This window comes from Brevibacillus sp. B_LB10_24 (assembly GCF_046036945.1).
Taxonomy (GTDB): Bacteria; Bacillota; Bacilli; order Brevibacillales; family Brevibacillaceae; genus Brevibacillus_C.
In genome coordinates this window covers 1-56000 of the sequence record NZ_JBJQOQ010000034.1, presented here as the reverse complement: position 1 = coordinate 56000, position 56000 = coordinate 1, and the positions used below count along the sequence as shown (strand labels likewise).

Annotated in this window: 50 protein-coding genes and 5 pseudogenes; 42 read left to right on the top strand and 13 right to left on the bottom strand. The window is 54.3% G+C overall.

All coding sequences use genetic code 11. The annotated features are described in order from the left end of the window. Positions 1–135 precede the first annotated feature (135 nt). Positions 136–531: a hotdog domain-containing protein gene (locus ACI7RC_RS22800; protein ID WP_408110485.1), complete on the top strand. Its 396-nt coding sequence runs from the start codon at positions 136–138 to the stop codon at positions 529–531. Here ACI7RC_RS22800 and ACI7RC_RS22795 read toward each other — a convergent pair. Both ACI7RC_RS22795 and ACI7RC_RS22790 read right to left on the bottom strand, forming a co-directional pair. Continuing rightward, on the bottom strand, positions 521–874 hold the full coding sequence (locus tag ACI7RC_RS22795) for a hypothetical protein (protein WP_408110484.1): 354 nt from the start codon (positions 872–874) through the stop codon (positions 521–523). The two genes, ACI7RC_RS22800 and ACI7RC_RS22795, sit on opposite strands and share 11 nt — an antisense overlap. Before the next feature lie 57 nt (positions 875–931). After that, the gene (locus ACI7RC_RS22790; RefSeq protein ID WP_408110483.1) at positions 932–1939 is read right to left on the bottom strand and encodes an NAD(P)/FAD-dependent oxidoreductase; all 1008 of its coding nucleotides are present in this window, start codon (positions 1937–1939) and stop codon (positions 932–934) included. A 348-nt stretch (positions 1940–2287) separates the two neighbouring features. Here ACI7RC_RS22790 and ACI7RC_RS22785 point away from each other — a divergent pair, with 348 nt between their 5' ends. The 4 genes from ACI7RC_RS22785 (at position 2288) to ACI7RC_RS22770 (ending at position 5153) form a co-directional block, all read left to right on the top strand. Then, complete coding sequence (locus ACI7RC_RS22785) at positions 2288–3478, top strand: NAD(P)/FAD-dependent oxidoreductase (protein WP_408110482.1); 1191 nt, start codon at positions 2288–2290, stop codon at positions 3476–3478. 76 nt (positions 3479–3554) lie between these two features. Next, on the top strand, positions 3555–4031 hold the full coding sequence (locus tag ACI7RC_RS22780; RefSeq protein WP_408110481.1) for an NUDIX domain-containing protein: 477 nt from the start codon (positions 3555–3557) through the stop codon (positions 4029–4031). 123 nt (positions 4032–4154) lie between these two features. Further along, positions 4155–4415, top strand: a complete 261-nt coding sequence (locus ACI7RC_RS22775; protein WP_408110480.1) for a YuiB family protein — start codon at positions 4155–4157, stop codon at positions 4413–4415. A gap of 120 nt (positions 4416–4535) precedes the next feature. Next, entirely contained in the window at positions 4536–5153 is a 618-nt protein-coding gene (locus tag ACI7RC_RS22770; RefSeq protein WP_408110479.1) for a 3D domain-containing protein, read from the top strand. A 53-nt stretch (positions 5154–5206) separates the two neighbouring features. On the opposite strand, the gene ACI7RC_RS22765 is transcribed toward ACI7RC_RS22770, so the two are convergent. Together ACI7RC_RS22765 and ACI7RC_RS22760 are read right to left on the bottom strand one after the other, a co-directional pair. Continuing rightward, positions 5207–5995, bottom strand: a complete 789-nt coding sequence (locus ACI7RC_RS22765; protein WP_408110478.1) for a cobalamin-binding protein — start codon at positions 5993–5995, stop codon at positions 5207–5209. 22 nt (positions 5996–6017) lie between these two features. Continuing rightward, a complete protein-coding gene (locus ACI7RC_RS22760; RefSeq protein ID WP_408110477.1) occupies positions 6018–6497 on the bottom strand; it encodes a divergent PAP2 family protein in 480 nt (159 codons plus the stop codon). Between the two features lie 175 nt (positions 6498–6672). On the opposite strand from ACI7RC_RS22760, the gene ACI7RC_RS22755 reads away from it, so the two are divergent. The 11 genes from ACI7RC_RS22755 to ACI7RC_RS22705 all read left to right on the top strand — a co-directional run bounded on the left by ACI7RC_RS22755 (position 6673) and on the right by ACI7RC_RS22705 (position 19989). Beyond that, positions 6673–7059 carry a DUF309 domain-containing protein gene (locus tag ACI7RC_RS22755; RefSeq protein ID WP_408110476.1) on the top strand — a complete coding sequence of 129 codons (387 nt, stop codon included), beginning with the start codon at positions 6673–6675 and terminating at the stop codon, positions 7057–7059. Between the two features lie 25 nt (positions 7060–7084). Further along, entirely contained in the window at positions 7085–8581 is a 1497-nt protein-coding gene (locus ACI7RC_RS22750; protein ID WP_408110475.1) for a leucyl aminopeptidase, read from the top strand. A 12-nt stretch (positions 8582–8593) separates the two neighbouring features. Next, positions 8594–9034, top strand: a complete 441-nt coding sequence (locus tag ACI7RC_RS22745) for a CoA-binding protein (RefSeq protein WP_408110474.1) — start codon at positions 8594–8596, stop codon at positions 9032–9034. A gap of 201 nt (positions 9035–9235) precedes the next feature. Then, positions 9236–9931, top strand: a complete 696-nt coding sequence (locus tag ACI7RC_RS22740; RefSeq protein ID WP_408110473.1) for a response regulator transcription factor — start codon at positions 9236–9238, stop codon at positions 9929–9931. Continuing rightward, the gene (locus ACI7RC_RS22735) at positions 9931–11376 is read left to right on the top strand and encodes a sensor histidine kinase (protein ID WP_408110472.1); all 1446 of its coding nucleotides are present in this window, start codon (positions 9931–9933) and stop codon (positions 11374–11376) included. Before ACI7RC_RS22740 ends, ACI7RC_RS22735 begins: the two co-directional genes overlap by 1 nt. A gap of 136 nt (positions 11377–11512) precedes the next feature. Beyond that, complete coding sequence (locus ACI7RC_RS22730) at positions 11513–11869, top strand: hypothetical protein (protein ID WP_408110471.1); 357 nt, start codon at positions 11513–11515, stop codon at positions 11867–11869. Between the two features lie 251 nt (positions 11870–12120). Next, positions 12121–13914 carry a methyl-accepting chemotaxis protein gene (locus ACI7RC_RS22725; RefSeq protein ID WP_408110470.1) on the top strand — a complete coding sequence of 598 codons (1794 nt, stop codon included), beginning with the start codon at positions 12121–12123 and terminating at the stop codon, positions 13912–13914. Positions 13915–14078: 164 nt separating this feature from the next. Beyond that, entirely contained in the window at positions 14079–14672 is a 594-nt protein-coding gene (locus tag ACI7RC_RS22720) for a sulfite oxidase-like oxidoreductase (RefSeq protein ID WP_408110469.1), read from the top strand. Between the two features lie 314 nt (positions 14673–14986). Then, the gene (locus ACI7RC_RS22715) at positions 14987–17128 is read left to right on the top strand and encodes a hydantoinase/oxoprolinase family protein (protein ID WP_408110468.1); all 2142 of its coding nucleotides are present in this window, start codon (positions 14987–14989) and stop codon (positions 17126–17128) included. 46 nt (positions 17129–17174) lie between these two features. Beyond that, complete coding sequence (locus ACI7RC_RS22710; protein ID WP_408110467.1) at positions 17175–19454, top strand: hydantoinase B/oxoprolinase family protein; 2280 nt, start codon at positions 17175–17177, stop codon at positions 19452–19454. Positions 19455–19482: 28 nt separating this feature from the next. Beyond that, on the top strand, positions 19483–19989 hold the full coding sequence (locus ACI7RC_RS22705) for an acetone carboxylase subunit gamma (protein WP_408110466.1): 507 nt from the start codon (positions 19483–19485) through the stop codon (positions 19987–19989). A 52-nt stretch (positions 19990–20041) separates the two neighbouring features. Here ACI7RC_RS22705 and ACI7RC_RS22700 read toward each other — a convergent pair whose 3' ends face one another. Then, positions 20042–21979 carry a sigma-54-dependent Fis family transcriptional regulator gene (locus ACI7RC_RS22700; protein ID WP_408110465.1) on the bottom strand — a complete coding sequence of 646 codons (1938 nt, stop codon included), beginning with the start codon at positions 21977–21979 and terminating at the stop codon, positions 20042–20044. A gap of 241 nt (positions 21980–22220) precedes the next feature. Here ACI7RC_RS22700 and aspA point away from each other — a divergent pair. Next, a pseudogene (gene aspA, locus ACI7RC_RS22695) lies at positions 22221–22494 on the top strand (aspartate ammonia-lyase); the annotation flags it as partial. A gap of 129 nt (positions 22495–22623) precedes the next feature. Here the strand turns inward: aspA and ACI7RC_RS22690 are convergent. Further along, positions 22624–23214 carry a DJ-1/PfpI family protein gene (locus ACI7RC_RS22690; protein ID WP_019123082.1) on the bottom strand — a complete coding sequence of 197 codons (591 nt, stop codon included), beginning with the start codon at positions 23212–23214 and terminating at the stop codon, positions 22624–22626. A 146-nt stretch (positions 23215–23360) separates the two neighbouring features. Between ACI7RC_RS22690 and ACI7RC_RS22685 the strand changes: the two genes are divergently transcribed. After that, positions 23361–24227, top strand: coding sequence for a LysR family transcriptional regulator (locus tag ACI7RC_RS22685; protein ID WP_408110487.1), 867 nt, complete (start codon positions 23361–23363; stop codon positions 24225–24227). Here the strand turns inward: ACI7RC_RS22685 and ACI7RC_RS22680 are convergent. Continuing rightward, positions 24199–24390 (bottom strand): annotated as a pseudogene (locus tag ACI7RC_RS22680) (hypothetical protein); the annotation flags it as partial. The gene ACI7RC_RS22685 and the pseudogene ACI7RC_RS22680 overlap by 29 nt on opposite strands. 238 nt (positions 24391–24628) lie before the next feature. On the opposite strand from ACI7RC_RS22680, the gene ACI7RC_RS22675 reads away from it, so the two are divergent. The 9 genes and pseudogenes from ACI7RC_RS22675 (at position 24629) to ACI7RC_RS22635 (ending at position 32764) form a co-directional block, all read left to right on the top strand. Beyond that, positions 24629–25789, top strand: coding sequence for an iron-containing alcohol dehydrogenase (locus tag ACI7RC_RS22675; protein WP_408110464.1), 1161 nt, complete (start codon positions 24629–24631; stop codon positions 25787–25789). Between the two features lie 166 nt (positions 25790–25955). Then, positions 25956–26759 carry a phospholipase D-like domain-containing protein gene (locus ACI7RC_RS22670; RefSeq protein WP_019123079.1) on the top strand — a complete coding sequence of 268 codons (804 nt, stop codon included), beginning with the start codon at positions 25956–25958 and terminating at the stop codon, positions 26757–26759. Positions 26760–26908: 149 nt separating this feature from the next. Next, positions 26909–27754: a helix-turn-helix domain-containing protein gene (locus ACI7RC_RS22665; RefSeq protein WP_408110463.1), complete on the top strand. Its 846-nt coding sequence runs from the start codon at positions 26909–26911 to the stop codon at positions 27752–27754. Further along, on the top strand, positions 27751–28569 hold the full coding sequence (locus ACI7RC_RS22660; protein WP_408110462.1) for an ABC transporter substrate-binding protein: 819 nt from the start codon (positions 27751–27753) through the stop codon (positions 28567–28569). Before ACI7RC_RS22665 ends, ACI7RC_RS22660 begins: the two co-directional genes overlap by 4 nt. A 105-nt stretch (positions 28570–28674) precedes the next feature. Next, a pseudogene (locus ACI7RC_RS22655) lies at positions 28675–29646 on the top strand (ABC transporter substrate-binding protein); the annotation flags it as partial. Position 29647: 1 nt separating this feature from the next. Next, a pseudogene (locus ACI7RC_RS22650) lies at positions 29648–30109 on the top strand (FecCD family ABC transporter permease); the annotation flags it as partial. Further along, complete coding sequence (locus ACI7RC_RS22645) at positions 30102–31124, top strand: FecCD family ABC transporter permease (protein WP_408110461.1); 1023 nt, start codon at positions 30102–30104, stop codon at positions 31122–31124. The pseudogene ACI7RC_RS22650 and the gene ACI7RC_RS22645, both read left to right, overlap by 8 nt. 42 nt (positions 31125–31166) lie before the next feature. Then, complete coding sequence (locus tag ACI7RC_RS22640) at positions 31167–32195, top strand: alpha/beta hydrolase-fold protein (RefSeq protein ID WP_408110460.1); 1029 nt, start codon at positions 31167–31169, stop codon at positions 32193–32195. Beyond that, positions 32192–32764 (top strand): alpha/beta hydrolase, encoded by a 573-nt coding sequence (locus ACI7RC_RS22635; RefSeq protein ID WP_408110459.1) that lies wholly within the window; start codon positions 32192–32194, stop codon positions 32762–32764. The genes ACI7RC_RS22640 and ACI7RC_RS22635 overlap by 4 nt, the downstream gene beginning before the upstream one ends. Positions 32765–32899: 135 nt before the next feature. On the opposite strand, the gene ACI7RC_RS22630 is transcribed toward ACI7RC_RS22635, so the two are convergent. Beyond that, a complete protein-coding gene (locus ACI7RC_RS22630; protein ID WP_408110458.1) occupies positions 32900–33583 on the bottom strand; it encodes a TerC family protein in 684 nt (227 codons plus the stop codon). Positions 33584–34020: 437 nt separating this feature from the next. Between ACI7RC_RS22630 and ACI7RC_RS22625 the strand changes: the two genes are divergently transcribed. The 13 genes and pseudogenes from ACI7RC_RS22625 (at position 34021) to ACI7RC_RS22565 (ending at position 46775) form a co-directional block, all read left to right on the top strand. Further along, positions 34021–34317, top strand: coding sequence for a TFIIB-type zinc ribbon-containing protein (locus ACI7RC_RS22625; protein WP_019123076.1), 297 nt, complete (start codon positions 34021–34023; stop codon positions 34315–34317). Positions 34318–34912: 595 nt separating this feature from the next. After that, positions 34913–35596: pseudogene (locus ACI7RC_RS22620) on the top strand (methionine ABC transporter ATP-binding protein); the annotation flags it as partial. Positions 35597–35678: 82 nt separating this feature from the next. Further along, positions 35679–36341, top strand: a complete 663-nt coding sequence (locus tag ACI7RC_RS22615; protein ID WP_408110457.1) for a methionine ABC transporter permease — start codon at positions 35679–35681, stop codon at positions 36339–36341. Between the two features lie 10 nt (positions 36342–36351). Beyond that, the gene (locus tag ACI7RC_RS22610) at positions 36352–37170 is read left to right on the top strand and encodes a MetQ/NlpA family ABC transporter substrate-binding protein (protein WP_408110456.1); all 819 of its coding nucleotides are present in this window, start codon (positions 36352–36354) and stop codon (positions 37168–37170) included. 51 nt (positions 37171–37221) lie between these two features. After that, entirely contained in the window at positions 37222–38706 is a 1485-nt protein-coding gene (locus ACI7RC_RS22605; protein WP_019123071.1) for a 4-hydroxyphenylacetate 3-hydroxylase family protein, read from the top strand. Next, positions 38678–40117 (top strand): 4-hydroxyphenylacetate 3-hydroxylase family protein, encoded by a 1440-nt coding sequence (locus ACI7RC_RS22600; protein ID WP_408110455.1) that lies wholly within the window; start codon positions 38678–38680, stop codon positions 40115–40117. The genes ACI7RC_RS22605 and ACI7RC_RS22600 overlap by 29 nt, the downstream gene beginning before the upstream one ends. Before the next feature lie 6 nt (positions 40118–40123). Continuing rightward, entirely contained in the window at positions 40124–41194 is a 1071-nt protein-coding gene (locus ACI7RC_RS22595; RefSeq protein ID WP_408110454.1) for an LLM class flavin-dependent oxidoreductase, read from the top strand. A 16-nt stretch (positions 41195–41210) separates the two neighbouring features. Beyond that, positions 41211–42287: an LLM class flavin-dependent oxidoreductase gene (locus tag ACI7RC_RS22590; RefSeq protein ID WP_408110453.1), complete on the top strand. Its 1077-nt coding sequence runs from the start codon at positions 41211–41213 to the stop codon at positions 42285–42287. A 200-nt stretch (positions 42288–42487) separates the two neighbouring features. Further along, a complete protein-coding gene (locus ACI7RC_RS22585) occupies positions 42488–43507 on the top strand; it encodes a sulfonate ABC transporter substrate-binding protein (RefSeq protein ID WP_408110452.1) in 1020 nt (339 codons plus the stop codon). 17 nt (positions 43508–43524) lie between these two features. Next, a complete protein-coding gene (ssuD, locus tag ACI7RC_RS22580; protein ID WP_408110451.1) occupies positions 43525–44685 on the top strand; it encodes an FMNH2-dependent alkanesulfonate monooxygenase in 1161 nt (386 codons plus the stop codon). Beyond that, a complete protein-coding gene (gene ssuE / locus ACI7RC_RS22575; protein WP_408110450.1) occupies positions 44678–45214 on the top strand; it encodes an NADPH-dependent FMN reductase in 537 nt (178 codons plus the stop codon). Before ssuD ends, ssuE begins: the two co-directional genes overlap by 8 nt. Before the next feature lie 5 nt (positions 45215–45219). Next, a complete protein-coding gene (locus tag ACI7RC_RS22570; protein ID WP_408110486.1) occupies positions 45220–45975 on the top strand; it encodes an ABC transporter permease subunit in 756 nt (251 codons plus the stop codon). A 23-nt stretch (positions 45976–45998) separates the two neighbouring features. After that, positions 45999–46775, top strand: a complete 777-nt coding sequence (locus ACI7RC_RS22565; protein WP_019123063.1) for an ATP-binding cassette domain-containing protein — start codon at positions 45999–46001, stop codon at positions 46773–46775. An 81-nt stretch (positions 46776–46856) separates the two neighbouring features. On the opposite strand, the gene ACI7RC_RS22560 is transcribed toward ACI7RC_RS22565, so the two are convergent. Together ACI7RC_RS22560 and adh are read right to left on the bottom strand one after the other, a co-directional pair. Further along, a complete protein-coding gene (locus ACI7RC_RS22560) occupies positions 46857–47234 on the bottom strand; it encodes a DUF779 domain-containing protein (protein WP_019123062.1) in 378 nt (125 codons plus the stop codon). A gap of 8 nt (positions 47235–47242) precedes the next feature. Further along, positions 47243–48763 (bottom strand): aldehyde dehydrogenase, encoded by a 1521-nt coding sequence (gene adh / locus ACI7RC_RS22555; RefSeq protein ID WP_408110449.1) that lies wholly within the window; start codon positions 48761–48763, stop codon positions 47243–47245. Positions 48764–48968: 205 nt separating this feature from the next. On the opposite strand from adh, the gene ACI7RC_RS22550 reads away from it, so the two are divergent. Beyond that, a complete protein-coding gene (locus ACI7RC_RS22550) occupies positions 48969–50750 on the top strand; it encodes a sigma-54-dependent Fis family transcriptional regulator (protein ID WP_408110448.1) in 1782 nt (593 codons plus the stop codon). A gap of 4 nt (positions 50751–50754) precedes the next feature. Here ACI7RC_RS22550 and ACI7RC_RS22545 read toward each other — a convergent pair whose 3' ends face one another. From ACI7RC_RS22545 to ACI7RC_RS22535, 3 genes are read right to left on the bottom strand one after another with little or no spacing between them, the layout of a single operon-like run. Next, entirely contained in the window at positions 50755–52206 is a 1452-nt protein-coding gene (locus ACI7RC_RS22545) for a sigma-54-dependent transcriptional regulator (RefSeq protein ID WP_408110447.1), read from the bottom strand. After that, positions 52175–53485 (bottom strand): sensor histidine kinase, encoded by a 1311-nt coding sequence (locus tag ACI7RC_RS22540; protein WP_408110446.1) that lies wholly within the window; start codon positions 53483–53485, stop codon positions 52175–52177. The genes ACI7RC_RS22545 and ACI7RC_RS22540 overlap by 32 nt, the downstream gene beginning before the upstream one ends. Positions 53486–53495: 10 nt before the next feature. Continuing rightward, a complete protein-coding gene (locus ACI7RC_RS22535) occupies positions 53496–54644 on the bottom strand; it encodes an iron-containing alcohol dehydrogenase (protein ID WP_408110445.1) in 1149 nt (382 codons plus the stop codon). Between the two features lie 221 nt (positions 54645–54865). Between ACI7RC_RS22535 and adhP the strand changes: the two genes are divergently transcribed. After that, a complete protein-coding gene (adhP, locus tag ACI7RC_RS22530) occupies positions 54866–55879 on the top strand; it encodes an alcohol dehydrogenase AdhP (RefSeq protein ID WP_019123053.1) in 1014 nt (337 codons plus the stop codon). The last annotated feature ends 121 nt before the right edge of the window (positions 55880–56000 follow it).

The window sequence follows — 56000 nt, the reverse complement described above, 5'->3', positions numbered from 1 at the left end:
CTTTCCGCACCAGGGAAGAAGCCGGGCAGCCGAGCGAATGCTAAGAATACAGGCAGAGTAAACCTCCTCGGTTTGTGCACCAAGACGCACAGCCGGGGAATTTTTTTTGGTGAATGTCCTGAAAGGGGGAGAGGGATGAAAGCAGGAGATGTCATTTCCTGGGAAAGGAGCTTTACACCCAGCGATGTAAAAAACTTTTCCGAACTCTCGGGAGATTGGGGGGTACATCATGCGATCCCGGACGATCGCGGCCGTTTGGTTGTCCAGGGACTGCTCACGGCTACACTGCCGACGAAGCTGGGCGGCGATCTCAACGTTCTCGCCCGGAACATGGAGTTTACCTTCCTGCGTCCGGTCTATACGGGCGATGTGATACGGTGTGAAGCGACCATTACCCAGTATGAGCGGCAAACGGCGAAGATCAGGATCGCCGCCGTGTTTGCATGTTGCAACCAGGATGGCGAGAAAGTCATGGAGGGGTCTTTTTCGGGGGTGATCAAGCAACCCGGGGAGGAACAGTCTACTCGATAGCGTGCCAGGAGGGGTCAACGCCGGTCCATTCTCCGACGTGGTATATAAACTCTTCGCGGCAAGCGGGACACCATCCGACGTGAACACAGGTGCGGTCGGCGAGATCATGGGCGATGCCGTTTGTCTGTTTGAGCGCATCGATCGGGCGATACGGGCTGTATTTCCCGTACAAATCGGAGAGCTTGCCGGCATCCTGAATCATTTGATTGCAGGCCGGACAGGTAGCCTGCATGTCCGTAAAACCGTTGCACACGGGGCACAGGGAGTCCATCGCCACATCCACCTCTTTCGTCAGTTTGTCTGTTAGGCTGTGCCAGTCCCTGGCTTTGTATGCAATTACCAAACAAATAACGCCCGAAGCAGATGACTGCCGGGCGTTTCCTGCCGGTAGGGCATATTCTCACTTGCCGAAATCCATGCTGGAGGAATGGCCCGGCTGAAGCTTCGCATCCGGATTGATGTAGCCCATTGCGTTATTAACCGCCGTAGGAGCTTCACCAAAGCCGACTGCGATCAATTTGACTTTCCCCGGATAGGTGGCGATGTCGCCTGCTGCGTAGATGCCGGGAATGCTTGTCTCCATTTTCGTGTTGACGACGATGGCGCCCTTTTCCAGCTGCAGCCCCCAGTTTTTGATCGGGCCCAGGGAGGAGACGAAGCCGAAGTTGACGATCACCGCATCCACATCAAGAGTTTTTTCTTCTTTGGTCGTGTTGTTTTGGATCGTCACGCGGCGAATTTGCTCGTCGCCTTCCAGTGTCGTGATCTCGTAGGGGGTTAAGACGTTGACCCGGGACGCCATCAAGTTTTCTACGCTGTGTTCGTGGGCGCGGAACTTTTCGCGGCGGTGGATCAAAGTGACTTCCGCTGCGATCGGCTCCAGCATCAAAGCCCAGTCGACAGCGGAGTCGCCTCCACCCATGATCAGGACCTTTTGGTCTTTGAACGAGTTCAGATCGGTCACAAAGTAGTGCAAATTGCTCTTTTCATACTTGGCGGCATCGGGATGCTCCAGCTTGCGTGCTTCGAAGGCGCCAACACCGGCGGTAATGATGACCGCTTTGGCGAAGTGGATGCCTTTGTCGGTCGTAATCTCAAAAACATTATCTTCACGTTTCGCAACATTCTCAACTTTCTCTTCAAGACAAATGGTCGGATTAAAATGAGCAATCTGCTGTTTCAAGCCCTCTACCAGTTCCTGTGCTCTTACTTTGGGAAAGCCGGCGACATCGTAAATGAATTTTTCCGGGTAGAGTGCGGCAAGCTGTCCGCCCAGCTGCGGCATGCTTTCGATCATTTTAACGCTGGCTTGGCGCATTCCGCCGTAAAACGCAGTGAACAAGCCGGCAGGTCCGCCCCCGATAATCGTAATGTCGTATACTTGCTCGTCTTTTTTGAGAATACTCAATGCCCAGCACCTCCGAACACAAAGTCAATAATGTTGTTTGCACCCTTCCTATTATAAACATCCTGATTCAAGAAAGAAAGCGCGTTTCAAAATAATGCGAATCGAGCGAAAACGTTTTAACTTGTGCAAAATATCACTTGCAAAAAACATCAATTGCTTCTATGATAGATGTGAAATGAAAAGTTTGTGAATTATTTCTGTCGATGTTTGTGCATTTTTTCACATTTTTATCGGCAATAGTTGTTATCTTTATCCTTTTGTCCAAATGGGCAACGTAATCATACCAAGCTTAGTGAAAAGGGCCAAACAGACGGAATGAAAAAGTAAAAGGAATGGAAGGGATACAACATGAGCACGCCGAAAATTTTAATTCTCGGTGCAGGGTACGGCGGAATTCTGACAGCGTTGCAGCTGGAAAAGAAATTGAACTACAATGAAGCGGAAGTAACACTGGTCAACAAGCACGACTATCACTACATCACAACCTGGCTGCACGAGCCGGCTGCCGGCACGGCGCCTGCTGATCACGCGCGGGTGGATCTTGGCCGGATTATCGACAAAAACAAGACCAAATTCGTCAAAGGTGTCGTAAAGAGCATCCAAACGGAGAACCAGACGGTAACCCTGGAAGACGGACAGGAGCTTTCTTACGACTACTTGGTCATCGGCCTCGGCAGCGCGCCGGAAACGTTCGGCATCGAAGGTCTGAGAGAATACGCATTCAGCATTCGCAGCATCAACTCTGTCCGCCAGATTCGCGAACATATCGAGTACAAATTTGCTTCGTACAACAGTGAACCGCATCGCACAGACTACCTGACGATCGTCGTCGGCGGGGCGGGCTTCTCCGGAACCGAGTTCTGCGGTGAACTGGCTGACCGTGTTCCTGAGCTGTGCAAAGAGTTCGATGTAGACCCGAATCTTGTAAAGATTTACAACGTGGAAGCGGCACCGACTGCACTTCCTGGCTTTGACAAGGATCTGGTTGATTACGCGATGGAAGTCCTGACTCGCAAAGGGATCGAGTTCAGACTGGGCACGCCGATCAAGCAGTGCACGCCGGAAGGGATCGTCTTGGGTGACGGCGAAGAGATCAAAGCCGGCACTGTCGTCTGGACCGGCGGCGTTCGCGGCAACGAAGTAGTAGAGAAGTCCGGCTTCGAGGTCATGCGCGGACGGATCAAGGTAGATGAATTCCTACGCGCTCCCGGCTACGACAACGTATTTGTCGTCGGCGACTGCGCCCTGATCTTCAACGATCAAGGCCGCCCTTATCCGCCTACAGCGCAAATCGCTGTTCAAGAGGGAGAAAACTGCGGAGAGAACCTGGCTAGCCTGCTGCGCAAAGCCGAGTTAAAGCCGTTCGTACCGGCGCTGCAAGGTACGCTGGCTTCCCTGGGCAAAGGAGAAGGCATCGGCGTAGTCGGCTCCAAGAAGCTGTTCGGCTCCAGTGCTGCCCTGATGAAAAAAGCGAGCGACCTGCGCTACCTGTACAAAATCGGCGGCGTCGGCCTTGCGATCTCGAAAGTAAAACTGTAAACGAGACCGAAACTTGTAGACAGCCACCCCGGGAAGCTTCCCGAGGTGGTTTTGTATCTGGCGAAGGAGGGATTGTATGCGTGAATCAAAAGTCTGGCTGGCGGCTGCCGGCATCGTCGTGAAAGGGGACGAGGCGCTGGTTGTCAAGAAAGCGTACGGCGGCATGAAAGGGAAATGGTCATTTCCCGCGGGATTTGTCGCTCCGGGCGAAACGGTCGATCAGGCTGCTGTCCGCGAAGTGCGGGAAGAGACGGGCATCGAGGCTAAAATTCGGCAGGTGGTGGCCATTCGAACGGGCGTCATACGGGAGGAAATCAGTGACAACATGGTGATATTCCTGATGGATTACGTCAGCGGCACGCCGCGGCCGCAGCCAGGGGAGATTGAAACGGCCCAATTTATGCCGATCGCCGAGCTGAGTACCAATCCGCTGGCGACGCAATACTTGCGAATTATACTGCCCCAAATCCCGCATATGCCCCTCTTTCTGCAAGGGAAAAGGTATCCGATTGATCCGGTGTTTGGCTATACCGACTACAAAATATTTTCATAGGTTTTTGACACACAGTTGACACATATAGAGCGGCAGTTCGTCCCCGCCTTCGTTGACCGCTTAAGTACTTTTCGTTACACTAATCGTGGAGAGAACTTAACATTCGGAGGTTGGTCAGGCAAAATGAACATTTTGCAGTTTCTCGTATCGATTGTGTTGTTTACCGTTTTGGCATTCGGAATCGGTTTTATCATAAATATGATTTTGCGGACGACCTGGCTGCCGGTGGTCATCGCTCTTGGCGTCATCATCGGGGCATTGGTCTACAATAAGATTGTTCCCGGCCTTGTGGACATCGTCATTCTGGCGTTTGGCATCGCGGGTTCCGTGGTAAGCGGATGGACGATCCAAACGCTGCGAAAAAAAGGATACCGCATGTTTTAACAGGGAATTCTAGTAAAATCGGAGAGGCGCTCTAGCGACTCTCTTTTTTTCATTCTATCAAATGATGTATATATCCCTCGTTTCTGGACATTACTAGAGACGAGAGGAGGTTCATGAAGCATGAACTGGAAGCTGGGTATTAGCGTAATGACCGCTTTTATCGTTGCTTTGACTGGATTTGCTTCTTTCGGATTCACAGAATTAGGCGTACATGATCAATATGGAATAAAGCAGACACGCATGGGTTCTCAAGTCGTGAAAAAGCGCACGGTGTCGGCCAGTTCTTATCAGCCGGCAAACCGGACAGAGGAAGCAGAGGGGCTGATCCTGAGCCAGTATCCAAAGATTCAGGTAGTAGCGACAGGCTATACGGCGGGATATGAATCGACAGGAAAAAAACCGTCACATCCCGCATACGGCATCACGTACTCAGGGGTAAAGGTTCGCCGCGACAAGTACTCGACGATAGCGGCTGACCTTCGGGTGTTTCCGATTGGCACGATTTTGTACATACCCGGTTACGGGTTTGGTGTCGTTGCCGATAAGGGAGGAGCGATCCGCGGCAACAAGATCGACCTGTATTTTGAAACGACCAAAGATGTTTTCAGCCAGTGGGGCAAAAAGACGGTAGATGTGTACCTGGTGCAAAAAGGCGAGGGAAAGCTTACCGAGCCGATGCTGCAAGCCTTGCATGAAAAAGGGATTGCAGCCATGGCCCGCCCTGTGGAGCAAGAATAGCGAAAACCAGCTGTTACCTGCACGGTGACAGCTGGTTATTTTTGTGCGCAATTTCAGGCGAGCTTGGCGGACAATTCGGGATGGATCAGTCTGACCAAATTCCTCAGCCCTTCCAGCAGCCGCGGAGACGGCCGGCAGTACAGCCCTTCTTCCAGCAGGTGAACCTGGCCGTGCACGATAGCCGCTACTTCTTTCCACTCCGGTCGGTCGGTGATCATCGACGGCTTGATTCGCTTCAATTCGATCCCGCACCAGACGACGCAGATGTGGTCGGGGTTGCGCTCGCGCACCATTTCGAGCGTAGCTTTTACATTATCCGTGGCAAAATCGGCAAAAATATTATCTGCTCCGGCGATTTCACTGACGTCGGTCAGCCAATTGTCCCTCCCCGGCGTGTACAGGGGATTGGGCCACCACTCCCAAAAGAGCTTGGGACGTCTCGCGGCACCCGCCGTGACCTGACGAATGGCTGCGATTTGTTCGGAAAATTGGCTGGCCAGCTGTTCGGCCTTCGCTTCGACACCGGCAACCTGCCCAACGAGCCGGATGTTGTCGGGGATGTCGCCTATGCCAGCAGGGTTCAGTACAATGTGCGGAATCTTCCGCCGGACCAGCTGCTCCACGTTTTTTTCCATTCCCGGCACGCTGAGCGAGGCGATGACCATATCTGGGCGAAGTTCTTCCACCTTGTCCATGTCTATCGTCAGGTCGGGACCGACGCGCGGCAGATGCTGCCACTCGGCAGGCCAGTCGGAGTGGTCATCCAAGCCGACAACCTGCTCCCCCAGGCCCAGGTAGTACAGAATTTCCGTATTGCTTGGGCATATGGAAACGATTCGCACAAATGAATCCCCCTTTCGTGCTTTACTGATATAATGGATACATCAGAAGCGCCACCAGGATGCCCAGCCAGGCGCCCATAAACACCTCAATCGGTTGGTGTCCGAGCAATTCCTTGAGCTTCTTGGCTTTTTCGCGATTCTGTTTTACTCTAAACGTCCGCATACCTTCCAATAAATGGTTGAATTCGTCAACCAGTCTGTTCAACACGACTGCCTGCATGCCAGCGTGGCGGCGAACACCTGCGGCATCAAACATCACGATAATTCCAAGGATAGCGGATATAGCGAAGATGTTGCTGGAAAAACCCTCTCTCAATCCTACGGCGGTAGAGAGCGCAGTCACTGCCGAGGAGTGGGAGCTGGGCATGCCGCCCGTACTGAAGAGAAGCGGCCACTGCCAGGTTTTTGTCGCGATAAATTGCAGAGGAATTTTTACAAATTGAGCAATGGCAATGGCAACAAGCGAAGCCCATAAGGGGAAATTATCAAAAATGCTGGCCATGTGAAGCAATCGTTCCTTTCTCAAGCAAAGCATGAATGTCTTTAGTGTAACAGACGAGCCAAAGAATCATCCGTTACATCAGATGAGCTGCGATCCGGCTAGGCTGCCGAGAATCGTCTGTCGCTCCTGTATTTTATGATAATATGTAATGGGACGAAAGGGAAGGAACAGGCGTATGAAAAAATCTTATCCGGATCAATATTATCAATTCTTTTCCAAGTTTAATCAAGGTGAATATTACGAATGCCACGACCTCTTGGAAGAAATCTGGATGGAGGATAAGAGCAATAAATTTTTACAAGGCCTGCTCCAGCTTGCCGTCGGGATTTATCATTTTGAATGTGGCAACATAAAGGGAGCGCGTTTCATGTTTGGCAATGCGGCGAAGTACCTCTCGCGGTACAGCCCGCGTTTTTGGGATCTCGATGTTGAGCGGGTGCTTGGCTACCTGGAGGAATGCCTTGCCGTTTTGCCCCCGGTTGACAGAATACCATATCAGGAAGCAAAAAGCATTCCATTTCCGTATCGCAAGCTCTGCCTGGAGGAGCAAACACACGAATAAATCAATGCGAAAGGAGCGTCAAAATATGATTGAGGTTATGGCAAAACAGCCGGACCTGGCGGCGCTGGAGTGCGACGATTTCGTCATCGGAATCTACGCCGATCAGACGTTGGCGGGCGACTTGGCGGCACTTGATCAAAGCTTGGACGGCGGCCTGGGCAAACTGTTCGAACAAGGGGAGCTTTCCGGGGAGCGCAAACGAGTGACTGTCGTCCACACGTTTGGGAAAATCGCTGCGAAGAGGCTGGTTTTTGTCGGGCTGGGCGAGCCGGAATCGCTCTCTTTTGCCGGTATCAGGGAGGCTGCAGCCCGTGCGGTCAAAGCGGTTTGTGACCGGGGCGAAGGGAAGACGGTGGCCGTATACGTGGAGGACAGGGGAGCGGTGTCGGCAGAGCGGCTCGCCCACGCCGTCACGGAAGCATTCTGTCTGGCAAGCTACCGCTACCACGGTTATCGGCAGCAGCCGGAATCAAATTCTCCGATACATAAAGTTTGCCTGCTTGTCGAGCCGGAATCTCTGCCGCTAGCCGCCCAGGGAGTTCGCACGGGGGAGGCGCTGTCGGCTGGGACGAACCTGGCCCGCGACCTGACCAACATGCCGGGGAACTACCTTACGCCGGGGACGCTGAAGGATGCGATCGTGGAAGTGGCCGAGCGGTACGGCATGCCCTATGAAGTGATGGATCTGGCCAAATTAAAAGTGCTGGGGATGGGCGGGGTGCTCGCCGTCGCCCAGGGCAGCGCGGAACCGGCTTACGTCGTCACCGTCAAGTACCAGGGAAGGGAGACCTGGGATGACGTGATCGGTTTGGTCGGCAAAGGGGTAACTTTTGACACGGGGGGTATCTCTATCAAACCGGTCGCCGGCATGGAAGAGATGAAGTCGGACATGGGCGGTGCCGCGGCGATGATCGGTGCCCTGGAGGCGATCGGCCGGCTGCAGCCGAAGGTCAACGTCATGCTGGTGGTGGGATGCGTCGAAAACATGCCGTCCGGAACCGCGTACAAGCCGGGCGATGTGATTACCACGATGAGCGGCAAAACCGTGGAGATCATCACCACGGATGCCGAGGGGCGTCTCGTGCTGGCGGATTGCATCACGTATGCCCGTCAGGAGGGAGTCAGCTGCCTGATCGATTGCGCCACGCTCACCGGCGGCGTTGTCGTGGCGCTGGGAACCGTCTGCTCCGGTGCGATGGGCAACGACCAGCAGTTGGTCGGGGAAGTGCTGGCCAGCGCCGAACGAGCGGGTGAGCGCCTGTGGCAGCTGCCGACCTTCGAGGAGTACCACGAATTGAACAAAAGCAGGGTGGCGGATCTGAAAAATTCCGGCGGACGCTATGGACACGCGATCATCGGTGCGGTCTTCCTGCAAAAGTTTGCGGAGGACACCCCTTGGGTCCACCTGGACAATGCCGGCACAGCATATCTGACTACGGAAACCGACTTGGCTCCGGCCGGCGCCACCGGATCCATGGCCAGAACGGTAGCCCAATTTGTACTCAATAGAAGCAAATCATGAGGAGGAATCTCTATGCCGTTTCAAAATCCCGATAACCAAAGACGCCGTGAAATGCTGGAGGAGGCAAAAGTAATTGCGGTGGTGGGCTGTTCCGACAATCCGGAGCGCACCAGCTACATGATCGCCCAGGCCCTGCAGCACGCCGGATACCGGATCATTCCGGTCAATCCCGTCATTGCCGGACAAACTGTCTTGGGAGAGAAAGTACATGCGTCTCTATTGGAGATCACAGAGCCGGTGGATATCGTCGATGTTTTCCGGCGCAGCGAAGTGGTCATGCCTGTAGCTGAGGATGCCGTACGAATGGATCCCAAGCCAAAGGTGCTGTGGCTGCAGGAGGGGGTCGTCAACGAAGCGGCGGCCGCTCTGGCCGGCGAACAGGGAATAGAAGTCGTGATGGATCGCTGCATCAAGGTGGATCACGCCTTGTTAGTCCCTAAAAAAGCAAAGTAAACAGCAGAACTGCTGCCTGCGGGCGGCAGTTTTTTTTAGGAACCCCATCTGCCTCAATAGTATGTTAAAATTGACAGTAAAAAATCAATCAAGACTCGTACCTGGGACTTTGCCTGTAACGCGTTAGACGAATAGATAAAATACATGAGAACTTGCTAGCTGAAAGAGGGAGATTGCTCGAGAGGAAGGGGGTTGTTGGCTGTGAACCCAACCAAGGTGTTAGTAGCTGATGACGATCCAAATGTGTGTGAAATCATCCGACTGTACTTTTCCAAACATCAGATCGATTTGGTAGTTGCGCAAGACGGCAAGGCAGCACTGGAGCTGATCGAGGCGGAAGCTCCGGATGTGATCATCCTCGATGTGATGATGCCGCAGATGGACGGCTTTGAGGCATGCCGAGAGATTCGCAAAAAATGGGAAACGCCCATCATTATGTTGACGGCCAAGGAGGAAGAGTTCGACCGGGTGCTCGGTCTTGAGCTGGGGGCAGACGACTACGTGACGAAACCGTTTAGCCCGCGCGAGCTGGTGGCGCGTGTGAGAGCGATCCTGCGCCGGATGCAGCCGAGAGAAAAGCCGGAAGAGAATGCGGTCAGTATGCTTTCCTTTGACCAGCTCTTGATCGACATCGACAAGCGGGAAGTAGTGGTTTCGGGGGAAAAGGTGAACTTTCGCCCGAAAGAATTTGACTTGCTCGTCCATATGGCAAAATCGCCGGGAACTGTGTTTTCCCGCGAGCAATTGTTGGAACAGATATGGGGTTACGACTATTTTGGCGATGTCCGGACGATCGACGTGCACGTCAAGAAGGTCAGACAGCGGCTGGGCAGCCTGCCGTACGATTGCATCCACACTGTTTGGGGAATCGGCTACAAATTTGGGGTGGATGAGTGATGCTGGGATTGTCCAAGAGTATCTTTCGCCGCTTGCTGTTCAGCTTCCTGATAACGGTGCTCGTCGGTTTGGGGCTTTCCGGCATTCTCATGTCCTTTTTCGCCAAGGAGTACATCTACGGCGAAAAGCAAGAAGAATTGCTGCGGATGGCGAAAAAAGTGAACGCGGCGATCAAGGGAAGCGACGAAGTAACCGAGAGTTTGCTAAATACGTTGGTTTTTCTCGATGAATCTTTCGATACGCGGATCTGGCTGTTCAACCAGGACGGAAAAATAGTGGCGACCTCGATGAAGGATGAGGTATTGACGGGGAAGTCGGTGGCGGTATCGATCGCGAGTCAGGTTCTGAAGGGGAAAGAAGCGGTGTCGGAGCTGCAGATCGAGGGATTGAAAGACCCGATGCTCTCTGTTTCCGTGCCCTGGGGTGAAGGGGATCACATCTACGGGGGAATTATCCTGCACGCTCCCATCGAAGGAATTGAGCGTACATTTGCCCATATGCGGGAGACGATCTTGTGGGCCACCCTCTTTGGGATCATTCTTTCGACAGCGATGGTATCCTATCTGTCGTGGTCCATCTCCCGGCCGCTGCAAAAAATTGAACGGACAGCGGCCGAGATTGGCCGGGGCAACTATGCGGAGCGGGTCGTCGTGGATACGGCAGACGAAATCAGCGATTTGGCCGCGACGATCAACACCCTTGCGGAAAAGCTGGAGAAGGTTGAACAGGAGCGGCGGCATCTGGAACAGGTGCGAAATGATTTCTTGGCCAATGTCTCGCATGAGCTGCGGACGCCGTTGACCGCGATGCAAGGTTTTTTGGAAGCCTTGCAGGACGGGTTGGTCGAAAATGAGGAAGCGCGGCAGAAATACTACGCGGTGCTGTATTCGGAAACCATGCAGGTAAACCGGCTCGTTGACGACCTGATGGACCTGATGAAGCTGGAGAACAATGAAATCACCCTGGCCAAATACCCCGTTGATCTGGCGGATCTGATCGAGAAAGTGACGTTTACCTTTTGCCCCGAAGCGGCTGAAAAGGGGACCGCGATCGAGGTGGAGGTCGCAGAGCACCTGCCGAAAGTGCTTGCAGATAAGGACAGGGTAGAGCAAATTTTGAAGAATTTGGTAAAAAATGCGATTAAATTTACGGACAATGGATCAGTGACGCTTGCTGCCGAGGCGGAGGGCCAGTGGGTCAAGCTGTCCGTCGCCGATACCGGAATCGGGATTGCCGAAAACGACTTGCAGCGTATCTGGGAGCGATTCTTTAAGGTGGACCGCGGCCGATCCAAGAAAAACAAGGGCACAGGGCTTGGCCTGGCGATTGTCAAGGAGTTGGTCGAGCTGCACAACGGCACCATCACAGTGGAGAGCGAAGCGGGCAGAGGGAGCGTCTTTACAGTCCGCCTGCCAACGGTGGAGGGAGTACAAGCGCGAGGCTGAGAGGGACACACTTTGATCATATTTCATTCATGGTTTTTTTCGATTTTACTCACAGAATGGTTATGTTCCCCCGTTATCCTAAGAGTGTGACAGAGAACAGGTCACGAAGCTGAGTAAAACGAAAGGGGAGTTTTTCATGAAGAAAAAATGGTTTTTCCTCAGCGCAGCAGCATTGTTGCTTTCGGGAAGCTTGGTAGCTTGTTCCTCCACGACGGACGCGCCGGAACCCGCTACCCAAACCGAACAAGGCGACACTGGAACCCCGGCGGATCAATCTGTTACGGGGCAGGACAGCGGTCAATCCTCTGACACTTCAATTGCACCTGATCAGTCTACATCTGAGACCTCTGGATCGGCTGACCAATCAGGTGACAGTGCAAGCACACCTGATCAGTCTACTTCCGACAGCACCGGATCGGCCGACCAATCTACGGATAGTTCAAGCACACCTGCACCTGAAACCCCAGGTACATCCAACCCGTCAGGTCAATAATGAATGAATGAATGAATGAATGAAATCTCCGACGAAGCCGGAGAGATGGCACGGCTGGCTTCTATTCGAAAGTTCATACTCCCTCCTGTTCAACGGGCAGCGTAAAGCTGGCCCGTTTTTTTCTTTTTGTACAGGACGAAGGCCTTCTTTGCCAAGCTGTGAAAAAAAGTAGTTTACGTGCAGGAACGTAAGGGAAAAGAATATCTCATAAGACGCAATCATTTCAATTAACAAGAGGGCAGGAATGTATGATGGGTAAGAGGTTTCGGCTGTTCGGATTACGCGTAAAACTGATGTTGATGTTTACGGTATTAATTGTCGTACCGGTCATGACGCTTGGAACAATTAGTTATATGCAGACGGAAATTATGGAGACGTCGGTTTTAGTGGGGACAAAGGATGAGTTAACCGAGAGCTCTCCGGGGATCGCCAAGCAGTTCGCCGCCTTGGAGAGATTGCTGAACGGCATAGCGGCCTCGAAAGACGTTCAGCTCAGCAAAATCAATGCGGGAGCCGTCTCGGTGCAATTTCCCAACCTTCCCGGGGCTAACAAACCGGAGATCACGCAGTACCTGAATACCGCTTTTACAAAGGTTGTGACCGAGAATCCTTATCTGCTGCGTGTCTTCCTGGCGACGGATGAGGGGGCGTTCTATCCCGGTCCGATCAATGGAAACGATAATTTCGTCTTTTTAAACCCGAAAAAAGAACCGTGGTATCATCAGGCCAAACAGGGTGAAGGAGCGATCTCCTGGTCGGAGACCGAATACGATACCAATACCCGTTCCAACCGGATTTCGCTGTATCGGAGCGTGGCTGACGAAAGCGGAAAGTTCATCGGCGTACTCGGGATTGATGTCGATCTGCGGGCTATGTCTCACCTGGCAAGACAGGGGATTGCCAAAAACACGATCATTATCGAAGCTGTTTCCATCATCGCGGGATTGGCACTCGCCTTCTTCTTCTCAAGAAGCCTGACCAGGCGGATTCTTCATTTGCGAAATGGACTGGAACGCGTTGCCTCCGGGGACTACCTGGTCGAATTGCAGGCGACAGGCCGCGATGAGATGACCGACGTGTCCAACAGCTTTAATCACATGGTGACATCTGTCAGACAACTGCTGAGGCAGTTCCGGGACAATGTGGAACTGGTGCGGAAAAACTCCGATCAGGTCGCAGCCTATACGCAGACCAGCAGCCAGCAGCTTGACGAAAGTGCGCGAGCCATCACGGAGATCGCCTCCGGCTCTACCACGCAGGCACAGGAAATCGACGGAAGCTTGCGGCTGGTCGAGGATGTCTCCCGTCTGCTTGCCGAGATGAAGCGGGATGCCGGGCAGATGGAAGGGGTCAGCATTCGCACGTACGAGGCGAGCCAAAACGGTTTGACACAAATTCAGGAACTGGAACAGTCCGTCGCCCAAAGCGATCAATCGGTGGGCAATGTGGTTGCGGAGATTAAAGACTTGCAGGAAAAGTCGATGCGAGTCCATGAAATCATCCAACTGATCAACGATATCGCCAATCAGACCAACCTGCTGGCTCTCAATGCCGCCATCGAGGCTGCCCGGGCCGGCGAGCATGGACGGGGATTTGCCGTCGTAGCGGACGAAGTGCGCAAGCTGGCCGAACAATCGCGGAAATCCACAGAGGAAATCTCCGCATTGCTCGGGGATATCAGCGAAAACATCAACCACTCCGTCGGTGCGATGAACGGGATGCAGGGCGTGATCAGCGAACAGACGGCTTCCTTTGATCGGGTGAGCAAGCAGTTTAGGGAAATCGCCCGATACATCAATGATATCCAAGAATCTGCCAAGCGGCTTACCCTGTCCGTCCAAGATATCGATCAGAAGCAGGAAGAGATGCGCAGCAATATGTTTACGGTCGCCAGTGTGAGCGAGCAGACAGCTGCCGGGGCCGAAGAGGTGGCTGCCTCCACGCACGAACAGCGCAACTCGTTTGCTATGCTCGAGAAGGCAGCGGAACAACTGCGGCAAGAAGCGGAAAAAGTGGAGAAGGAACTGCAGCAATTTACCGTGTAGAAGCAAACTGCAATCGTATGGCGACACAGCCCTTGCCTTGGCAAGGGTTTGTTTTTTTGGTGGTTTGCTGCTTGCGCCCTGCCTCTGGATATGATAAGAAAGGGGTAGACTGATGAATCAGATCAGAGCGGCGTGCCAAACATCATGCGAAAGGAGACCTGTACATGTTTGTAAATAAGTCTACCGCTGAGCTGGAAAAGCGGGTACCGCCCAATCAAAAAGTGACAACCGGCTTTCCGGTCCTCCACTATGGAGACGTTCCAGAATACAAAGATCTGACCGACTGGACATTTCGGATTTTTGGCTTGGTAGAGAATGAAGTGACCCTGTCTTATGAAGAATTGATGAAACTGCCCACGACTTCCGTCCAAAATGACATCCACTGCGTGACCGGCTGGAGCAAGCTGGATAACGAGTGGGAGGGGATCGCCGCTGAGGAGATCGCCAAGCTGGCTAAGGTGAAGCCGGAAGCCAAGTACGTCCTGCTCCACGCCGAGCATGGCTGGACGGCCAACATGCCGCTTGCAGACTTCCTCACCCCCGGCAACCTGTTCGCCTTCAAGCATAACGGCGAACCGCTGACACCCGACCACGGCTATCCGCTGCGCTTCGTCATCCCGCATCTCTACTTCTGGAAGAGCGCAAAATGGGTGCGGGGGATTGAGTTTTTGGAGCAGGATAAGCCCGGCTTTTGGGAGAAGAATGGGTATCATATGTATGGAAGTCCGTGGAAAGAACAAAGATTTGCTTGGGATTAATACCATCAGAAAGGGGCGTTTTCGTCCCTTTCAAACTGTCGACAAAGTACCTGTCGGCAGTTTTTATTTTGCTACATGAATGTTGCCTGGGCCAAGTCAACGTTTTCACCGGTGTAGTGCTACAATTGTAGCGAATCGATACAATCATTCTCCCAAAAAAGAGGAAGAGGCCTTGCTGAAATCCTCGTTGAGCAATGCATTCAGGCAATCGAGGTCGGCGGTAAGTTGCTGGCATCGTTTGTGCTTATATGTAGATGCAGCAAGAGCCGTTTCTCTTGTGAAAAAATATCGATTGAAGGGAGATGATTCACTACATGGCAAGCGTAAATGCGCAAATTCTGGCTATCGACGCCGGAGGCACCATGACTGACACCTTCATCATCAACGACAAAGGGGATTTTGTGGTTGGCAAAGCACAATCCACACCTGATGATGAATCAATCGGCCTCCTGAACTCGGCGCACGATGCCCTTTCCTACTGGGAGACCACGGTGGAAGAGGCTTTTCCCCATCTGGTGGCGGGTGTTTATTCTGGAACGGCGATGCTGAATCGCTTGGTTTCCAGGAAAGGTCGCCGAGTCGGGCTGATTGTCAACAAGGGTATGGAAGATTTTCACCGCATGGGAAGAGCGATCCAGGCGTATCTCGGGTACTCGTATTCGGACCGTCTGCATCTGAATACACACCGGTACGATCCTCCGCTGGTGCCGAGAAACTTGACACGAGGGGTTACAGAACGGGTCGATTTGTTTGGAAATGTGGTGATTCCGCTTTATGAACATGAAGTGGAACAAACTGTAGTCGATCTCTTGGATCAGCAGGTGGAGGCGATCGTCATCAGTTTCCTCCATTCCTACAGGTATCCTGCCCATGAGCGCAAAGTTCGCGACATGGCAAAGGAGATTATGAAAAAAAGAGGTATGGAGGTACCGGTTTTCGCTTCGGTTGACTACTATCCACTGCGTAAAGAGTCGCACCGGACCAATACCACCATTATCGAGGCATATGCGGCCGACCCATCCCGAGAAACACTATCGAAGATTGACAAGCGGATCAAGGAAAAAGGGGCCAAATTCGACTTGCGGGTTATGGCCAGCCATGGCGGCACCATCAGCTTCCAGGCGAATGAATTGGCACGGACGCTGGTGTCGGGTCCGATAGGCGGAGTTGTCGGGGCCAAATATTTGGGCGAGCACCTGGGAATACGGAATATCGCTTGTTCGGACATTGGGGGTACCAGTTTTGACATGGCTTTGATCACGCAGGGGGATTTGAGTATTAATACCAGTCCGGACATGGCCCGCCTGGTATTGTCTCTGCCGTTGGTCGCGATGGATACGGTAGGGGCCGGAGCCGGCAGCTTTGTCCGGATTGACCCCAACTTCAAGTCGATCACACTGGGACCTGACAGCGCCGGATACCGAGTAGGGGTATGCAATCCGGCGGGCGGCATTGAAACCGTAACCGTATCTGACTGCCACGTTGTGCTGGGACTGATCAATCCTGACAATTTCCTGGGAGGGGAGGTAAAACTGTATCCGGAGAGAGCCTATCGGGCGATCAAGGAACAAGTTGCCGATCCGCTGGGGCTGACGGTGGAGGACGCTGCCTACGGGGTGATCGATCTTTTGGAGTCACAGCTTCGAAATTACCTGGAGTCGATGATCCTCGGCAAGGGCTATTCGCCGTCCCAGTACGTTTGTTTCTCATACGGCGGGGGCGGGCCGCTTCATACCGCCGGCTACACCAAAGGACTCGGATTCGAAAATATTCTCGTACCGGCCTGGGCTGCAGGATTTTCCGCCTTCGGATGCGGGGCTGCCGATTTCGAATACCGCTATGACAAAACGCTTGACATCAATGTAAGCGCATTCCAACAAGAGCAGGAAACATCGTCCGCGATCAGCGAGCTGCAGCAATCATGGCAAGAACTGATGGAGAAAGTGGCCGACGAGTTCGAGAAGAACAATTTTCCACGCGCCCAAGTCAAATTCCGATTCTACTTCCGAATGCAGTATCAGGGACAATTAAACGATCTGGAAATCGAATCCCCGATCCACTCGTTGCGCACGGTACAGGATTGGAAGGAACTAGTTGAAGCCTTTGAAGAAACGTATGGCCGCGTGTATGCGAAAGCTGCTCGCTCTCCCGAGCTTGGCTATTCGGTGACCGGGGCGATTGTTCGAGGAATCGTTGAAGTGCCCAAGCCGAAAATTCCGGAAGAGCCGCTGAGCGGTGAAAAACCTCCGGCGGAGGCGCATTTGGGCGTCCGTCCAGTGTATTGGAAAGGGAAGTGGACAACGGCAGACATCTGGGAAATGGAAAAATTGAAAGCGGGGAACCGTATTAAAGGGTTTGCCATTGTCGAATCGTCCGCTACCACGTTTGTGATTCCGCCGGGTTATGAGACATACCTGGATCGCCATCGTATTTTCCATCTAAAGGAACCCAGGTAGTGGAAACAGTTCGCCGGGTTTTGAGAAAAGGGAGGAGGGATTGAAAATGGCAAACGCACAGACGGAAAAAGAAATTCAAAACAGAAACCGCCGTTCTATCGGCTTTCAAGGAAAAACGCTGAAACAAATGAGAGAGGAAATCGATCGGCTCAGCCGGGAGACTGGTCATTACGCCGGATTAGAGGAATTGCCATTCAAGAAATCGGAGCCGATTCGCTACGAGAAAATTTTTGCAAAGCTGCGCGGCGGTGTGGTCCATGCCCGTGAGACGGCCAAGCGGGTGGCCGCATCCCCAATCGTCGAACAAGAAGGGGAATTGTGTTTTACCTTGTACACGCCGGAAGCGGATTCCATCGTAACCTCCACGGGCATAATCATTCACGTGGGAACGATGGGTGCTGCGATCAAGTTCATGATCCAAAACGACTACGAAGAAAACCCGGGAATCGAACCGGGAGACATCTTTTGCAACAACGACTGCCAGATTGGGAATGTCCATCCTTGCGACGTACACACGATCGTACCGATCTTCTACGAAGATGAACTGGTAGGCTGGGTGGGCGGTGTTACCCATGTGATCGATGTGGGCGCGACGGCTCCCGGCAGCATGACGGTCGGGCCAGTGACTCGATACGATGACGGATATCAAGTGGCCTGCCGAAAAATCGGCAAAAACGACCAATTGCTAAAGGATTGGCTGATTGAGAGCCAGCGTTCCGTCCGTACCACCAAATACTGGCTGTTGGATGAACGGACTCGTGTCGCCGGTTGCCATATGATTCGTGACCTGGTGTTACAGATCATCAAAGAGGAAGGCATTGAGACATATCGACAGTTTATCCGGGAAGTGATTGAGGATGGCCGCCGGGGGTTTATCAACCAGCTGAAGTCGATGACCATTCCCGGTACCTATCGCGGCGTTTCGTTCGTTGACGTTCCCTATAAAAATCTGGATGTGCCGCCGTATGCACGCGTGAACACCATCATGCACGCCCCGTCCGAAATGACGATTTACGGGGACGGAAAATTGGAAATCGACTTTGAAGGGGCTAACCGCTGGGGCTGGCACAGCTATAACGCGACGACTGTCTCGATTACCAGCGGAATCTGGGTGATGCTCTCTCAGACCTTGATCCCGAACGACCGGGTCAACGACGGAGCCTACTATGCGAGTAGGTTTGGATTGCCTTACGGTTCCTGGCTGAACCCCGACGATATCCGCACCGCCCACAGTTACGCCTGGCACTTCCTCGTATCCGCTTGGAGCCCGCTATGGCGGTCATTGAGTCGAACTTATTTTGCCCGTGGCTATCTGGAAGAAGTGAACGCAGGGAACGCGAACACCAGCAACTGGCTGCAGGGTGGCGGGTACAACCAGTTCAATGAAAACCATGCGGTGAACAGCTTTGAATCGGCAGCCGAAGGCGTCGGTGCAAGCGCTGTCAAGGATGGTATCGATCATGCTGCTGCGGTGTGGAACCCCGAAGGGGATATGGGAGATATGGAAATTTGGGAGCTGGCCGAACCGCTCTTATACCTCGGACGTTCGATCAAGCCGAATACGGGCGGATACGGCAAATACCGGGGAGGCAACGGGTACGAAACATTACGGATGGTGTGGGGAGCCAAGGACTGGACGATGTTCTTCATGGGCAATGGCTACATGAGCAGCGATTGCGGCTTGATGGGGGGCTATCCGGCCGCATCGGGGTATCGCTTTGAAGCACATGGCACCAATCTCAAAGAATTGATCGAAGAGAAACTGCCTTTGCCGTTGGGCGGAGATCAAGATCCCGCTAATCCGCGATATGAAAAACTGATCAAAGCGAGAGAAATCAAGCGTGACAAGCAAGCGATCACAACCGAGGAGATTTTCGAGAATTACGACTTGTATCTGAATTACCTGCGGGGTGGCCCTGGTTTTGGCGATCCGCTCGAGCGTAAGGCGAAAGCGGTCGAAGCCGACCTCAACGAAGGCCATTTATTGCCAGCTTATGCGGAAAAAGTGTACGGTGCTGTTATTGCGCAGGATCAAAACGGCCGTTGGGTGATCGATGAAGCGAAGACCGAACAACGCCGAGCCGAAATTAGAAAAGAGCGGATCCACCGAGGCAAGCCCACGCGTGACTGGATGAAGCAGGAACGGGAGAAGATTTTGCACAAAGAGGCGGCCATTCAAGTTCGTCACATGTATGCAAGCAGCTTTGCCTTGAGTGAAAAATTCGCCAAACATTTTTGTAATTTCTGGGATCTGCCGAAAGATTGGATCATCAAGGAAAGTGAATTGGGAATACCGGTATTTGGAGCCCACAAGCAAATCCAATAAAGAGACGAGAGGCAAGGAGGTTGAACCAATGGCCAAATACGACAAGCGGACGGTTGAAGAACTGATTGACGGCACGATCGATTTTCACAAACTGAAAGAGATGCTCTCCAGTTTTAAAGATCCCGATCGGTTTGACACCTATCTCGGTATATTACAGGAGCGGGTGCAGTGGAAGGAGCGGATTCTCCTCCCGGCCGGCTTGCACTTGTACATCGTGCTGAAAGAAAACGGCGACCGCATCGTAAAGTGCGATTGCGGACATGAATTCTGCGACTACCGGGACAACTGGAAACTGCATGCCCTGATTTACGTCAGGGATACGGCAGAGAAACTGGAGGAACTCTATCCCAAACTGTTGGCTCCTGATCCGGAATGGCAGGTGATTCGGGAATATTACTGCCCGTCCTGCGGGGGGCAGTTGGAGGTGGAAAACGTCACTCCCTGGTACCCGGTCATCAAAGACTTCGAGCCCGACATTGACGCGTTTTACGAAGAATGGCTCGGACGTCCGGTGCCGCAACCGAACATGGGGTAGCGCCAACAGACAAAAAGCGATGGTCTGTTTCAGATCATCGCTTTTTGTGTGCCTACATTACACCAATGTTGTACTTTTTTAGTTTTCTGTACAGTGTTGAGCGTGCGATGTTGCAGCGCCGCGCCATTTCCGACAGGTTTCCCTTTGTTTCCTGGAATAATTGCGTGAGCAGCCGTTTCTCTTCCTGTTCCAAGGGTGTCATCGATCGGTTGGTCACGTTTGACCGGAGCAAATAACTGGGTAAATCCGACAATTGAATGCGTTCCCGGTCGGCAAACAGGACAGCGTGCTCGACCGCGTTTTCCAGTTCCCGGATGTTTCCCGGCCAATGGTAGTCGCGCAGGAAAGCCAACACGTCATCCTCTGTGGTTGTCACTCGCTTGCCGTGTTTTTCCGCAAAGTTTTGTACAAAGTGGTTGTACAACCGGAGGACATCATCGCCTCGTTCCCGCAGCGGCGGAAGCGCAAGTTGTACCACATTCAGCCGGAAATAAAGATCGGAGCGGAATTTTCCTGCCTGGACGAGTTGCTCCAGATTTTGATTCGTAGCAGCAATGATGCGTACATCGACAGGAATCGGTTTGGACGAACCAAGGCGGACGATCTCATTTTCCTGCAATACACGCAGCAGGTAAACTTGCAGATCTAACGGCATTTCCGCGATTTCATCGAGAAATAACGTTCCGCCATCCGCTTCTTCGAATTTTCCTCTTTTTCCGTTAGGATTTCCTCCCGTAAAGGTACCGGCCTCGTATCCGAATATTTCGCTTGCGATCAATTCTTTTGGAATGGCCCCGCAGTTAATCGCGAGGAATTCCCTCCGATGGCGTGGGCTTGCCCAGTGGATTGCCCGTGCGAAACGTTCTTTTCCGGTACCGCTTTCTCCCGTGAGTAAAATCGGGACATTGCTTGCGGCTACCACTTGACTCTTGGACAAGATGTTTTTCAATGCTTTTGATTCGCCAATGATGTGAGTCCAATGATCGGCTGGTATCGGTGAGGTTGACGATACAGGAGACGGTTTATGGAAATGCAGTAAGAAACCGACCCTTTTCCGTTCTTTGAATACACTCCCAATCGAAACTTTCAATTGCCGCGAAGGAAGATACATTTCGGATTGCGTATCGCCGAGGCTTGACAAGGCAATTTTCAGAGGCTCCATTTCAGGAAGGGACCAAAGCATTCGCCTCTTTTCCAACTGCAAAAGGGACAAGGCTTTGGGGGTTGCCTCAACCACTTGTAACGCCTCGTCCAGCAGCACAATCGGCTCATGGTACCGGTTATGCGTTACCTGATTGAAACGTGCTTGCAGATGATGAAGCGTTTCCCGGGCGGTTTCCTGAAATCGCTGCTCGATTGATTTGGCGGTCATGACTGCAGTTCCCAGGGAATGGGGTTGGGCAAGATCGGAGGGGCCGGTTAAATCAATCACTCCCAACAACTGTCCGGACAACGGATCATGTATCGGGGCGGCTGAACAGATCCAGGGATGGGCTCCTTGACAAAAATGCTCGTAAGAAAAAATCTGGATCGGTTGCTTTTCCGCGATGGCGGTCCCAATCGCGTTAGTCCCGGCAGATATCTCGCTCCAGTCAGCACCGATCACGAAGTTCATGAGTTCTGCTTTTTGTAATATCCGGCGTTCTCCATGCAGGTGAAGAATCCTTCCTTTACTGTCGCAGAGGGTGATGAGATAAAGGGTGCCTTCGATTTGCCTGGCCAAATCTTGCAGGATGGAGCGCGAAAGGTGGTAAAGGTGAGACTGCTTGTGCCAGTCTACCAATTGATCGTCAGTTATTACGATGGGTGCTTGCTTTTGGTGAGGATTGACGCCTATCTCTTGACAGCGCTTCCACGATCGGTATACATGCAACCTCATTTGTTGCGGATCGTGCTTTTCAAAAACAAAGCGATTCCACATGTCCTCAAGCATCTCCATCTTTTTTTGAATATGGTTGATTGAGTGAATAGCTATATGTGGATTGGCCATAACTCCCCCCCCAAAAAAGGCGATATTTCATGCAATAGCCGACTTTATATATTATACCAAAATTTATTAGAGCTGCATTAATTATTTCTAATTATTCGTAAATATCACAATTTTCAGTATAAAACGGTCCGCTGCACAAAAAAATCCTTTACACGGGTAAGGCCAGGTAGTTTCCTGTCCAAAACCAATGATCACAAATCTCATTGGCAATGGGATTGCAACAACTGCTGTTGCTAATGTCTTCACCGAATACTGTTTGAGCGGTATTGAAGCAAATGAAGACAAGCTTGCCAATGATGTGGAAAGAAGTGTAGGCATTATTACGGCAGTGAATCCGCATCTAGGTTATAAAGCTGATGCGCGAATAGCGAGGGAAGCAATTCTTAGTGGTCAATCCGTACGGGAATTATGCTTAAAACGGTGTCTTGACCGAGGAAGAGCTGGACTTCATTTTAGATCCCTATGAAATGACTCTTCCCGGGATTGCAGGTGAAGCATTGTTATACAAAAAATAGGCTTCTTTAAAAGGAGCAGGGGCATCTCTTAGCTGTCTACGGCTGCCGGGATGCCCCGAACATAAAATACATTTTCCGATTGCTGTGCTGACGCAGCAGAGATCACCCGGCTTGGAAGGCTCAAGGGTGTTAGCGGATGAACCCCATGAGCCGTTTTACATGCTCTGTATTTTCACGGGAAGTAAGCGACTCCAGAAGCGCAAAAGCCACATCGAAGGCAGTAGAGGGGTTGTAAGAAGTAATGATATTTTTGTCTACAACGATCGGTTGATCGGCAATGACATTTGCGCCCATTTCAGCCAGCTGTCTCTGTCTGAGTTGGCCGTTCAGGTTGTATGTGGTAGCGTTTCTCCCGTTCAGAATGCCGCTTTTTCCAAGCGCCAGCGCACCGACGCAGATGGAGGCGATGACTTTTCCCTGGCGATTGAAGGCGCGGATAAATTCGAGGACATCTTCTCTGAACGCATCGTCGTAAAAGCCTGCGGTTTCGAACCCACCCGGCAAGGCCAAGGCGTCAAATTCATCTGCGTCCACTTCGTCAAGCACTTTTTCAGGAATCACGGTAAAATAAAACGTACAGGTCAGCTCTCTCCGGGTCCCTACCGTGACCAGTTCGGTTGAGCCGTCGCCCTCAGCTTTGTTCCAACCGATCACATCTGTAAATACACTCGCCTCGACGGCCTCAAAGCCATTTGGCAGCAGCAAGCAAACTTTTTTCATTTCGTCAACTCCCAGTCTTTTGCATTTTTTGCAGTACCGGTACTACAGAGATCATATGATAGAATGTACGTATTAGTAAAATTGAAAGTTCTGATCATGTACTTTGGAAAATCTAATCATAACCAAGTGAAGGGGAGGGAGTCCCAATCGACATTCGCCAATTTCAAACCTTTAAAACCGTTGTCGATGTAAACAGCTTTACGAAGGCTGCCCAAGCCCTTCAGTACTCCCAGGCCACCATTACTTCCCATATCCATCAGCTTGAAGCGGAACTGGGTGTTCCCTTGTTTGACCGGCTGGGAAAGAAAATTCAACTGACTGCAATTGGCCAGGAATTGTACCCCTATGTAGAAGATCTGTTGACCACGTATTCAAAAATCAAAAATTTGTCGGCAGTCGGCGAGATGGTGACCGGCGATATTCGCATCGGTGCTTCTGAAACCATGATGATCTGCAGGTTGGGCTCTGTTCTGTCGTCGTATAAACAAAATTATCCTGAGGTAAATATTTCCTGTATCGAAGACGATTGCGTCCATCTGCGAAGGCGGCTCCATTCGGGGGAATTGGATATTGCGATCGTGCTGGAACCGAAAGTGAATGACCCCAATTTGATTGCGGAGGTCTTTTCGGAGGAACCGCTCGTCTTTATCGGCGGAGTAAACCTGGACATTGCAAACATAGAAGAAGCAGACGGGGAGTGTATCATTTTCAGCGGCAAGGACTGCTCGCTGCGCCGTTATTTTGAGCGGTTTTTGCTGGATAAAGGGATTGATGCCTCGAACCATTTGGAGTTTTCCAGCATGGAAGCGATCAAACAGTGCGTGGCCAACGGATTGGGGATCAGTTTGGTGCCCGCAGTTCGCGCGGAGGCATTGCTCAGGGAGCAAAAGGTAAAAAAATTAGGCTGCCGGGACAAAGAACCGCTGTTTTTGGCCCAGATGGTCTACCATAAAAATAAATGGCTGTCCCCGGCGCATCGGAAATTTATCGAATACGTCTTGGCGGAACGGTAAACGGGCAATCCCCACCTCTTTGGCGGCAGCTGGGAAAGTGTTCCGGCGTTGGCATATGAAGCGGGGGAGGCACCAACCAGCCCTTTTCTTTGTTGATGCGCAGCAGTCTCGTTCCGTAAGCCGTTTTCGACATGTGGAAGCGGCCAAGCATCCTCCCGATATCCAAATTGTTGCGCAAACCACAGGGGCCGCCTGGCTGTTGAAGCGGCTCTCGGCTATCGTTTGCAAGGGGTTCGCGGGTTCTTACGGGAATTTTATCCATGTTTCGAAAAGCCGGGATGCATGAAACCGTGATCTTCATGAGTGAAATTGCAAAAAATTTGCGCTGTTTTTGTGGTATACCCCGATCCCAGCTTGTATGATGAAACTACACAAGCCAGTAAAAGTCGGGAGGAAATCAGATGAATTCATTTAGCTACGATTGTTCCACACGCATTGAGATGGGAATGGGCAAAGCTCTCCAACTGCCGCAGCTGCTGCGCTCCTTGCAGACGGGCTCATCTGTCCTGCTGGTCAGCGACCCCGGTGTTATCCGAGCGGGATTGGTCGCTCCGATCCAGACTGCCTTGGAGGAGGCGGGGTTCAGCGTATCACTGTTTGCGTCGCTCAGCCAAAATCCGCGGGATACGGAATGCTTGGCGGGGGCGGCAGTGTTTCGTGACGCAGCGGCTGACATGGTGGTGTCCATCGGCGGGGGCAGCGCGATGGACACAGGGAAAACGATCGCGCTGTGCGGGCCAAATGGCGGGACCCCGGCCGATTACGCGGACGGCAGGCTTCCCTATGACAACATCGCTCCGATCATTTGCATTCCCACTACGGCCGGGACTGGCTCGGAAGTGACTCGCTCTGCCGTCATCACCGAGTCGTCCAGCCACCGGAAAATGACGCTCAAGCACGCTGCCCTGCGCCCAACGCTGGCTGTGCTCGATCCCGCCCTGACGTTCAGCGTTCCGCCTTCCGTCACCGCTGCCACCGGTGTCGACGCCTTGGTTCACGCGATCGAGGGGTATACCTGCAGGGTGACCAATCCGATCTCGCAAGCTCTCGGCGCCCGTGCAATGCAAAAGATCGTTTCCGCGCTTCCGGCTGCATATGCCGATGGCCGGAACGAAGCGGCCCGCTATGACATGCTGGAGGGCAGTCTGCTCGCCGGTCTCTGTTTTGGGTCTGCCGACGTAGCGGCTGTTCACTGTCTGGCGGAAGCGCTTGGCGGACTGTACGATACTCCGCACGGGGTCGCCAATTCGGTGTTCTTGCCGCATGTCCTTCGGTACAACGCCGCCGAAAACAAGCCGATGCACGCAAGGCTGGCGCGGTACATGGGTTTTGCCGGGGATTCCGACGGGGACGAGCTCGCGGTCGAAAAGCTGATTGACGGCATCGAAGCCTTCACGGACAGCCTGGGCATCCCCAAGCTGAAGGATCTGCCGGGCATCCGCGTAGAGGATTTTCCGAAAATCGTGGAACTCTCCCTGCGCAACGGTTCAACGCCAAGCAACGTGCGGACGGTTACGGCGGATGATTACCTGTTTATCCTTGAGCAGGCGTATCGCTCGTAAGAAACGTTTTATTCTGGAGTTGGCGGATGGTGTTGGTATAGGAATCAACCACCCAGATCAGTTCGTTCAGCCAGCGAAATATCCGCTGCATACGCCGGAGGATTTTCCTTTTTGTTGCCATGAGGTAAAATAGGAAAGTATGGATACAACGAAAGGGAAGACAACAATGAAAAAGTTTTTATGGTCGATCGTATTGCTGTGTACAGTCCTCATGTTTGGTTGTTCGGCGCTGGGGGAGCCAGCTTCCGTAACGAAAACGGCCGATAACAAAATCGAATGGGCGTTTACCCAGGCAAAGCAGCATCCGGAGAAGCTGCTGATTGACGTGATCAACTCGGCGCAAGCATCGTTGGATGTCGCGATCTACAGCCTGACTCACCCAGACGTCGTCGCCGCGATCCGGGACGCCAAAAAACGGGGTGTGAACGTTCGGGTCATCACCGACAAGCAGCAGCTGGGCGGGAAATCGCAAACATCGGCGCTCAAAATCCTCGGCAGCGCCGGAATCCCGACGAAGATCAACACCCACAACGGCTTGATGCACCTCAAAATGGTGGTCGCCGACCAGAAAATCGCCACGACCGGGTCGTTTAACTACTCGAAGGCGGCCAGTACGGTGAACGATGAAGTGCTCGTCGTATTGCGTGATGAGACTGTCGCGAAAGCCTTCTCCCAACAGTTTGAAAACATGTGGAACGACCAGGACGCGTTTGAATCGATCGAACTGCGGATTGCTCAGGATACGAGTGTGCCCAGTGCCAATGAGGCGGCGGCATCCGATGATGCGGAGGAAACAGCGGATGAAAAGCCGACTGCCGGCTGCCTCGTTCCGAAGATAAAAGGAAACAAGAATTCGAAAATCTATCATCTGCCTGGAAGCCCGTCATACGACCAAACGACAGCCAATGTCGAGTATTTTTGCACAGAAGAGGAGGCGCAAAAGGCGGGGTACAGAAAACCGAAGAATTGACAGAGGTCAGGTAAAGAATGGCTGTCCCGAAAGTAGTGTTTAACGATAACTGCTTTCGGGACAGCTTTTTTTCGCTCATACAGAAAGAACTCTGCTATATTGATGTCAATAATGAAAATCATTATCAATATTTGCGAGGTGACAAAACCATGACCTTGGACACAAACGGCCGGGTGACCGGAGAGGAAGTGCCCCCGTTCGATTTTAGCCGGTTAACGGCAAAGCTTTGGGATGTCGAAATCGTTGCCGGAAGCAGCGGTTTTCGATTGGAGCAGCAGCTGACCGATTCTTATGTCTGTCTTGTTCTTCTGGGCGGCGATGGGAAGCTGCAGCGCGAATCAAAGGTCTGCCGCATGTATCCAGATACGGTTTACATCTGTCCGCCGCACAGCACGTTCGGCGTCTTCGCCGCAGGAAGCGACGATATTTCCCTGGCGATTGTCCGCTTGAGCCTGTTTGAGGAAGCCGATTCGAGCCGGACAAAGCTGCAAGCCGTCCAAGCGGGCGAATTGCTGCCGCCTGATGGCGAATGTCAGGTCGCCCCCGCTGGCAGACTGGCTGCACTGTGCCGTTTGATGCACCAGCACAGTCAAAGCGGCGACCCGCTCATCCGCTGGCGCGGACAGCTTCACTGTCTGGAATTTCTTCATGAGATAGCGGCTGCTGCCCGTCACAAGCCGGGTAAAGATACGCGCCATGGGCTTGAACGAGCGAAAAACTACCTGGAGGAGCACTTTGCCGACCATCTGACGGTCGAGCGGTTGGCTGCGATTACCGGGATTAGTCCCAAATACTTTGCCGATTTGTTCAAAAAAACATACGGTGTGAGCGCACTTGACCTTTTGACGCAGATCAGACTGACCAAGGCGAAGAAGCTGATGCTTCGCTCGAATCGATTGATGCGGGATATTGCACACGAAGTGGGCTACCGTGACGAATTTTACTTCAGCCGCAAGTTTAAAAAGGAATTTGGATTGCCGCGTCGGCATACATGAAGAAGCGGCAGCACAAGGTTGCTGTCTACGGTTCGGCAGCGCTGATCGGGTATTTGCTGCCGCTTCATGTCATCCCTTATGCGGCGCCGCTTCACCCGAAATGGTCGGGTTACTATTACGATCAACTCGGCACAGAAATTCCCGTGCAGCTCAACGCTTACCGCCAAAATTACCACAAAGCGGAAAATCTGGACAAGCTGTCCGAAGCCCGCCCTGAGCTGATCCTTTGTCCAGCAGGATTGGAGGCGTGGGAGAAGGAGCAGCTTGGGGCGATCGGAAAATTGTACGAGATGCCGGGAGACCATTTGGGATGGAAGCGGCAGTTACGAGAGGTTGCCGCGTTCCTGGGCGAAGAAGCGGAAGCGGAACGCTGGATTTCCGCATTTGAGTGCAAGGCGGCGGCAGCACGAGCGAACTTTCAGCCTCTGTTCAGCCGGACGACAGTGTTGACGTTGCGCCTGTACCATGGACAGTTTTTTGCCCACTGCAACCTTGGCATACAGGAGGTGCTTTACCGGTCGCTGGGCCTAAGGTCGTCCTATCCACAGAAAGCAGCCCCGTTCAACCTTCCGCTTGCACTGGAGCAGCTGGATGCAAGCAGTGCTGATCATATCTTGCTGCTTGTCTGCAAGGAAGCGAAGACGCTGGAAGGGTGGAAACGGCTTCGCCAATCTTCTGACTGGCTGTCATTGCGGGTAGTACGGGAGAACAGGCTGCGCCAGATCGGTTCGGAGCCGTGGCGCGAGTATTCGCCGGCGGCATTGGACCGAATGCTGGACGAATCGCTGCGGCTTTTTTCCGGAGATCGTCTATGATGATTCTGGAATTTGTCCATGGAAAAATGATAGGCTCCTTATTTATAATCAATAATGATAATCATTATCATTAAAGGTTTTAGAGAGGGAGAGGAGATTGCAAAAATGAAACAGACAGCGATCGTATCGTGGATGCTGATACTCATGTTGATGCTGGCTGGCTGCGGCAGCAGCGATAAGAGTGTCGGTTCCGCCGCCGTCAGCGAAGCCAATCCATCTGCACGGGAGCCGGCTCCGAAAACGAAGATTGTCAAGTATTTGGACAAGGAATATGAAGTGCCGAGCAGCGCGGAGCGCATCGTCATCACAGGTGCTGTCGAAGCGATGGAAGATGCCGTCGTGCTGGGAGTAAAACCGGTCGGGGCGATTACGTTTTCCGGCGTCTTTCCGTCGTTGTTCGAGTCGATTACGGGAGAAGCGGTATCGATCGGCGAGAAAACAGAGCCGAATTTTGAAACGATTTTGTCTCTGCATCCGGATGTGATTCTCGGCACTTCGAAATTCAAACCGGAAGTGGCGGAAAAGCTGCAGCGCATAGCGCCAACGATTCCCTACTCGCACATTTCGACCAATTGGGAAGCGAACCTGCTTTTGCTGGGCGAACTCAGCGGAAAGCGGGAACAGGCTGCACAAGTCATCGAACAGTACAAAAAGCAATTGGAGTCGGCGAAAGAGAAGCTGGGCGACAAGCTGAAGGATAAAAAAGTAGTGGCCGTGAGGATTCGCGGCGGTGCGATGTACCTGTATCCGGAAAGCGTATTTTTCAATCCGGTACTGTACGGCGATCTGGGTTTGCAAGTGCCCGACGAGGTGAAAGCCGCCAAAGCGCAGGAAGAGATTTCGGTGGAGAAGTTCGCGGAGATGAACCCGGATTACTTGTTCATTCAATTCTCTCCGGACGAAAACAAGGAGATGCCGGACGCGCTGGAGCTTCTGCAGGGCAACCCCATCTTCCAGAACGTCAATGCGCTGAAAAACAATAACGCCTTTGTGAATATCGTCGACCCGCTGGCGCAAGGTGGCACAAGCTACAGCAAAATCGCATTCCTGAAGGGCTTGGTAGACCATTTATCCCGCGTACAACGCTCGCCTCCATCAGCTGGATCCCGGCTTGATCCAGCTGTCCATCCCGTTCGCCGTCATCGGTTTGGCGCTGGCTATCGGCTTGTCCAAATCGGTTACCGTGATGTCTCTTGGAGACGAGATATCGACCAGTCTCGGCCAACGGACAAAATGGGTCAAGGCTCTGGCACTGCTGTCCGTCGTCATTTTGACGGGCGTCTCTGTCGCTTTGGCCGGGAAAATTGCCTTTGTCGGTTTGATCATCCCGCATATTGCAAGGTTTCTGGCCGGAGTCGATTACCGGGCGATCATCCCTGTTGCGGCTTTGCTCGGCGGATTGTTTTTGGCGCTGTGCGACATCATCGCCCGCTTTCTCAACTATCCGTTCGAGACCCCGATCGGTGTCGTGACGGCTCTGTTCGGCGTTCCCTGCTTTCTCTATCTGATCAAAACAAGGGGGGGCGGCAGGCATGCGTAGTTCTCCGCAGGTATCGCGACTCTGGGCGGTTCTCGCCGCAGGGGGCGGGCTCATTGCCCTTTCCGTCTATCTGGGACTGACGAACGGTTCATTTGACATGTCGGTGTTCGATGTGCTTCGGACGCTCCTGCCCATCCAGCCGACGGCCGACCACGATTGGGTCATCTTCCAATTTCGGCTGCCGCGCATCGTGCTCGGCGGGTTCGTCGGTGTTGCGCTTGGCGTGGCCGGGGCCGTCATTCAAGGAGTCACCCGCAACGGTTTGGCTGATCCCGGGATTTTGGGCATTAACGCGGGAGCCGGCATGGCCATCGTTCTGTTTATGCTGTTGTTTCAAGGCAGCCAAACCCGGATTGGCTGGCTGGGCGCGATGGCGATGCCGCTGTTCGGACTGATCGGAGGGATCGGAGCCACCGCGCTCGTGTACCTGTTCGCGCGCCATCAGGGCCGACTTGACTCCCAGCGGCTGATTCTGGTCGGGATTGCCATCTCGTCCGGTTTTGGCGCCATTACCATGTACGCCTCGCTCAAGATGAATCCGCGGGATTTTGAGATGGCGGTAGTGTGGCTGGCCGGGAGCATTTACAGCGCGAACTGGAAGTTTGTCGCGGCGATGCTGCCCTGGCTGATCATCCTGGTCCCGATCATTTGGCTTCGGGCGCACATCTTGGACTTGTTTCAGCTTGCGGAAGCGACGACGATCAGTTTGGGCGTCGCAGTCGAACGGGAAAAGAACGTGCTCTTGCTCTGCAGCATCGGGATCATCAGCGCCAGTGTTGCCGTGTCCGGCAGTATCGGCTTTGTGGGGCTGATCGCGCCTCATCTTGCGAAACGGTTGGTAGGGGTAAGACATCGCGATATCGTTGCGGTCAGCGGTGTGGCCGGGGCGGCGATGGTCGTGATTGGCGATTTGATCGGCAAAACGGTTTTTGCTCCGGCTGAGCTGGCAGTCGGGATCGTCGTGTCGATGATCGGAGTGCCGTACTTTATCTATTTGTTGATGAGATCCAGATAGGCAAAACCAGCAGATCAGGCAGAAAGGGAGACGGTGAGCATAGTGGATACGATTCAGAGATTTACGGTCTATGGAAGGCAGGTTGTGGTATACGTACCGCCCTCTTATTCTGCAACGGAAGATCGCTATCCGGTCGCTTACGTGCAGGATGGCGGGTATTTATTTACCCATTGTGTCAATTTGTTGGCGCATCTGGTGTCGCAGGGGAAGCTGGCTGAACTCATTCTGATCGGAATCAAGCCGCACCAGCGAAATGATGAGTATACGCCTTGGATGGCAGATGCCTTGCGTGAAGGCAATTCCTCCTTTGGCGGTAAAGGGCGCACTTATGTGGATGAGGTGGCGGATGTGCTGAAACCGTACATTGACGAGAGGTTTCGAACAAAACGGGATGCCAGCCATACGGCGATGATCGGCGGGTCGCTGGGGGGCTTGATCTCCCTGTTCGCCGGTTACTGGCGTCCCGACACGTTTGGTCGGATCGGTCTCTTGTCCGCTTCACTCTGGAATGAGGGAGTCATGGAGTACATAATGGAACAAGGGCCGCCTGCAAAACACCTGCGGGTGTTCATGTCTGTCGGAAGCTGTGAAGGCATCCATAAGCAAAATATGCAAAAGGAAATGGTTCATTACAACAAGCAAGTTCGGTCATTGTGGCTCGAGCAAGGATTTCCGGGCGAGCAGCTTCGCTTTGTGTTGGAGGAGGGAGGAACGCACGATGCCTATTATATGATCAAGCAATTTCCAGCCGCCTTGCAGTGGTTGTTCCCGCCGGAGCGCGAACCTGCTTCCGCTGTCGCGCCGGTTTGGCCCGCAACAGCGAAATACGCCATTCCCGGCACAAGGCAGTTTGCCATGCGGGCAAAAAACACCGGTCGCGAATACCGGATTTTCGTCTCTGTTCCCGATACGCCGGCACCGCCTGAAGGGTATCCGATTCTCTATGTCCTCGACGGCAATGCGTCCTTCGGCTCGCTGACCGAAGCGATGCGGCTGCAGGCCCGCGGGCCGCATGGCATCGAACAGGCTGTGATCGTGGCGACGGTTACGATTCCGCGGAACCGATTGTGACCGTTCAGCGGTTTTACGATTATACCGAACAGGCGGATGTGTCGGAACTGCCGCGGCGGTCGGACGGCTCCGCATGGCCAAAGACAGGAGGAGCGGAAGCTTTTCTCGCTTTTATGGAAGAAGAGCTAAAGCCGGCTATTGAAGGGCAGTATCCGATCGACCGCGCCCGCCAGGCGCTGTTTGGCCACTCGCTCGGGGGATTGTTCGTTTTGAATGTCCTGTTTGCCAGCCCTGGTTCCTTTCGCTCGTATATCGCCGGAAGCCCTTCTGTCTGGTGGAAAAATCACAGCTTGCTGCGGCGCTGGCAGGAGTTTGAAGCCCGTTTGCTGAGTGGGAAGATCCAGGCTGACGTGCTCATCGGAGTCGGCTCGGAGGAGAAGCCGGGTATGGTTGAGGACGCGAAGCGGGTATATGAATTGCTGCATGCTTATCAAACGAATGGGTTGAGGCTTGCATTCCACGAATTCGAGGGAGAGGGCCACGTGTCGGTTATTCCTCCTTTGATCAGCAGAGCGCTGCACTTTTTATTCGGGAGGAGGGCTGTTTCCGTTCAATCTGACTTTTCGTAGACGAGGAAGTTGGTCGGGGTACTGCATGTCGAACATGCTTCTTTGCTGATTCAAATCATGCTCAACTGCAAAAATCGGGAATCTGCCGAAGCTTGCCGTGAAGACTTCGGCAGATCCACCTGTGAGCCGCAGATCTCAGAGCGATTTTTCCAGTTCCTCATTCCGCCGATTTTTCAATCTGCCGCAGAGGAGGACACCGGCAATTACGGCAAGACTTAAACCCCATTTGAGCAGCGGATTTTCCGCGAAGAAGCCTTTTAAAAACGGTTCATCGACAATCATCTTCGAGGAGGTCCAGGCCAATACTCCCGCCCCGATATACATAATCGAGGGATAACGCTCGACCCATTTCAATATGACTGTGCTGCCCCAGATGACGATTGGCACGCTGACGAGCAGTCCCAAGAGTACCAGCAAAAACTCCCCGTGGGCCGCCCCGGCGATCGCCAGCACATTGTCCAAGCCCATCACCGTATCCGCGATCATGATCGTCTGGATCGCTGCCCACAAGCTTGCCCCTGCCGCGACATTTCCATGCTCTTTTTTCTCGACCAACAGCTTGTATGCGATCCAGATGAGCAGCAGTCCTCCGAGCAGCAGCAGCCCGGGGATCATCAACAGCCAGACGACGGCCAAGGTCAACAGTGAACGAATGGCAATCGCGCCAACGGTTCCCCAGACAATCACCTTTTTTTGCTGTGCTTTTGGCAAATTGCGGGCGGCCAGTCCAATGACGATGGCATTATCGCCCGCCAAAACGAGGTCGATCACGACGATTGCAAGCAGTGCAGACCAAAAATCCGGTGAGAAGAAATCCATCAATAAACACTCCCTTTACTTGTAGTAGAAAACTCGTATGAATTCCCCGATACTGCCGTGACAACCCCCCTAAACATCAAAATGACCTTTACCTCAATCGGGTAAAGGTCTTGTAAACAAGAAAACCTTTACCCCTGCGGTAAAGGTCTCGCTAACAACTTGTGTCGTTGCCAACAAAGCCGAGGATAGAATCCCGGAATGACGACTTTGCTGTACAGCTACTCCCCTTTAAAGGAATATTTCGTGCTTGTATTTTCATATTAATCGCACGTTTCTTTGAAGTCAAGAGGTTCCTTTCAGGTAAGCAGCCGTACAGTCAGGGATGATGTTAGCCGCCAAAATTCCGATATTTGTAAATGAAATCTTTGAAACGAATGCAGTCCTCTTTCGTAGTACATATAAATCGATTCTTATTTGAGACGACAGGAGGGCTTCTGATGAAGTGTCCGGTTTGCAACGATGTTCGCATGCGGGAAGTGGAAAAGGAGGGCGTGCTGATCGATGTATGTCCTGACTGCAAGGGAGTATGGCTGGATCGCGGGGAGCTGGAAAAGCTGATGTCGGACGTTCGCCAGGAACGCCGGGAATATAGCGAATGGTACCAGGAACGCAGCCGCCATTCCGCCGATCCGTACCGCGGTGACCGCCACTACGATTCCAAGCATGATTCGCCGTACTACAAACACAAGAAGAAGAAGAGCGTGTTGGACAGGTTGGGAGATTTGTTCGATTAGGAGCCACCAAGAGGCGGGATTCCGCCTCTTTTTGTTAGACGACCATTCTAATCTGGTGGAATAAAAGGGAACCCATGTTTGTTTTGAGGGATAACAAAACGTTTCATATCTGCATTATGAAAGGGCATCGCTTATTCCCCTATTGTAAACAGATGTGTCAAAACGCCAAGCATGTATCTAACACCACCAATTTTTATATCCGGCAAGTATACACCGTGGATCTCGATCCCCTGGCCCCTTATGAAAAAGGAACCACACATCGGTTCTCCGGAAAACGGATCAAACGCGGCTTACTCAGCTTCGATTTCACCGAGACAGACATCGCTATCGGATCCATTCACGTGACCGACGAAGGGCAGCGAGCTAATGTCATCCCCAAAATTTTAATTCTTACTTGACAGGTCAGAATAATCGGATTAAACTCAATCATAACCATCATTCCCATTCGTTCCGCTTGACTCAAGAGAAAAAGTGAATGTCCAACCGGACGACCGGAGGCTTCCTCTTCTGCAGCGATGCAGCTTGAAGGATGCCTTTTTCTTTTTCGTCGCACGTGTGGAAATGAGTGAAAAAAACAGAAAGGAGATCCGTTTCCATGATTCGCTTGGAGAATGTCGAGAAGACGTATCAAAGCCCTGAACACGGTGCGTTTCAAGCTTTGGCGCCAATCAGCCTGGAGATAGAGGAAGGAGATATTTTCGGGATTATTGGCTACAGCGGTGCCGGAAAGTCTACTTTGCTGCGAATCATCAATCTGTTGGAACAGCCTACGAACGGAAAGGTGATCGTGGCAGGGAGAGATCTGACCATCCTTTCGCCAAAGGCGCTGCGAGCAGCGAGGCACTCCATCGGCATGATCTTTCAACAATTTTGCCTGTTCAGCAATCGAACGGTTGCCGAGAATGTGGAATTTGCTTTGGAAATATCGGGGATTGAAAAAAAAGACCGGCAAAAGCGGGTGAAAGAGCTGCTGGAGTTGGTTGGGCTTCAAGATAAATCGTCCAGCTATCCGTCCAAGCTGAGCGGAGGGCAAAAACAGCGGGTCGCAATCGCGCGGGCCTTGGCGAACCGGCCGCGAATCCTGCTTTGCGATGAACCTACCTCCGCCCTCGACCCCCAGACGACGCAGTCTGTCCTCTCTCTGCTGCAGGAGATCAACCGGACGCTCCAGGTGACGATCGTAGTGGTCACGCATGAGATGGACGTCGTCAAACAAATTTGCAATAAGGTGGCCGTGCTGGAAAATGGGCGTCTCGTCGAGGAATTGTCGCTCACCCATGCCAAGGGAGCACCTGCCTCCAATCTCGGCAGACTGCTGTTTCAACCCAAAAACGAATGGCTGCTTGCCCGGGAGGTCGCCAGTGTTTGAGAATCTGCTCGCGCTTGTACCGGAATTCGGGATGGCGATCTGGCAAACCTTCACGATGGTTGGCATCTCTGCCGCGGCTGCGCTGCTGTTTGGAACGCCGTTGGGGGTGCTGCTGTTTCTCACCGGAAAGGGGCAAATCCTGGAGCGAAAACACCTGCATCAGACGATCAACTACGTGGTAAATACGGTCCGTTCCCTGCCGTTTATCATCTTACTGGTAGCGATTATCCCGCTGACCCGCGTGATCATTGGCACTACGATTGGGCCAATAGCGGCGTCGGTCCCGCTCTCCATCGCCGCGATTCCGTTTTTTTCGCGGCTGGTCGAGCAAGCCCTGCGAGAGATTCCCAAGGGAGTGATAGAGGCGGCCGTTGCGATGGGCGCCTCCCCGCTGGGGCTGATCTGGAAAGTCCTGCTCAATGAAGCGCGGGCCAGCATCGTATCCGCTTTGACGGTCACGTCCATCAGCCTGCTCTCCTATTCGGCGATGGCGGGGACCGTGGGCGGCGGGGGGATCGGCGATTTGGCGATTCGCTTCGGCTATTATCGCTTCCAGACGGAAGTCATGATCGCAACTGTTGTCCTGCTGATTCTGCTCGTACAAATCATTCAATTCACGGGAAATCACTTTGCCCGGCTTTTGGATAAGCGATAGGGGGAGTTTCATGAAAAAGCGTCCACTGTTCATCGCGTTTGCCGCTATGATGATGCTTTCTGCCCTGCTGTCAGGGTGCGGCAGCGTCACCTCTTCCGGGCCTGAGAAACAGGAAATCAAGATCGGCGCGACAGCAGGCCCGTACAGCGACCAGCTGAAAAAAGGCATCAAACCCTTGCTGGAGAAAAAAGGCTACAAGGTGACGATCGTCGAGTTTAACGACTACATTCAACCGAATACGGCGCTGATCAGCGGCTCCATTGATGCCAATGTGTTTCAAAACACTACGTATTTAGAAAATTTTACAAAAGAATATCAAGCCGATTTGACCGGAGTCATCCCCATTCCGACGGTTCCCATGGGGCTTTATTCCAAGAAACACCGCTCTTTGGATGAACTGACGGAAGGGATGCGCATCTCCCTGCCAAATGACCCGACCAACCAAGCAAGGGCACTGGGCATGCTGCAGACATTCGGCCTGATCAAGCTGAAGGCGGACGCTGACGTACTCCACGCTTCTGAACAAGACATTACAGAAAACCCGAAAAAGCTGGAGATACTCCCGCTGGAGGCAGCCCAGCTGCCGCGCTCACTGGATGACGTCGACTTTTCCCTGGTCAACGGGAACTTCGCGCTGGCGTCGGGATGGAAGTTGAGCGAGGCGATCAAACTGGAACAAACCCCGAAAAACTACATCATCGTCTTGACCGTGAAAACTGCGGATAAGGATCAGCCATTTGTAAGCGATTTGGTAGAGGCGTACAAGTCAAAAGAGTTCGAGGAATTGATCGACAAGGAGTTCCAGGGTTTTATCAAGCCCGAGTACTGACCGGTCTCGACAGGGGTAAGCTTTCACTGCATGAAAAAGGGGGAATGTGAAATGGCCGCGCTAGGGCAGCGATTCAGGGATAGTTTACAGGATGGGCGAACAGTTTGGCTGGATGGCGAAAAAGTGGAGAACGTATCGCAGCACCCTGCCTTTCAAGGGACACTGCAAACCTTGACAGCCCTCTTTGCAACGCTGGAGGACAATGTGCTCCGCGAACATGTAGGATTTAGAAGCCCGGTTACAGGGGAGTACGTTCACAACGCCTTTCTGGTTCCTGCCTCCCTCGAGGATTTGCAAAGGCGGACAGCCGCTTTTGCCTGCTGGACCAAAAAGACGCACGGTGTGATGAGCCGGCTCTCCGAATATGCCCGTTCTTTGGTGACAGGCTGGTATGCCGCCCGGGAAAGATATCAGGTTTTTGATCCGCAGTTTGCCGAAAAAATCGTTCGCTACTACGAACAAGCCCGCGATCAGCACCGCTTTGTGACGACCGCGCTGTTGGATCCGCAAATTGACCGCTCAAAAGGGCCTTCGGAACAGAAAGACCCGGATGCCGTTCTTCGGATCGTGAGAAAAACAGAAGATGGGGTTGTTCTGCGAGGGGCGAAAATGATTGCGACGGCGGGTCCGTACACACACGACTTTTTGGTTTATCCGTTCCACCGGATCGCCGATGGGGATCTGGCACATGCCCATATGATGATCGTGCCCGCCAATACGCCCGGCCTTCACATCATCTGTCGCGAATCCTTTGCTGCCGATCGCCGGGAAGTCTATCCGCTCAGCTCCCGATATGAAGAAATGGATGCGGTGCTGCTGTTCGACGATGCCCTGGTTCCGTGGGAACGCGTCTTCCTGCACGACAATCCGCAGGCGGTGTGGCAGCTGCGCATGGATGAAACAGCCAATGGGCTGGCCTACCACACGACTGTGGTGCGCCTCCTGGCGAAGCTGGAATTTGTGGCAGGGGTCGCCTTTGCCGTTGCGGAAGCGATCGGAGCCGATCATCACCTGCACGTCCAGGAAAAACTGGGAGAGTTGGTCATTCAGCTGGAAACCGTCAAAGCCCTGCTGATCGCATCGGAAGCGGGAGGCAAAGCGGATGTGTACGGCACATTCGTCCCCGATCCGACCCCGATCGAGACAGCGAGAAACCTGGGGCCCAGGTATTATCCGCGGGCGATTGAAATTCTGCAGCAAATCGGAGCGGGAGGCTTTATGCAGGTGCCTTCGAACGGGGAGCGGCTGCAGGCGGAACTGGGCGGCTTGCTGCAAAAATACTACCGCGGCGCAAAAATAGACGCGGAAGGCCGGATTGCCTTGTTCAAACTGGCTTGGGACTTGATCGGCAGCCCGCTGGGATCCCGGCACGAGCTTTACGAGCGGTTCTACCTGGGGGATCCGGTCAGAACGTACGCTGCCCAATATCAGAACTGCGACAAGGAGCGGCTTCAATCCCGTTTGCGCGATTTCTGGAACCTGGCCGCAGGGAAGGAGGCGAAGGAATATGACAGCAAGTCAGCGGTATCTCTCTAGGCTTCGGGACGGGCGAAGCGTCTGGCTGCAGGGGAAGATCGTTGAGGATCTGCCCAGCCACCCGGCGTTTGCCGGAACGATTCAGACGATTTGTGCATTGCTGGCTTTGCAGGACGATCCCGCCTCCCAGCCGTCTCTGACTTTTTCGCCCCCCGATACGGGCAAGCCTGCCAACCTTGCCTATCTGGTTCCCGGCAGCAAAGAAGAGGTGCTGCAAAAGGAGACCGCATACCGGATATGGTCGGAAAAAACCTTTGGCATGATGAGCCGGCTGTCCGACTATTCGAGGTCACTCTTGACCGGATGGTACGCCAGCCGCCATGTATTAGGGGGGAGCGACGGCAAGTTTGCCGACAAAATCGACCGGTATTATCGGCTAAGCCGGGATCAGGATTTGTTCTCCACAACCGCGTTGCACGATCCGCAGGTAGACCGGTCGAAATTGTCTTCCCAATTTGATGATCCCCACACCCATCTGCGCATTGTGCGGGAGACAGAGGACGGGATCATCGTGCGGGGGGCGAAGATGATTGCGACCGGGGCTCCGTATTACGATGAAATTTTTGTCTATCCGTTTCATCGGCGCCCGCAGTCAGAAGCCCGGTATGCGACGATGTTCGCCGTCCCTGTCGCCACAAAAGGGGTGCACATTGTCTGCAGGGAGTCTTTTGCTTCCGAGAACGCAGAGGATCACCCGCTCAGCTCAAGATTTGACGAAATGGATGCGGTTGTCGTCTTTGACGATGCCTTGATCCCGTGGGAGCGGGTTTTTATCAAAGACGATCCGGAGGCGATCTGGAGGCTGAGACAAGATCCCGTCGCCGTCGCCTTGAGCCAGCAGCCGACAGTGGTCCGGCTGCTCCAGAAACTGGAATTCGTCGCGGCCATCGGCCACGAATTGGCCTGTACGATCGGCGCCCGGCAATACTTGCACGTTCAGGAAAAACTGGGGGAGCTGATCATCCAGGCAGAGACGATCAGGGCCCTGCTGCTGGCCGCCCGCGAACGTGCAAAGCCAAATCAATACGGAGTGTGGCTGCCCGCCGTCGAACCTTTGACGACCGCCCGGAATTTGGGCTCCCGCTATTATCCCCGTGCGCTGGAAATCATCCAGCAGATCGGAGCGGGGGGATTTCTGCAGGTTCCTTCTACCCTTGCGGAATTGAACGGACCCATTGGACCGTTTATCAGCAAGTACTACCGCGGCGCCGGGGTAGAGGCGGAAACCCGCCTGAAACTGTTTAAGCTGGCTTGGGATTTGATCGGCAGCCCCCTGGCTTCCCGCCATGAGCTGTATGAGCGGTTTTACTCCGGCGACCCGGTGCGCACGTACGCGAGCCAGTATGCGGGCTACGACAGGCAGGAGTTGATTCAGACCGTTTGGGAATTGGCAAAATCAGACACGAGGTGATCCTGTATGACAATTCATTTTTCCTGGTTTGTTCCGACCAATGGAGACGGGGAGTACATCGGACTTGCCCGGCCAGAGCGCGAGGCCACTTTCGACTACCTCGGCAAGGTTGCCCAGGCGGCCGAAGCAGCGGGTTTTTCCGGCATTCTCATCCCCGTAGGGGCCCCCTTTTTGGATTCGTGGATGGTTGCGTCGGCGATCATCCAGCGCACGTCGAAGATTTCTCCGCTGGTGGCTTTTCGCCCGGGGTTTGTAGCACCCGCCGTAGCGGCAAAGATGGCGGCAACACTGGATCAATTCAGCGGGGGAAGGCTCTGGGTCAACGTGGTGACCGGCGGCTCTCCCTCAGAACAAGGGCAGGATGGGGACTTTCTGGAGCACGACCGGCGTTATCAGCGCACGGACGAATTTTTAACGATCGTCAGAAAGCTGTGGCAGGAGTCTTCGGTCAGCTTCGAGGGAGAGTATTTTTCCGTAAAAAATGCTTCCCTCTACCCCTCCAATTATCAGCGAAGACAGCTTCCCGTCTATTTTGGCGGTTCCTCTGAAGCCGCCAAAGAAGTCGCTGCCAAACATGCTGACGTCTATTTGCAATGGGGAGAACCGGTGGAAGAAGTTCGGCGGCAAATCAACGATGTCAAGCGAAGAGCGGCTGCTTGCGGCAGACAGCTGGAATTCGGCGTACGGATACACGTGATTGTGCGGGAAGGGGAGGAGGAGGCGTGGGCTGCTGCCAATCGCCTGATCAGCCGGATCGATCCGGTCGTCGAACAGCGGATGCAAGACTATTACCGAAGGGCAGATTCAGTGGCGCAGCAGCGGATGTCCCAATTGCTGGAGGGTGCAATGCGCTTTGGCAAGCACAAATGGGCCGGGATCGGCAGGGTGCGAAAAGGGGCCGGCACGGCAGTGGTCGGAACGCCGGAGCAGGTGAAAGAAGGATTGATGGAATACGTCGATGCCGGGGTGAATCACTTTATCCTGTCAGGTTTTCCGCATCTCGAAGAAGCGGAGCGGGTAGGGAATTTGGTACTGCCCCTGTTCTCGGATGACAGGGCGGGAGTGCTGTACTCGTGATGGAGGAGAGAAGCCGATGAGTGTGAAAGTAGCCATATGGGGTTCCAATATTTCCGGGGGATTTTTGCGTTCGACGGCAGATCAGACCAAAGACGGCAGCTTTGCCTATAACCTGCGCCTGGCACAGCTGGCCGATCGGCTGGGAGTCGACGCGATTCTCTTCCCCACCCGCTATCTGGGAGGCTTGGGCGGCAGCGATGCGGCGGGCGGACAGCTGGACTCCTTGACGATTGTAGGCGCCCTGGCGGTACATACCAGGCAGGTTCACTTTATTTCGGCGGTGCTGCCGGCTTTTGTCCCTCCGGTTACATTGGCGAAAATGGGAGCGACCTTGGAACAGATCACATCCGGCCGCTGGCACGTCAATTTGGTCAGCGGCTGGTTTCAAGAGGAACAGGAGATGTTTGGCATCCCCTGGATCAGCCATTCCGAAAGGTATCGTCGTTCGGAGGAGTATCTACAGGTGGTGAAAGGGCTTTGGCAAAAAGAGGAATTTTCCTTTGAAGGCGAGCACTACCAGATACGTGGCGGAAAGATGCGGCCAACTCCCGTACAGAAACCGTACCCTGCTATTTTTCAGGGCGGAAATTCCGAGGAAGCACAGGAAATGGCGGGGAAATTTTCGGACTGGTACTTTATGAACGGAGCTTCGATTGAAGAACTGAGGCCGCAGATGGAGCGCGTAAGCGAGATTGCTTCCAGGCATCATCGGCGGGTCCGGTTTGCTGTCAACGCCTTCGTCATTGCCCGCGAGACAGAAAAAGAAGCGCAAGAAGAATTCCGCTACATCGTGGATCATGCCGATGTGACGGCGATCAACAAATTTAAAAACTATGCCAGGGGTGCTGCGGGCATGTGGTCGCGGGCCGCCTCCATCAGCGATTTTGTCGCCAACAACGAGGGCTTTCGGACCGGCTTGATCGGTTCGTACCAGCAGGTGAGAGACAAAATCCGGGAGCTGCAGTTGGCAGGCGTTGAGATGATTTTAACGGCGTTTCGCTATCCGGTCGATGAGCTGCCGCTGTTTTTCGAACATGTGCTGCAGAAAAAATTGGGCGCCGAATCTTGTAACGCCCAGGAAAAACGGGCATAGACTTTAGCGTAGTCGACCTGTTCCTGCTGTTTTTTTTCGGCTGAAACTCGACTGTTTTGGTCAGGATTCAAAACGGCAGGAAACAGGTTGAAAACTGAAAATAGCTGATCAGACAACTGAAGGCTCCTTGCCGCTTGCCCGGGTGCAGGCGTGTCGGGAGCCTTTTGTCTGCCAGCCATTGCGAAAGGAGTAGGAGAGCAATGTCAGGCAACAGGAAAACAAACAAGCGGTGGAAGGAGACGGGGATGCCGTTCCTTTTGCTCGCCGCCTTCATCCTGCTGTCCGCCTTCCTCACAGGCTGTTCCGAAGGCAGCGGCAGTGCCCAGGCGAAGGCCGAAGCCAAAACGAAAGCCGATAAGGTCCTGCGGATTGGCTATCAGAAGGGAGATCCGCTCAACATCGTAAAAGAGCGGGGGAATCTGGAAAAAAGATTGCAAGAGTTGGGTTACACCGTCACCTGGAATGTATTTCCGGCGGGTCCGCCGCTCCTTGAAGCATTGAGCTCGGGAAATCTCGACGTGGGCCGGACTGGCGATTCTCCGCCGGTATTTGCCCAGGCAGCAGGTTCTCCGCTGGTCTACGTAGGGGCTGGCCATTCCAAAGCCAAAGGCTCAGCGGTCCTCGTCAAAAAGGATTCCGCCATCCACACGCTCGCCGATCTAAAAGGCAAATCCATTGGACTTGCGAAGGGGTCCAGCTCGCACTACCTGCTCGTGAAGGCACTGGAGAGCGCCAATCTGACGTACGAAGATGTCACCCTGTCGTTTTTGGCCCCGGCGGATGCCCGGATCGCCTTTGAACAAGGCAAGGTAGACGCTTGGGTGGTCTGGGATCCCTACTTCGCCGACATTGAAAATACCGGACAGGTGCGGGTGCTGACCGACGGCCAAGGACTTGCGGACGACCGCGATTTTTACCTCGCATCAGATGTCTTCGCCAGGGAGCATGGCGACATTGTCAAAGTGCTGCTTGAGGAAGTGGAGGAGTCGAGCAGGTGGGCCAATGAAAATCCCAAAGAAGTCGCCAAACTGCTCGCTCCCCTGCTGAAAATTGACGTTGCCGCACTGGAGAAAGCGGCGGCGCGCAGAACCTACGGTTTGGAAGAATTGGATGACGCGTTGGTAAAAGGGCAGCAGGAAATAGCGGATACCTTCTATGCCTTAAAACTGATACCGAAAAAAATTTCCGTCGCGGATGCGGTTTTTCATCCGGCGAAATAAAAGAAAGGGGAAGCGTTATGGAAGTGCTTTGGTTTCTGCCTACACACGGGGATGGGCGTTACTTGGGAACATCAATCGGAGGGCGGGCCGTCAATTACGCTTACCTGCGTCAAATCGCGCAGGCGGTAGATGAATTGGGGTTCAGCGGAGCGCTCTTGCCGACGGGGAGGTCGTGCGAAGATGCGTGGGTAACAGCTTCATCCTTGCTGGCTGTTACGCAGAAGATGAAATTCCTTGTGGCGGTCCGGCCGGGGATTGTGTCTCCCACTGCCGCAGCCCGCATGGCTGCGACATTTGATCGCCTGTCCAACGGCCGATTGTCTATCAACGTCGTAACAGGCGGAGATCCGGCAGAGCTCGCCGGAGACGGCCTTCACCTGAACCATGATGAGCGCTACGAATTGACCGACGAATTTCTCTCTGTCTGGCGCTCCCTGCTAACCGGAGAACAGGTCAACTTCCGCGGCGAGCACCTTCATGTCAAAGACGGGAAGCTGCTGTTTGCTCCGCTCCAAAAACCTTACCCGCCGCTCTACTTTGGCGGATCGTCCGATGCCGCGATGAGGGTGGCGGCCGAGCATGTGGATGTGTATCTCACCTGGGGGGAGCCGCCGGGACTGGTGGCGGAAAAGGTAAAGAAAGTGCGCAAGCTGGCTTTCGAACGCGGGCGGGCCGTTCGGTTCGGCATCCGGCTGCACGTGATTGTGAGGGAAACCGAGCGGGAAGCGTGGGAAGCGGCAGACCAATTAATCAAGCACCTCGATGACGAGACAATCCGCTCGGCACAAAAATCGCTCGCCAACTACGATTCAGAAGGCCAAAAACGGATGCTGCAGCTGCACAGCGGCAATCGAAGCGATTTGGAAATATCGCCCAACCTCTGGGCGGGGATCGGGCTGGTCAGGGGAGGGGCCGGGACCGCGCTGGTAGGTGATCCCGAGACGGTAGCCGCCCGGATAGAAGAGTATGCGGAACTGGGAATCGAGAGCTTTATCTTGTCCGGCTACCCGCACTTGGAGGAAGCGTATCGGGTCGCCGAGCTGCTGTTCCCCCGTTTGCACCTGGCAAACCAGGCGAAGCCGCCTATCACCCCCTCTGGCGAAGTGATCGGCCACTTCAGCTTTCCTGCACAACCGGCGAGTCTATCTGTCGCAGCAGGGGGTGTCGGCAATGCCTAGAATCGTCATTCTCTCGGGAAGCATCTCCGCTTCGTCGCGTATCAACGGCGTGTTGGACTACGCCGGGAAAGTGTTGAGCGAAGCCGGGCTGCAGGTTGATTTCGTCAACGTCCGCGATCTTCCTCCGGAAGATTTGCTGTCCGCCCGATTTGACAGTACCGCCATTGTCCAGGCAAATCGCTTGATTGAGCAGGCCGATGCCGTTGTGGTAGCTACGCCTGTTTACAAAGCATCATATACAGGCGTTTTGAAGGCGTATCTCGACCTGCTGCCGCAAAAAGGGCTTGCCGACAAAGTGATTCTTCCCCTGGCCGTTGGCGGAACCCTGTCCCATCTGTTGATGCTTGATTACGCGCTGAAGCCGGTGCTGGCAGCGCTCGGTGCCGAACATGTCTTGAGCGGTGTGTATGCCGTGGATTCGCAGATCCAAAGAGACGATCCGCAAGGGGTTGTCATCAGCGAGGAGATTGTGCAGCGCTTGGATCGATCCCTGGACAAATTGATTCAACTTGCAGGCAAAGACAGGTGATCGCTTTGAGAGCCTCGTTTAAAAAACTGTCCGCAAAAACCTTGATTCCGTGGAGTATTCCGCTTCTGTTCATCCTGTGCTGGCAGCTGTTTGGCTTGTTCCCGACTCCCGTTCAAGTGCTGGCCGCGTCTGTTCAATTGATCGAAAGCGGAGAATTGGCGGAATACATCGGCGTTAGCGCCAGGCGGGCGGCGATCGGTTTCGCCGTCGGCGGGAGCATCGGTTTTCTGCTGGGACTTTGCAACGGCTTGTTTCCGATCGCAGAAAAGCTGCTGGATACACCTGTGCAGATGATCAGAACGATTCCTCACCTGGCCCTAATCCCTCTCGTGATCTTCTGGTTCGGAATTGGCGAGACGGGCAAGCTGTTTCTCGTCGCTTTAGGCGTGCTGTTTCCGGTTTATGTCAATACCTTTCACGGGATTCGCACGGTTGATCCCGGCCCGATCGAAATGGGGAGGGTGTACGGCCTGCGCGGCGCAAAGCTGTTTTGGAAGGTGATTTTTCCGGGGGCCCTGCCCTCGATACTGGTTGGCGTACGCTATGCGCTCGGGGTGATGTGGATCTCCCTGATCGTGGCGGAGACGATTGCATCCGACTCCGGGATTGGCTATATGGCGACCAATGCCCGTGAATTCATGCAGATGGACGTCGTCCTGCTCAGCATCCTGCTGTATGCGCTGCTGGGCAAACTATCTGATGTCATCGCCAGGCTGCTGGAAAGAAGATGCTTGCGCTGGCATCCCGGCTACAATGACTGATCCCACAAGCGAGAGGTGATGGTATGAAAAGAGGCCGCTCGGGCATTTGCCTCGATGTACAGGGGGTCGGCAAAGCGTTTGGCAGCACCCGTGTGTTACAGGGGCTTCAATTGATGATTCCCCCCGGAGAGTTTGTCGCCGTTGTCGGGCGAAGCGGCTGCGGCAAAAGCACCTTGCTGCGGCTGATATCCGGTCTGGACCAGCCGAGTGAAGGGAAGATTTTGCTGGATAACCAACCGGTTACCGGTGTTCACGCTGATGTCCGGATGATGTTCCAGGAGGCCAGACTGCTTCCCTGGCAGAGAGTGATTGACAATGTGCAGATCGGTATCAAGTCAGAATCACGGATAAGTGCCGAGGAGGTCTTGCAGCTTGTCGGTCTTGCCGACCGGGCCGCCGAATGGCCCCGTGTTTTATCGGGAGGGCAGCGGCAGCGGGTTGCGCTGGCCAGGGCTTTGGCAGGGGAGCCAAGACTGCTCCTGCTTGATGAACCATTGGGTGCGCTGGACGCGCTGACCCGGATTGAAATGCAGCAGTTGATAGAAGAGCTGTGGCTGGAACAGAAATTTTCCGCCATTTTGGTGACGCATGATGTGAGTGAAGCCGTAACACTGGCAGATCGCGTGATCGTACTGGAAAAAGGGAGGGTTGCGCTGGACCTTCCTATCAGTCTCCCCAGGCCGCGCGCAAGAGATCACGGTTTTGCCCATTTTGAGAGAGTCATTTTAGACAAAGTGATGGCACGGGGAACGGAGGGTGTGGCGATCGTCAAGCAGCGAGCCTACAGTTACTCCGTCTAGCAGCGCTGCCCTGGAATAAGGCAAAAAAAGCCGGATCCTGCACACTGCGCAGAAATCCGGCTTTCTTCCTAAATCTCTACTCTACGTGTTTTTCCACTCCTCCTGAAGCTGTTCGTACTCTTCTGGTTGAAAGACCCGGGAACGGGTCAAAAAGCGCAGTCCCTCCGGACCTTCCAGGGAAAACATTCCGCCGCGGCCTTCGACCACATCGATCACGAGCTGCGTATGCTTCCAGTACTCATACTGGGCCCGGCTCATATAGAACGGGCAGCCGCCGATTTCTCCCAGACAGACGTCACTGTCGCCCACCATAAATTCACCCAAGGGAAAGCACATCGGCGAGCTGCCGTCACAGCAGCCTCCGGATTGGTGAAACATCAGCGGGCCGTGTTTTTCTTTCAGGCGTTCGATCAGCTGCAGGGCCGCTTCTGTGGCCAACACCTTTTCTACCTGGGCCATGACATCCTCTAGAAGAAGCCCAACGCGTCCGGGCTGTAGCTGACGAGCAGGTTTTTGGTCTGCTGGTAGTGATCCAGCATCATCTTGTGGGTTTCTCTGCCGATCCCGGAGACCTTGTACCCGCCGAACGCGGCATGGGCAGGGTAAGCGTGGTAGCAGTTCGTCCAGACGCGGCCGGCTTGGATGGCTCTGCCCATCCGGAACGCCGTGCTGCCGTCCCTGGTCCATACGCCCGCGCCAAGGCCGTAGAGCGTGTCGTTCGCGATCGCCAGCGCCTCTTCCTGAGTGGAGAAGGTCGTAACGGCGACGACCGGCCCGAAGATCTCTTCCTGGAAGATCCGCATGTTGTTCTTGCCTTCGAAGACGGTAGGCTGGATGTACAAGCCTTGTTCCAACTCTCCGGGAAGCACAGTCCGTTCCCCGCCAGCCAGCACTTTCGCGCCTTCCTGCTTGCCGATTTCGATGTAGGACAAGATTTTATCAACTTGCTCGGTGGAGACTTGCGCACCGATCATCGTCTCGGTATCCAGCGGATTTCCCTGCTTGATTTGTTTTACCCGGGCCAGGGCTTTTTCCATAAACTGGTCGTAGATCGACTCCTGGATCAGCGCCCGGGATGGACATGTGCACACTTCGCCTTGATTGAGGGCGAACATGACGAAGCCCTCAATCGCTTTGTTGAGGAAGGCGTCGTCTTTGGCGAATACGTCCTCAAAGAATATGTTGGGAGATTTTCCGCCCAGCTCGAGGGTGACCGGGATGATGTTCTGGGAAGCGTACTGCATGATCAGACGCCCTGTCGTCGTCTCACCCGTAAAGGCGATCTTGGCAATGCGGTTGCTGGAGGCGAGCGGTTTGCCGGCTTCCAGGCCAAACCCGTTGACGATGTTGAGGACACCCGGGGGCAGCAGGTCAGCGATCAGCTCGGCAAAGACGAGCACCGAGGCCGGGGTTTGTTCCGCCGGTTTCAGTACGACGCAGTTTCCTGCCGCCAGAGCGGGAGCCAGCTTCCAGGTCGCCATCAGTAGCGGGAAGTTCCAGGGGATGATTTGCCCGACGACGCCGAGCGGCTCGTGGAAGTGGTAGGCCACCGTATCGTTGTCGATCTGCGACAGCGTTCCTTCCTGCGCCCGGATACACCCGGCAAAGTAGCGGAAGTGATCGATGGCCAGCGGGAGGTCGGCGGCCAGGGCTTCGCGGATGGGTTTTCCGTTATCCCATGTTTCGGCGACGGCGAGCATCTCCAGGTTGGCTTCCATGCGGTCGGCGATTTGCAGCAGGATCCGGGAGCGTTCCGCCGCGGACGTTCGTCCCCAGGCGTCTTTTGCCGCGTGGGCGGCGTCGAGTGCGGCCTCGATATCTTCTGCCGTGGAGCGGGGAATTTCGCAGAAAACAGCCCCGTTCACCGGGGAAATGTTCTCAAAGAACTCGCCTTTTACCGGCGGAACCCACTTTCCGCCAATAAAGTTGTCGTACCGCTTTTTAAAAGTGACTTTAGACCCGGCCTGACCCGGTTGTGCGTAGATCATGGACATACCTCCTCATCGTGTTTAGACATGTGTCATTGCAAGGAGGGTGCCAATGCCGCCGATGCTGTCATTCCTGGGCCGCATGTGAGATTTTATTACGCAGCTGTTCCATAATGGAGCAGTCGGGTGAACCGGAATGGAACATTTAAAATATTCGCACTTGTATGGTAATATGTGGAGAGGAAGAGGAAAGGAGGCTGCTTTCTTGCCATTTCAGGATCCCCTTTCAGAGCCGACCGACTACATCGAACAATCCTGGAAGAGATGTCGGGACATCGGCTTGAAGCAGAGTGAAAAAGCGGATGACCAGCTGCTGACCGGCACCTCGATCAAGGAATTGCAAAGCCGGTACGATTTCTTGTTTCCGCATGCGGAAGCTGTCTTTGAAAAGCTGTACCCGCTGATTATCCAATCCGGCAGTGTCGTATTTTTGACGGACCCGGAAGGAACAATCCTCTACGCCAGCGGCGACGCGGCTTTTGCCTCACGGGCGGCGCGCGTGCAGCTTCAGGTAGGAGCCAATTGGCATGAAACCAAAAAAGGCACGAATGCCATCGGGGTGGCGATTGAAGAAAAGAGGCCTGCGCTGGTCAAAGGAAGCCAACATTTTTTCCGCGAAAACCACTTTCTCACCTGCGCTTCCGCTCCCATCTTCGATCGCGCCGGCGAGCTGCTGGGGGTCGTCAATATCAGCGGCCTCAAGGAGACCTTTCATCCGGTGCTTGCAAGTGCTGCTTCCCTGGCGGCGGACGTCTTCCAAAACCGCATGCTGGTCCAGGAGATGAGGGCAGAGCATTTGATCACGCTGCAGCAGTTGGAGACGATCAGAGAGCGCCACCCCTTGCCGCTTTTAACGCTGGACGGCGACCGCCGGATAACAGGGGCCAACCCGTCGGCGATGAGGCTGCTCGGCAATTGCCTGGGAGCAGAACTGCCGTCTGATCTCAACTTCCAGATCATCACGCTCAAAGACGACACCCATAAGCTGTACCGCTCTGTCGCGATTAAAGAAAGTCCCGCGACTTCCGCGAGCAGTCGGCAGCAGCCGCCGCTCTATACATTTTCCGATATCTTCGGTTCTTGCCCGGCGATCGTACAGGTAAAGGAATTGGCGAAAAAAGCCTCCTGCAGCCAGCTTCCGGTCCTTTTGACCGGGGAAAGCGGAACGGGAAAGGAGCTGTTTGCCCAGGCGATACATACACAGAGCGAACGCGGGCCATTTGTTGCCGTCAACTGCAGCGCGATTCCCGATACGCTGATCGAAAGCGAGCTGTTTGGCTACGAAAAAGGCGCTTTTACCGGGGCCAACAGGGAGGGCGGCATCGGCAAATTTCAGGCGGCGGACGGCGGCACGCTGTTTCTCGATGAGATCGGAGACATGTCGGTGCGGGCCCAGGCGGCACTGCTGCGCGTCCTGCAGGAAAAAACCGTCACCCCCGTCGGCAGCGTCAAATCGAGAAGAGTAGATGTCCGCATCATCGCCGCTACTCATCGGAATCTGTTTGAGGAGGTCCAGGCGGGTCGTTTTCGCGCCGACCTGTTTTACCGCTTGAAAGGGATCACCATACGTCTGCCTGCGCTGCGCCAACGAAAGGACATCCGGCAGTTGGCGGAGCACCTGCTGAAAAAACATGCCGAACAGCCCAAAACCTTGTCGCCCGCGGTACTCCAGCTGCTGGAGCGCCATCCATGGCCGGGAAATATCCGCGAGCTTCTCTCCGTCCTGCTGCAAGCGTCGTTTCTCGCCGAGGGGGGAGTGATCGAAGCGGAACATATCGTCGTCGACACTCCCTGGGATCGGCAGGAAGAGGGAACGTTTTCCCTTCGCGAGAACGAACGAAAAACGATCGAAGAGGTATTGCAGGAGACGAACGGCAATATTGCCCGCGCCGCCAGCCTGCTGAACATCGGCCGGAATACGCTCTATCGCAAAATCAGGGGATACGGGATCCAGTATAAGAAATCCCCCGGCAGAATGCAGCAGTAGCGCTTCACGCCTTTTCATTGAGAAAGTAGCGGATCGTCCGCTTGCTGATGTTCCATGTTTCGCTCAGCAGCTGCCTGTCACCTTTCGTCTTTGCCAACCCCTGTTCAATTGCCTTTCGCCCGACTTCCGCCTCCAGCAATTTGACTCGTTTGACCGCATAATCAAAATCAAATTCTTCCACCGGGCCCATGTTTCCGATAATCGCCTCGACAAACCGCTCACACTCCCGGTCGATGCGATCGCAGACGGCGGCAGCTTCGGCTTTGGCCTCGGCTGCGCTGCCGCCTGCTGCCGGGGTCTGGCTGGCAATCTGCGGGGGAAGATGCTCTGGACGGAGCACTTCACATTCGTGGATGGCAATGGCCTGGTTTAATACGTTGATCAGCTGCCTGACGTTTCCCGGCCATTCGTAGGACTGCAACAGGGCCAGCGCCGCCGGATCGATCCGGCACGAAGAGCCGAATCGCTTTTCCAGGTATGAATGAGCGATCAACGGAATGTCGCCGGCTCTTTCCCGCAGCGGAGGAATCGTCAGTTTTACCCCTTCGAGGCGGTAGAGCAGATCCTGGCGAAACCGCTTCGCGGTGACTTCTTGTTCGAGCGCCCGGTTGGTGGCGGAGAGAAAGCGGATATTGGCCTTGGCTACGTGCTCGCCGCCCACCTTCATGTATTCGCCCGTCTCCAAAGCCCGAAGCAGCTTTACCTGAATGGAGGGGGGAGCTTCGCCGATCTCGTCGAGGAACAGGGTGCCGTTATTGGCCAATTCAAAGAAGCCTTTACGCGGCTTGAGGGCCCCGGTAAAAGCCCCCCGTTCATATCCGAACAGCTCACTCTCCAGCAGGGTCTCGGGGACCGCCCCGCAGTTGAGCGCGACGAACGGATACTGGGCCCGCAGGCTGGATCCGTGCAGGTAGCGGGCCAACAGCTCCTTGCCGGTGCCTGTCTCCCCTTCGATCAGCACGTTGATCGCCTTTTTGGCCAACTTGCGGGCGACGCTGATCAACTTTTCCATCGGTCCGCCGGGGGCGTACACGATGCCGTAGTGGGCTGCCTCGCGGGACAGTTCATCCGCCAGCTTCAAAGGTTCGTCCAGGACGGAGTCGATCACGCCCTCCAGGCTGTCCAGGTCGTCAAACGGCTTTTCCAGGTAGTCCCTGGCCCCTCTCTGGATCGCGGTGACGGCAGATTTGATCGTGCTGTAGCCGGTCATGATCAGGACGCCGCAGGAGGGATATGCCGATTTTATCCGGGTCAACAGGTCGAGTCCGTTGGCGTCGGGCAGCTTCAGATCGATCAGAGCGGCATCGAAGCCTGCGTGCCTCTCGGCTAGCAGCCTGTCTACTTCCCTTCCCGAGTTGGCGGCTGTGACATCGCAGTTTTTCTGCTTGAGAAAATAGGTGAAAAAAGACGTGACTTCCTGTTCGTCATCCACAACCAGCACGTGTTTCCTCGCCATCTGCATCCTCCTTTGGCTTTTTGAATGGCAAAAGCAGGGTAAACTTGCTGTAGCGGTTCCGTTCACTTTCGGCAAACAGCCTGCCGCCGTGCGACTCGGTGATCCCCAGACTGACAGACAAGCCAAGTCCCGTTCCCTTGGCGCTCTCCTTGGTCGTAAAGAAGGGTTGAAAGATCTGCGGAAGATGCTCCGGTTGGATGCCGGCGCCGTTATCGCGGATCGACAGTCCGACCCAGGCAGCTTCTTCCTCAAGCAGAAAGGTTTCGATGATGATCTGCGGATGCTCACGCCCGTTCAGCGCATCCCTCGCGTTTAACAGCAGGTTGATCAGCACCTGTTCAATCTGGTGGCGGCTGCCGTGGAACGAGAGAGTGGACGATGACCGCTTTTGCTGGATCTCAATCCCGGAAACCGCCAGCTGGTAGCCGATCAGTCCCAGGACATCGTCGATCAGGTCGTTCAACGCCAGGCATTCAAAAGCGTATTCCTCTTGTCGCGAAAAGGTCAGCAGGTTCTGGATGATCTTTTTGCAGCGCACCCCGCATTGGTAGATGTCCTTCATCAATGGGTGAAGCGGCCCTGAAGCGGCTTCCCGCATCAGGAGCTGGGCGTTGCCGAGAATGGCGGTAAGCGGGCTGTTCAATTCATGGGCGATTCCCGCTGCCATCTCTCCGATGGCGGCCATTTTGGCGGACTGGACAAGCTGGGCTTCGAGCCCTACCTTTTCGCACACATCCTGGAACAGAATGATATTCTCGATCGCTACGCCGACGTGCTCGGCGATCAGCCTGAACAAAGCGACTTCCTCCGCATCTGCTTTCTGCTTGCCATGGTGCAGCAGGGTGAGAAAACCCAACACCTGATTGAGGTGGCTGCGCAGGGAGACGGATGTGAAGCGGTGAGCGGGGAAGGCGGCCTGCATCACGTTCTCCAGCTGGTCAAGCCCCAGGGCAGGGGGATGCTTGACGGGCTTGACCAGCGTTTGGCAGCGCCACTCCGGCTGCTCCAGGGTCGAGATGTAGGAGGAGAGCGTAGAGCCTTTCACCAGCGTGAGTGCAAACGAGTCGAATGGAATCAATAGCGACAACTGGGCCGCGATGTAGCTGCTCACCTCCTGCCAGGATGCGCTTATCTGTATCTTGGTCAGCTGATTGATGACCTCAAGCTGTTTGTTCTTCTTTTTCATCTCCTCGATCAGAAATGCCAGCTCGGCGTAATACGTCTTTCGCGAAGAGTGAATCCCGGTCAGTTTTTGCAGGATTTCTTGTTTCGGCAGCATCGGCATCCTCCTAGAGCGCTTTGCGGAAAATGCTGATCACGTCCTGGACGGTCATGTCCCGCGGATTGGTCGCCATGCAGACGTCGAGCACGGCGTGGGAGCTGAGCAGGTCGATGTGCTCCGGAAGCAGGCCGAGCGATGCCAGGGACTCCGGTATATCCAGATCTCGCGCCAAGTCCTTCACAGCCTTCAGCGCCAGGCGGGACGAGTCGTGCAGGCTCAGACCGGCGGTGTTCTCGCCGAGCGCTTCGGCGATATTCTTGTAGCGTTCGGGAGCGGCGATGTAATTGTACTCCAGCACGTAGGGGAGCAGGATCGCGTTTACCTCTCCGTGGGGCAGGTCGAGCAGCCCGCCCAATTGGTGGGACATGGCGTGGACCGCGCCCAGGATGGCGTTGGAAAAAGCGATGCCGGCCTGCAAGCTCGCCATCGCCATCGCCTGTTTGGCCTCGGCATTGTACTGGCTGGCGGCGGACGGCCGCAGATACTGGGAGATGAGCCGCATCGCCTGCAGGGACAACACCTCTGTGAGCGGCGTCGCAGCCAGGGAGATGTACGATTCGATGGCGTGGGTCAGCGCGTCCATTCCCGTGTTGGCTGTCAGCCGCTTGTCTTTTGTGGTGAGCGTCTGCGGGTCGATAATCGCGATGTCGGGGATGAGCGATTTGGAGATGATCGTCATTTTCACTTTCCGTGCGGTATCGCCGATGATGGAAAATTGCGATATTTCCGAACCGGCTCCTGCCGTTGTCGGCACCATCACCATCGGAGGCAGGGGCCGGGTGATTTTGTCCACGCCCTCATACTGGTGGATGCTCCCCCCGTTTGTCCCGAGCAGCGCGATCGCCTTGGCCGCGTCGATCGCGCTGCCCCCGCCGACCCCCAGGATGGCATTGCATCCGCAAGCGCGGTATGCGTCGACACCCGCGTGGACTTCGTAATCCTTGGGATTGGGCGTCACTTCCGTCCACAGGCTGTAATCCAGGCCGCTTGCTTTCAGGTAATGGATGACCTGTTCTACCCACCCGGCGTTGACCACTCCCGGGTCGCTGACCAGAAAGACGCGCGTCGCTCCCAACCTGACGAGACTTTCGCCGGTCTGGGAGATCGCCTGCTGCCCGAAGATGATTTCAGGCGTCATAAACTTGGACATCTGCATGCCACATCCTCCTTTCCCTCTCCCATGTATTTCGACAAAATGGGGGCGTTCCCCTACAGGTGACAAAAGATTGGCCCGCTGGCCGAAAATTTGTCACGCGGGCCGAAATCTCGGCCGGCAACTCAGAGGTTTTGTTGAAACATTCAGTCTTTTTCTTTTGGTATGAAGCTTGCTTAGACATGGGCAACCGGTTTTTTATTTTTCTTGAAGGAGGAAGTATGATGAGAGCAGCAGTTGTCAATCAGTTTAAACAAAAACTGGAAGTGAAGGAGGTACCCGTACCGGAGGCAGGTCCCGGCCAGGTGCTGGTCAGGATCAAGACCTGCGGCGTCTGTCATACCGACCTGCATGCCGCCCACGGGGATTGGCCGGTCAAGCCCAAGCTGCCTTTGATCCCCGGTCACGAAGGGGTCGGCGTGGTGGAAAAACTGGGCGAAGGAGTCACCTCGCTCAAGATCGGGGACCGCGTTGGGATTCCCTGGCTGTACTCCGCCTGCGGGGAGTGCGAGCATTGTTTAAGCGGCTGGGAAACCTTGTGCAAGCAGCAGCTCAACGGCGGCTATTCGGTGGACGGCGGCTATGCGGAATACTGCGTGGCGCCAGCCGCGTATGTAGCCAAAATACCTGACGGAATCGGCGACGTCGAGGCAGCTCCGATCTTGTGTGCAGGGGTGACGACGTACAAGGCATTGAAGGTAGCCAACGTCAAGCCAGGGGAGTGGGTCGCCATCTACGGGATCGGCGGTTTGGGCCACGTGGCGCTGCAGTACGCCAAAGCGATGGGCTACAACGTGATTGCTGTCGATATCCACGACGAAAAATTGGCGCTGGCCAAGGACCTCGGCGCCGACCTGACCGTCAACAGCAGTGCCCAGGATCCAGCCGCGTTCATCCAGGAGCAGGTCGGCGGGGCGCATGCGGCTGTCAGCGTGGCGGTAACGAAAAAGGCTTTTGAGCAGGCGTACCAATCCGTGAGGCGGGGAGGTTCCCTCGTGGTCGTCGGCCTGCCCAACGCCGAATTGCCCATCCCGATTTTTGACACCGTGTTGAACGGAGTGACAGTGAGAGGATCGATTGTCGGCACGAGAAAAGACATGCAGGAAGCGCTTGATTTTGCCGCCCGCGGAAAGGTGAGGGCGATGATCGAGACACAGCCGCTCGAAAAGATCAACGAAGTGTTTGAACGGATGGAAAAAGGTCAGATCAACGGACGCGTCGTCCTGACGTTGCAGTAATGTTTTGCAAGCGTTCTCATTGTTCAGAGCCGGACACAGGCTGCCCGAACACGGCAGTTTGTGTCCGGCTTTTTTTAACTACGACTGACCAATTAACATACAAAATGTATATTCTGCCCTT

Excerpts from the sequence above, each read along its gene's own strand:
- ACI7RC_RS22710 (WP_408110467.1), top strand. The coding sequence starts at position 17,175 with ATGGCAAACGCACAGACGGAAAAAGAAATTCAAAACAGAAACCGCCGT.
- ACI7RC_RS22645 (WP_408110461.1), top strand. The coding sequence starts at position 30,102 with ATGCGTAGTTCTCCGCAGGTATCGCGACTCTGGGCGGTTCTCGCCGCA.
- ACI7RC_RS22760 (WP_408110477.1), bottom strand. The coding sequence starts at position 6,497 with ATGGCCAGCATTTTTGATAATTTCCCCTTATGGGCTTCGCTTGTTGCC.
- ssuD (WP_408110451.1), top strand. The coding sequence starts at position 43,525 with ATGGAAGTGCTTTGGTTTCTGCCTACACACGGGGATGGGCGTTACTTG.
- ACI7RC_RS22745 (WP_408110474.1), top strand. The coding sequence starts at position 8,594 with ATGCCGTTTCAAAATCCCGATAACCAAAGACGCCGTGAAATGCTGGAG.
- ACI7RC_RS22595 (WP_408110454.1), top strand. The coding sequence starts at position 40,124 with ATGACAATTCATTTTTCCTGGTTTGTTCCGACCAATGGAGACGGGGAG.
- ACI7RC_RS22565 (WP_019123063.1), top strand. The coding sequence starts at position 45,999 with ATGAAAAGAGGCCGCTCGGGCATTTGCCTCGATGTACAGGGGGTCGGC.
- adh (WP_408110449.1), bottom strand. The coding sequence starts at position 48,763 with ATGATCTACGCACAACCGGGTCAGGCCGGGTCTAAAGTCACTTTTAAA.
- ACI7RC_RS22730 (WP_408110471.1), top strand. The coding sequence starts at position 11,513 with ATGAAGAAAAAATGGTTTTTCCTCAGCGCAGCAGCATTGTTGCTTTCG.
- ACI7RC_RS22705 (WP_408110466.1), top strand. The coding sequence starts at position 19,483 with ATGGCCAAATACGACAAGCGGACGGTTGAAGAACTGATTGACGGCACG.
- ACI7RC_RS22700 (WP_408110465.1), bottom strand. The coding sequence starts at position 21,979 with ATGGCCAATCCACATATAGCTATTCACTCAATCAACCATATTCAAAAA.
- ACI7RC_RS22630 (WP_408110458.1), bottom strand. The coding sequence starts at position 33,583 with ATGGATTTCTTCTCACCGGATTTTTGGTCTGCACTGCTTGCAATCGTC.
- ACI7RC_RS22605 (WP_019123071.1), top strand. The coding sequence starts at position 37,222 with ATGGCCGCGCTAGGGCAGCGATTCAGGGATAGTTTACAGGATGGGCGA.
- ACI7RC_RS22720 (WP_408110469.1), top strand. The coding sequence starts at position 14,079 with ATGTTTGTAAATAAGTCTACCGCTGAGCTGGAAAAGCGGGTACCGCCC.
- ACI7RC_RS22750 (WP_408110475.1), top strand. The coding sequence starts at position 7,085 with ATGATTGAGGTTATGGCAAAACAGCCGGACCTGGCGGCGCTGGAGTGC.
- ACI7RC_RS22770 (WP_408110479.1), top strand. The coding sequence starts at position 4,536 with ATGAACTGGAAGCTGGGTATTAGCGTAATGACCGCTTTTATCGTTGCT.
- ACI7RC_RS22535 (WP_408110445.1), bottom strand. The coding sequence starts at position 54,644 with ATGCAGATGTCCAAGTTTATGACGCCTGAAATCATCTTCGGGCAGCAG.
- ACI7RC_RS22785 (WP_408110482.1), top strand. The coding sequence starts at position 2,288 with ATGAGCACGCCGAAAATTTTAATTCTCGGTGCAGGGTACGGCGGAATT.
- ACI7RC_RS22545 (WP_408110447.1), bottom strand. The coding sequence starts at position 52,206 with ATGGCGAGGAAACACGTGCTGGTTGTGGATGACGAACAGGAAGTCACG.
- ACI7RC_RS22735 (WP_408110472.1), top strand. The coding sequence starts at position 9,931 with ATGCTGGGATTGTCCAAGAGTATCTTTCGCCGCTTGCTGTTCAGCTTC.
- ACI7RC_RS22670 (WP_019123079.1), top strand. The coding sequence starts at position 25,956 with ATGAAAAAGTTTTTATGGTCGATCGTATTGCTGTGTACAGTCCTCATG.
- ACI7RC_RS22675 (WP_408110464.1), top strand. The coding sequence starts at position 24,629 with ATGAATTCATTTAGCTACGATTGTTCCACACGCATTGAGATGGGAATG.
- adhP (WP_019123053.1), top strand. The coding sequence starts at position 54,866 with ATGAGAGCAGCAGTTGTCAATCAGTTTAAACAAAAACTGGAAGTGAAG.
- ACI7RC_RS22590 (WP_408110453.1), top strand. The coding sequence starts at position 41,211 with ATGAGTGTGAAAGTAGCCATATGGGGTTCCAATATTTCCGGGGGATTT.
- ACI7RC_RS22690 (WP_019123082.1), bottom strand. The coding sequence starts at position 23,214 with ATGAAAAAAGTTTGCTTGCTGCTGCCAAATGGCTTTGAGGCCGTCGAG.
- ACI7RC_RS22600 (WP_408110455.1), top strand. The coding sequence starts at position 38,678 with ATGACAGCAAGTCAGCGGTATCTCTCTAGGCTTCGGGACGGGCGAAGC.
- ACI7RC_RS22725 (WP_408110470.1), top strand. The coding sequence starts at position 12,121 with ATGGGTAAGAGGTTTCGGCTGTTCGGATTACGCGTAAAACTGATGTTG.
- ACI7RC_RS22800 (WP_408110485.1), top strand. The coding sequence starts at position 136 with ATGAAAGCAGGAGATGTCATTTCCTGGGAAAGGAGCTTTACACCCAGC.
- ACI7RC_RS22755 (WP_408110476.1), top strand. The coding sequence starts at position 6,673 with ATGAAAAAATCTTATCCGGATCAATATTATCAATTCTTTTCCAAGTTT.
- ACI7RC_RS22610 (WP_408110456.1), top strand. The coding sequence starts at position 36,352 with ATGAAAAAGCGTCCACTGTTCATCGCGTTTGCCGCTATGATGATGCTT.
- ACI7RC_RS22540 (WP_408110446.1), bottom strand. The coding sequence starts at position 53,485 with ATGCTGCCGAAACAAGAAATCCTGCAAAAACTGACCGGGATTCACTCT.
- ACI7RC_RS22625 (WP_019123076.1), top strand. The coding sequence starts at position 34,021 with ATGAAGTGTCCGGTTTGCAACGATGTTCGCATGCGGGAAGTGGAAAAG.
- ACI7RC_RS22660 (WP_408110462.1), top strand. The coding sequence starts at position 27,751 with ATGAAGAAGCGGCAGCACAAGGTTGCTGTCTACGGTTCGGCAGCGCTG.
- ACI7RC_RS22585 (WP_408110452.1), top strand. The coding sequence starts at position 42,488 with ATGTCAGGCAACAGGAAAACAAACAAGCGGTGGAAGGAGACGGGGATG.
- ssuE (WP_408110450.1), top strand. The coding sequence starts at position 44,678 with ATGCCTAGAATCGTCATTCTCTCGGGAAGCATCTCCGCTTCGTCGCGT.
- ACI7RC_RS22560 (WP_019123062.1), bottom strand. The coding sequence starts at position 47,234 with ATGGCCCAGGTAGAAAAGGTGTTGGCCACAGAAGCGGCCCTGCAGCTG.
- ACI7RC_RS22780 (WP_408110481.1), top strand. The coding sequence starts at position 3,555 with ATGCGTGAATCAAAAGTCTGGCTGGCGGCTGCCGGCATCGTCGTGAAA.
- ACI7RC_RS22665 (WP_408110463.1), top strand. The coding sequence starts at position 26,909 with ATGACCTTGGACACAAACGGCCGGGTGACCGGAGAGGAAGTGCCCCCG.
- ACI7RC_RS22715 (WP_408110468.1), top strand. The coding sequence starts at position 14,987 with ATGGCAAGCGTAAATGCGCAAATTCTGGCTATCGACGCCGGAGGCACC.
- ACI7RC_RS22775 (WP_408110480.1), top strand. The coding sequence starts at position 4,155 with ATGAACATTTTGCAGTTTCTCGTATCGATTGTGTTGTTTACCGTTTTG.